The sequence below is a fragment of the Spirillospora sp. NPDC048819 genome, from assembly GCF_040650055.1.
GTDB lineage: Bacteria > Actinomycetota > Actinomycetes > Streptosporangiales > Streptosporangiaceae > Spirillospora.
The window spans coordinates 336,789-394,459 of record NZ_JBEZGN010000001.1; the positions used below are offsets into that span (position 1 = coordinate 336,789).

Below are 57,671 nucleotides of genomic sequence, written 5' to 3' on the forward strand. Positions count from 1 at the left end.
GGTGGTCGCCGGTATCGAACGCCGGGCGCAGACGCCGCGGATCGGCCGGATCACGCGAGGCCCGGTCGAAGTCGATGACGGCGTCGAAGCGGCGGCTCGTGCGGATCCACCGGTTGACGGTCTGGCGGGCCTCCTCGCGGTATCCGTTCTCGTCGTCGTACATGGTGTTGCCGCCGAACGGGGTGAGCGTCGCGCCGTACACCCGGATGCCCTGCGCGTGAGCGCGGACGATGATCTGCTCGTAGGCGGCGATCAGCCTGTCGGCGACCTGCTTCTGGGCCCCCGGGGCGGCTTCGGCGGTGCCGATGTCGTTGACGCCCTCGAAGACGACCAGCCATTGGACGCCGCTCTGGGCCAGTACATCGCGATCCAGCCGGGCGAGAACGTTCGGGCCCAGCCCGTCATGGAGGACCCGGTTGCCGCCTGCCGCCTGGTTCACGATGGCGATGTCGGGCGTGCCCGGCTGGGACTGCAGCCGGTCCAGCAACTGATCCGGCCAGCGGTCGTTCCCGTTGGTCGTCGAGCCCCGCCCGTCCGTGAGCGAGTCGCCCAGCATGACCGCCGCCGCCGTCGACGGCCCGGCCCACATCTCGACACCGCTGAGGAAGTACCAGTGATCGGTGCGGGTCGCCCCGGGCAGACCGGTGTCCCCGACGTGGTCGCCTGCCACCAGGAATGAACTGGTTCTGGACCCCGGATGGGAGGTGATGTCGGTGGAGGCCTGGCCGTCCGCCAGGTAGAGCGTCACGGTCAGGATGGACCGCGGCGCCACCGGGAACCGCAACGGGTCGGAGACCATCTGCGCACCGACCGGGATGACCGCCGACGGCCCGCCGTTGAAGGTCACCGGACGGGACGTCCCCGGCTGGATCGCGTCGACGCCCGCCTGGCCGCCGTCCGGCAGCGCCACCGAGACCTTGGTGATGGGCAGTTCCGCGCCCCCGAACGCGTTGGAGAACCGCAGCCGCATGTTGCGTCCGCCGACCGAGACGCGGATGGTCTGACGCAGCGTGGCGTCGTCGAGGACCACGTCGTCCTGCGTGAACGGCGGAGGCGGCATGTTGTGGGGCTCGGTCAGCTGCGGCATCGACGCCCAGCTGTCGACCCAGTGGCCGTGGATCTCCGGCGCGGCCCGGCCGTCGGCCGCACGGGGCGCGCCCTCCGCGCCCCTCATGGTGATCGAGAACGATGCCGCGACGAGGGCCAGCGCGAGCACCACGACGGCGGCGGCCCTGCCGCGCATCGGCGTCTCGTGATCCCGCGGGACGGACGCGCCGGCCTTCAACGCCCGTCGCCCGACCTGGATGTGCGGCGGCACCGGCAATGATCTGGGAAGGAAGCGTCTCACCACAGGTCTCCGATCGACTCTGCGAACCGAGGTGCGGACTTCGAAATCTTTCGAAGGTTTTCGAATTCTCGAAGAACGTACGTCGCACTGATCAGTCCGTCAAGAACCGATTTCTGGACACCCACAGAAACGACGAGATCACGTCGGGATAGATCTGCTCCCAGACCTGCACGACATTCGGCACCATTGACCCCGCGTTCGGCGTCGCGTACGTTACCGACCAACCTCCGACATCCTTTCGAAACATTTCGGTCAACAATGCGCACTGCGATCCCCGCCACGACCGCGGATGACTCCCTTCACGGCCCCGTTCCGGCTACAGCCCCGGCCAGGCCGGCCTCCGGCGCGCACCACCCCTCGACGCCTCCATCGGAACCCGAACCCCGGCTGTCCCGGCGAGGGTCGCGTCCGGAGAGGTACGTCGCGCTCACCTTCGACGATGGGCCGACGCCTGCGACGCTGCCGACTCTGCTGGACAGGCTTCGGGCCGCCGGCGCCAGGGCGACCTTCTTCAACCAGGGCGACCACGCCGAAGCCGAGCCCGGGCTCGTCCGTGCCCAGCAGGAGGCCGGGATGTGGATCGGCAACCACACCTGCACGCATCCCCATCTCACCGAAGTCGGCGGAGCCGCGCTCGGTGAGATCCTCGGCGCCCAGCGGACCCTGCACCGCATCACCGGGGAGTGGCCCGCGCTGTTCCGGCCGCCCTACGGTGAAACCAATGACCAGGTCAGGGCCGACGAAGCGCGCCTGAATCTGCTTGAAGTGCTGTGGACGGTCGACTCCCGAGACTGGGCCGGAGCGACCACCGACGACATCGTGGCGGCCGCGCGGTCGCTTCAGCCCGGCGGCATCTTCCTGATGCACGACTGGGCGCAGGCGTCCATCGACGCCATTCCGCAGATCATCAGCGACCTGCGCGACCGTGGACTGCACCCGGGCAAGATCGCCTTCACCTCGCGCGAGGTCCCCTTCGGCGACACCCCCTTCCACGCGATCGCGGTGGCTCCCTGAGACCCCACCTTCGGGGATTCGGGGAGGACGGAGAAGTAGAACGCGATTCTGTGGATAAGTCGTCGCCGTGGACGAGGCGTCTTGGCGTCTTGTGGGATGAGGCGTCTTGTGGAGAGGGCGTCAGCGGGCCCAGCGGGTGGGGTCTCCGCCGTCAGCCTGGCGGGCGGCCAAGGCACGGCCGGCGGTCGATTCGACGATCGCCCGGGCCTCGCCCAACTCGCGGTCGGCGGCGGTGACCTGGACGGGTCCCGGAGGTGCGTCGACGTGCACGCTGGCCAGGCCGAGAAGGCGCTGGAACGGGTTCACGGTGAGGCGGACGGATTGCGCGCGGGCATGGGCGATGACGTCGGTTCGGCGGCACGGCCAGCCGTGCCGGGTCACGAAGACGACGTCATCGGTGCCGGCGCCGTCCGCGCGGTCGATCGCCACGGCCTTCGAGGACGCCGGAAGGAGGGGGACGGCGTCGACATGGGTGCCGGGGAACACCTGCGAGACGAGATGCATGGCGACGTGCCGGGGCGCGACGGGCAGCAACGTCGAGGACAGGGCCTGGCGCTCGCCCGCGTAGCCGGCGACGGTGACCTCCACGCGCGCCCAGCCGAGGCTGCGCCAGATCGACGGCTCGACGATGCTGACGGCCTGGACGCGGCCGGGAGGGAGCGTCTGCATCCTGGTTTCCAGGAGTCCGTAGCGGAGGCGGATACCGTCCGGTGACATCGCGACCGTGAAGTTGGCGTACATCACCAGGGGTGCGATCACCGCCCGGATGAGCCCGAGCAGGACGGGGAGGGTCACGGCCAGGATGCCGCCCTCCGCGTACATCACGAGGAACATCAGCGACGCGAGGAAGAGCAGGACCGTGCCGAGGACGGGCAGCCGGAGAAGCAGGGACGCGAGCAGGGTCCCGAACGAGACCCGCCACAGATGCCTTTCAGGGGCCTCCGGCGTGTGGCCCGGCAGTCCGGCGGCGCGGGCGAGGAGTTCTGCGCGGAGCTGCTGGGCGGAGTGCCGTCCCAGGTAGCGGAGGGCGATTTCGCTGCGCTCGCCGCCGGCCAGTTCGACCCGCACTTCGGCCAGGGCGAACACCCGCGTCACCAGGGGACGGACCAGGTCGATCGCCTGAATGCGCGAAAGCGGGATCCGGCGCTTGTTCTTGCGGAGCAGACCGGTCTCGACGACGAGGTCGTCTCCGTCGACACGGAAACGCAGCGCAAGCCACGTCCAGACACCCGTCCCCACTGCGATCAACCCCATGGGAACGGTCACGATGAGGAATCTGGCAAGGACCTCTGGGGTGAGCGCCAGGATGATGCCGTCGTCCGTCTGGGTCAGCAGAAGAGGGAAGCCGAGCAGCACGAAGTAGATGATGAGGAAGATGAACGCGCGCAGGGGCACCGTCGCCCAGTGAAGCCTGTGCGTGCCCTCCGAGAACCGGATGGGCGGACGGTGGCCGGGCTGGGGGCCGTAGCCGTACGGAGGACGAGGCGGACCGTACGGCGGGCCGGGAGGAGGGCCGGGAGGAGGGCCGGAAGGAGGACCCGGCGGTGGACCGTACGGAGGGCGCGGCCCATAAGGCGGTCCCGGACGGCCCTGAGGGCCATGCGGTCCGTATGGGCCTCGCGGTCCAGGTGGTCCCGGCGGTCCGGGCGGTCCGTATGGGCCGTAAGGGCCGCTCATAGCCCCATGCTCCGTTCCTCGCCCTTCCGGGCGAGGCGGTCGCGCAGCAGGGCGGCCTCAGAGGTCGGCAGGCCCGGGATGGTCGCGTCCGTTGCCGCTGCGGCGGTGTGCATCCGGACGGTGGCGATGCCCATCCACCTCTCCAGAAGCCCCGCCGTGACGTCCACGAACTGCATCCGCCCGTACGGGACGACGATGAGGCGCTTGACGAACACTCCGTGGGTGACGATGAGGTCGTCCGCACGCTCGACGTAGCCGTAGGCCCGGCGGTCGAGTTCGGCCACCAGCCAGGTGAGGACGACCCCCAGCAGAACGGCGGCAATCCACATGACGGCGGGTATCAGGCCGCCGTTGCCCCACACGATGAACCCGCCCACACCGCCGACCGGAATCGCCCACAGAACGGCGGTGAGGAGCCGCTGCAAGGCATGGCGTTTGGATATGGGCGACCAGTGCAGGCCCCCACCGGGCGCGAACGCCTGGTCCGCCTGGTAGACGGGTGGACCGGAGGGCTGCTGGTGCGGCGGGTAGTGTGCCGGTACCTGGCCTTGACCCGGCGCCTGTCCTTGAGCAGGCTGGCCTGGCGGTTGACCGCCATGACCCGGGCCCGGCGGCGCGGGCGGGTGCGCCGCCCCCTGCTGTCCAGGGTTCGCGGCGGGCTCGTAAGGCGGTTCGCCATGGCTCGCGTTCATTGCCCCCTAGTCAACCGGATAACGAGTACCGCTCGCCATGGGACCATGAAGCAGTGATCGGAGCGGCGGAGGCGCGACCATGACCACCGAACGGATCGTGGGGATCGGTGCGGGCGCCAAGGAGCTCGCCACCGAGGACATGACGCTGAACATCGGCCCCCAGCACCCGTCCACGCACGGCGTGCTCCGGCTCAAGCTGACCTTGGACGGCGAGCGGATATCGGCGGCCGAACCCATCGTCGGCTACATGCACCGTGGGGCGGAGAAGCTCTTCGAGGTCCGCGACTTCCGGCAGATCATCGTCCTGGCGAACCGGCATGACTGGCTGTCGGCGTTCTCCAGTGAGCTCGGCGTCGTCCTCGCCGTCGAGCGGATGCTCGGCATGGAGGTCCCGGTCCGCGCCGTATGGACGAGGACGCTGCTCGCCGAGCTCAACCGGATCCTCAACCATCTGATGTTCCTCGGCTCGTATCCGCTCGAAATGGGCGCCATCACTCCGGTCTTCTACGCGTTCCGTGAGCGTGAGGCATTGCAGAGGGTGATGGAGGAGGTCTCCGGCGGACGAATGCACTACATGTTCAACCGGGTCGGCGGCCTGAAGGAGGAGCTTCCCGCCGGTTGGGCGGCGCGCGCGCGGACGGCGGTGTCCGAGGTCCGTTCCCGCATGGGCGACATCGACGACATCATCATGGGCAACGAGATCTTCCGTGCCCGGACGAGAGACGTCGGCGTGCTCACACAGGAGCAGATCCTGCAGTACGGGGTGTCGGGGCCCATCGCCCGTGCGTCGGGTCTGGATTTCGACCTTCGCCGGGACGAGCCGTACCTCGCCTACGGCGACCTCGACGTCCGTGTCGTCACCCGGTCGGAGGGCGACTGCCTGGCCCGGTTCGAGTGCCTGCTCGACCAGGTGCACGCGTCCCTCGACCTCGCCGACGCCTGCCTCGACCGTATGGCGGAACTCCCGCCCGGCCCCATCAACCAGAGGCTCCCGAAAATGCTGAAGGTCCCGGAGGGCCACACCTATGCCTGGACGGAGAACCCCCTGGGCATCAATGGCTACTACCTCGTGTCGCGCGGCGAGAAGACCCCATGGCGGATGAAACTGCGGTCCGCGTCGTTCAACAACATCCAGGTCCTGACGGAACTGCTGCCCGGCAACCTGGTGGCCGACATGATCGCGATCCTGGGCTCGATGTTCTTCGTCGTAGGCGACATCGACAAATGACACACGCCTCACGTCCGGTGAGCCGCACGGGCGAGTGATCGGTACGGGCACCTGCGCGGCGTCCGCGAAAAAGTCCCTCCGAACCGGTCGCCATTCGGTCGCGTCAAAGCACACGACGTGAGGAGTCGCCGATGACGCAGATGATCGAGGGCCCGCCGCACACCGCGCGCACCGTCCCCCCTGAGCGGCAGTGGTCGCCGCCAGACGAGCAGTTGGCCTCGCCGGAGCACCAGATGGCTTCGCCGGAGCAGCAGTGGACGGACTGGGGTCGCACGCAGGCGTCCGGGGGCAGGCCCAAGGCGCGACGGGGAGTCTGGCCGGCCGTGGTCGTTCCGCTCGCCGTGCTCGCCGGGCTCATCGTCATCGGCGGCATGTTCCTGGTTCTGGCGAGCCCCGCCGGAGCCGCCGGCCTCTGCGGCGGCGGGTAGCCGCCGCCGTGACCCAGCCGACCGAGGGCCTGAACACGGCGCTCACCGCAGCGCCGGCAGCGTCCTCCCACGGGCGGCAGGCCGTCGTCCAGGGGCCCGGTCCCGCACCCGTCCGGACGTTCCGGACGCTGCGCCGCACCTGGCTGCTGGGCACGGCCCTGCTGTCGGCGGGCGCGTTCGCCGGAGCGATCATGCTCGCCCCGGACGGCTCGGACTCGCCGGGCCGCGCGCTCGGCACGCTGCTGTTCCTCGGCTCGTCCGTGCACGTCGCCTCGACCGGCTGGTTCTTCACGCTCCCGGAGATCCGCGCGCACGCCGCGGCGCACCGCGGCCGTTATGTGATCGCGCCGGTGGCGCTGGTCCTCGGGACGGCGCTGGCCGCGACGATCGTCCCCTACGCGCAGGTGCAGTGGGCGCTACTGGCTTACCTGGCCTGGCAGTTCTTCCATTTCCAGAAGCAGAACCTCGGGATGGCGGCGCTGGCCGGGGTCGCGCAACGGGCCGGGTCCGTCCGCCCGCTCGAACGGCGGGCGATCATGTTGGCCGGGGCGGGCGGGATCGCGGCCCTCCTCGTCCACCCGGAACTTCTCCAGCTCGGCATAGACCCACCGCTCAGATTCATGTTCCCGGTGGCTTTCGCCGTGTTCGCCGTAGGCGTCGCCATCGGGCTCTACGCGCTGGCAAGGCGGGACGGACGTCCGGCCGCGTTCACGGCCATCTACCTGATCTCGCTACTGTTCTTCGCCCCGGTCTTCATCTTCGACTCCCCTTACGCGGCGGTCGCGGGCCTGACGATCGCGCACGGCTACCAGTACCTGCTCATCGTCGGCCTGGTGTCAGGCGCGCCCAGGCGAGCCCGCTCCGGACTGACCGGACTCTGCGTCATGGTCGCCATCGCCCTGCTCGGTGGCATCGCGCTCGACCAGGCATCCCACATGCATGGTTCGCCGCTTCTCTGGGAGCGGGCGCTCTACGGCGCCTACCTCGGGGCTGTGATGGCCCACTTCGTCATCGACGCCGGCCTATGGCGCCTACGGGACGAGTTCCCGCGACGCTTCCTCACCGCCAGCGTCCCCTATCTGCTCAAGCCCTAGCCTGCGCGCAAGCGCCCGGACTGCACACGCCCCAGCTTGCGCAAGCCCCTAGGCCCGGGATGCGCCGCGGTCGCGTTCCTCCTCGTCCGGGTCCTTGGGGACGCGGCACGCGTACTCCAGGAAGATCGCCGCCCCCACCAGGACGACCGCGGCGAGGAACGTGCCGCCGCTGACGAAGAAGTCCTGGCGGGGGGTCGCCTTGTCGAGCGACGAGGCGAGGCTGGCGGCGAACCCGGCGAAGACTCCGGCGATGACCGCCGCGGAGTGCGCGCTGGCCTTGGCCAGGGCGGCCAGCCGCGCCACCGCCATGGGCTCCAGCGGCTTGGGCGCCGGTCTCCGGTTCGGGTCGGACCGGCGCCCTTCCATGGGTTTTCGGCGCAGGCGGCGCAGCACGTTCACGCCCGTGAGCCCCTCGCCGAGGGCGAGGAGCAGCAGCGTCGGCACCGCGGTCCACGGCAGCGGAGGCAGCGACATGTAGGCCGAACGCAGCACCGCCCAGGTGATCACCGCGACGACGGCCACGAGCGCGATGAGGAACAGCGGCCGGGACGGTTTCATGCAGGCTGCTGAAGTGCCAGGTCCTCCCGGCGGCGAATGGCCGACGGGCCACCCTCCGACTGTTTGGCCTGGGCGAGATCACCGACGCGGCCGTGCCCGGGCAGCAGCACGTCCGGCTCGATGTCGGCCCAAGGGACGAGGACGAACGCCCGCTCGTGCGCGCGGGGGTGCGGGAGCGTCAGATCGGGGTCGTCGGACGTGACGTCCCCGAACACGACGATGTCGATGTCGAGTGTGCGGGGACCCCAGCGGACCACGCGTTCCCGCCGCATCGACGTCTCTATGTTCAACACGCGTTCCAGCAGGTTCTCCGGTGGCAGCCGCGTATCGGCCACGACCACCACGTTGAGGAAGTCTCCCTGGTCGGGGATGGTCTCACCGGGCGGCGCGTACGGCGGCGTCTCGTAGACCGGGGAGAACGCCACGAAGTTCAAGCCGGGTGCATCGAACAGCGCGTCCACCGCCTCCTGGATGTTGTCCAGGCGGTCTCCGAGGTTGCTGCCGATCGAGAACACGACGCGGTGCTGGACCAGCATGTGGCCGCCGGTGGCGGTGCGGTCGGGCATGCGGTCGGACGCTGTCATTGGCGACTCCTCCTGATCTTCACGGCGACGTCCGTGAAGGGGTGCGGCACCGGGGCGCTCGGCTTGTGGACGGTGATCTCGACCTCACACACCGTCGCATCTTCCAGACATATTGTCGCCAGCCGGTCGGCCAGCGTTTCAAGGAGGTTGACGGGCTCCCCTTCGACGACGGCGACCAGGCGGCCGGCGAGCGTTCCGTAGTCGACGGTACGCGAGAGGTCGTCCCCGGCCGCGGCCGGGCGGGTGTCGAGGCCGAGGACGGCGTCCACCACGAACTCCTGCCCCAGCTCACGCTCCGCGGGCAGGCATCCGTGCCGCCCCCGCGCCCGCAGGCCGCGCAGTTCGATGTGGTCCAGACTCATTCTTCCTCTGCATCCACGACGTTGAGGACGGGCGAACCATGATGCAGCAGAAGCCGCCACTCCCCGTCCGACCGGACGAACACGTTCGTGGCCACGATGCTTCCCCCGGCCAGGAAACCGGCCTCGGTGTCCTCGTCGGCGGTGAGGATGTTCTCCTTGCACGTCACCACGGCGTGATCGCCGTACACGTCGGTCTCGACGTCGGTCAGCACGAACTGGATGTAGGTGGTGTTGGCCATGATGAGCGCCCAGGAACGGAGCACTTCCTCACGTCCGCGCAGCATCGTCCAGCCGGGGTGCACGCAAGAGACGCCGTCCGCGTACGGGCCGTCGGCCCATACGTCCGACATGCGATCGAAGTCACCGGCCTCGAACGCCGCGTAGAACTCGGCGTGGACCTCGTCCACGTCGGCGCGGTTCACGGCACGGCTCATAGGCGGGAACTCCCGTGGTCGGCGCGACCGTCTGCCGCGGCTTGTGCAGGACTCTCTTCGCTGGCGGGACGCGCTTCACCGGCGGGACACGCCGCGCGCATGGCGGCCGCCACCCGGACGGCATCCGCGTTCGGACGGACTCGGTGGACGCGCACACACCAGGCCCCGGCGGCCGCGACCAGCGACGTGACCGCCACGGTGGCGTCGTCGCATTCGCCGAACGGGCGGGGCGTCCCGTCGGAGTCGGCGAGCAACCTCGTGAGGAACCCTTTGCGGGACGCGCCCACCAGAACGGGGTACCCGGTACCGGTGAGAGCGTCCAGATGCGCGAGCAGCGACCAGTTGTGCCCGACCTCGGGATTCTTGGCGAAACCCAGGCCGGGATCAAGGACGATCATCGAAGGGTCAACGCCCTCGCCCAGGACCGCATCGACCCTGTGCAGCAGCTCATCGCGCACCTCACGGACGACGTCCTCGTAGATGGCGCGCGTCTGCATGTCGTGGCTATGCCCCCGCCAATGCATCACCACGTACGGGACGCCCGCGGCGGCGACCACACGGGGCATGTCCGGGTCGGCCAGGCCACCGCTGACGTCGTTCACCAACCGGGCGCCCACGCCAAGCGCGGCCTCTGCGACATCAGCGCGCATGGTGTCGATACTGACCGGAACGTCCTCCGCGATGAGGGCCTCTATGACGGGCACGACGCGGCGCAGTTCCTCGTCCTGGGACACACGCTGCGCGCCAGGCCGGGTGGACTCGCCGCCGACGTCCACAATGTCGGCGCCCTCCGCGACGAGGTCGAGCCCATGCCGGATGGCCTTCTCCGGATCGAACCAGGCGCCGCCATCCGAGAACGAATCAGGAGTGACGTTGACCACGCCCATGACAAGGCAACGCCCTGGCGCGGGCAGCCCCGGAACGACGGCACTGGTCATGGCACCCAACCCTATGCCTTGATCTCAACCCCCTGGAGCGACGCCTCCGCCGCCCATTCCCCGCCTGTTACGCCCCGCTCCGGCACACCCCTCCGGCAGGCCCGGTTCCGGCACGCCTCGCTCCGGCAGGCCCGGTTCCGGCGCACCCCGCTCCGGCAGGCCCCGCTCCGGCCCACCCGCCTCGGCACGCCCCACTCCGCCGCACCCGCCTTGGCAGGTCCCGTTGCGGCCCACCGGCCTCGGCAGGCCGGGCACGCCCCGTCCGGCATCAGCAGAACGGGCCTCAGCGCAACGCTGAGGCCCGTTCAGGCGTTCGATGGCCCGGAATGCGGGCGGGCGGCCGTCAGCGGCCGAGGATCAAGCTCATCGCCTCGGACCGCGTCTCCGGATGATCACGGAAGTCGCCGCGCACCGCCGACGTCACCGTCTTGGCGCCCGGCTTGCGCACACCGCGCATGGTCATGCACAGATGCTCGGCCTCGATCACCACGATCGCACCCCGCGGCTCCAGCACGCTCATCAGCGCATCGGCGACCTGACTGGTCAGGCGTTCCTGAACCTGCGGGCGGCGCGCATACACGTCCACCAGCCGCGCCAGTTTCGACAGACCGGTGATCTGGCCCTTCTTGTTGGGCGTGTACCCCACGTGGGCCACCCCGTGGAAGGGAACCAGGTGGTGCTCACACACCGAGTACACCTCGATGTCCTTCACCAAGACCATCTCTTCATGGTCGGCGTCGAACACCGTGGTCAGCGCGTCCTCCGGCGTCTGCCGCAGGCCCGCGAACTGCTCGGCGTACGCGCGCGCCACCCTGGCCGGTGTCTCGCGGAGCCCGTTACGGTCGGGGTCCTCCCCGATCCCGATCAGGATCTCGCGCACCGCCTTCTCGATCCGTGCGTGGTCGAACCCGGGCGGCTTGTCCAGGATCGGTGTCTCGCCCTCGACGAAGGCCCGGCCCGCGTCATGCGCGGCCTCGTCCACGGTCCACTGAGCCTGTGCGCCGGCGGACGACGAGCCTGGGGACGGTGTGACGCCCCCGGGCTCGTCACGCGCCGACGTTTCGTCCTGCGGATCAGCCAACGCGGTCAGCTCTCGCCCTGGGCGGGGTCGGCGGCCTCCGAAGAGACACCGCTCTGCCCGTTGCCCTTGGTCAGGTCGGTAACGTCCTGCGGGCCGAGAAGGGCCAGCTCCTTACGCGTGAGGATGGGAGGACGGTCGGACGGGAGACGCTTGCCGTAGCCGGTGTAGGAGTTCTGGTGCGGCCGCTTCTCGATCGGCGCGAAGATCTCCAGCACCTGGTTCTTGGACAGGGTCTCCTTCTCCATCAGGTTGACGACGAGCTCGTCCAGGACGTCCCGGTACTCCACGAGGATCTCCCACGCGGTGTCGTGGGCGGCCTCGATGTAGCGGCGGACCTCGTCGTCGATCGCGGACGCTATGTCCTCGGAGTAGTCACGCTCGTGCCCCATGTCGCGGCCGAGGAAGACCTCACCCTGCCCGGAGCCGAATTTGCGCGCTCCAAGACGCTCGCTCATGCCGTACTCGGTCACCATGTTGCGGGCGATCGAGCTGGCTTTCTCGATGTCGTTGGCCGCACCGGTCGTCGGCTCGTGGAAGACCAGTTCCTCCGCGGTGCGCCCGCCGAGCAGCATGGCGAGCTGATCGTTCATCTCAGAGCGCGTGGTGAGGAACTTGTCCTCCATCGGCAGGGTCATGGTGTAGCCCAGGGCCCGTCCGCGCGGCAGGATCGTCACCTTGTGCACGGGGTCGGAGTTCGGCAGCGCGTGCGCCACCAGAGCGTGCCCGCCCTCGTGATAGGCGATGATCTTCTTTTCCTTCTCCGACATCACGCGGGTCTTGCGCTCGGGCCCCGCCATGACGCGGTCGATGGACTCCTCAAGGGTGTCCATGTCGATCAGCTTGCGGTCGAAGCGGGCGGTGAGCAGCGCCGCCTCGTTGATCACGTTGGCCAGGTCGGCGCCCGTGAAGCCCGGGGTGCGGCGCGCGATGATGTCCAGTTCGACGTCCGGGGCGAACGGCTTGCCGCGTCCGTGCACCTTCAGGATGCCCTTGCGGCCCTCCAGGTCCGGGCGGTCCACGGTGACCTGGCGGTCGAACCGGCCGGGACGCAGGAGCGCCGGGTCGAGGATGTCGGGACGGTTCGTCGCCGCGATCAGGATCACGCCGCCCTTGACGTCGAACCCGTCCATCTCGACCAGCAGCTGGTTGAGGGTCTGCTCGCGCTCGTCGTGGCCGCCGCCGAGACCGGCGCCGCGGTGCCGGCCGACGGCGTCTATCTCGTCGATGAAGATGATCGAGGGGGCGTTGGTCTTGGCCTGCTCGAACAGGTCGCGGACGCGGGAGGCGCCCACACCGACGAACATCTCGACGAAGTCCGAGCCGGAGATCGAGTAGAACGGCACGCCGGCCTCGCCGGCCACCGCGCGGGCCAGCAGCGTCTTACCGGTGCCGGGCGGGCCGTACAGCAGCACACCCTTGGGGATCTTGGCGCCGATGGACTGGAACTTCGCAGGGTTCTGCAGGAAGTCCTTGATCTCTTCAAGCTCTTCCAGGGCCTCGTCGGCCCCCGCCACGTCGGCGAAGGTCGTCTTCGGGGTGTCCTTGGTGATGAGCTTGGCCTTGGACTTGCCGAAGTTCATCACCCTCGAGCCGCCGCCCTGCATCTGGTTCATGATGAACAGGAAGATCAACACGATGATGACGATGGGCAACAGGCTGAACAGCAGGTTCAGGAAGAAGTTCTGTTTGGGGACCTCCACGTCGTAGCCGCCGGACAACTTGTTCGCGTCGACCTGCTTCTGCAGGGCCTGCTGCAACTGGTGTCCCTGGCCGTCGACCCACGAGGTCTGCTGATGCTCACCGTTGGTCAGCGTCAGCTCGATCCGCTGGTCTTTGTCAATGATCTTGGCGGACTTCACCTGTCCCGCGTTGATCTCCTGGACGACCTTGGAGGTGTCGACCTTCTCGTACGAGGGGCCAGGGTTGATGCCCCACATGACAAGGGCGACCAAGAGTCCGAACAGCAGGATCCACAGCAGCGGCCCGCGAAAATAGCGCTTCACGTCCATTTATTCGGTTACCCCTCCGGGGCCCGTCCCTCCTGACCAACGTCTGTGTGCGATCCTCGCCCGTCCCGGGGGACGGACGCCGGGGCGACCAACAATCCGACTTACGAAGGTCCGTCGCCCTGGGCTCCGGACCCACCGCAGCGGCTTCCCTCCTGTGGCTCCCCAACCCGAGGGTCCGGGACACCGACGGTACACCGCAGGGCGCAGGAGACGCAGCCGACGCTGTTCTCCTGCATCCTTTCCATATACCCGTCAACGACCTTTGCAACGATTCGTCACGGTCTCTTGTTCCCTGGCGGGCGAGGCCACGCGCAGGCTACGCGCCGTCTCCGCCGTAGACGTGAGGGGCGAGCGTGCCGACGAACGGCAGGTTCCGGTACTTCTCCGCGTAGTCGAGGCCGTAGCCGATGACGAACTCGTTGGGGATGTCGAACCCGATGTACTTCACGTCGAGGTCGGTCTTGACCGCCTCCGGTTTGCGCAGCAGCGCGCAGATCTCCAGGGACGCGGGCCCACGCGAGAGCAGGTTGCTGACCAGCCACGACAGTGTCAGACCCGAGTCGACGATGTCCTCCACGATCAGGACGTGCCGGTCCAGGATGTCGGTGTCGAGGTCCTTGAGGATGCGCACGACCCCCGACGACTTCGTCCCCGAGCCGTACGACGACACGGCCATCCAGTCCATCGAGGCGGGCGTGTGCAGCGCCCGCGCCAGGTCCGCCATGACCATGACGGCGCCCTTCAGGACCCCGACGAGGAGCAGGTCCTTGCCCGCGTAGTCGGCGTCGATCTGCCCGGCGAGCTCACGCACCTTGTCCTGAAGGTCCGCCTCGGGAATCAGCACCTTCGCCAGATCCGTGCCCAGGTCTTTCTCGTCCACAACCCCACCCTCATCGCTCAGACCTCGCCCGTCCGGTGGGACGGACACAGCCGCGCGACGATCTCGCCGTTCATGCGGCGGACACGTTCCACGCGGCGGACACGTCGTGCCGGCTCGTGTGGCGAGCCGCACACGGCGCGATGTCAAACCGGGCCGAACAGCAGCTTCCCATACCGCCGGACGGCTCTCAGCCCCCCGGGCAGGTCTACGTGCCGCTGGCCATGCCAGGCCGTGACCAGCCGATCGACCGCATCGACATGGACGGCCGCGAGCGTACCCGGTGGGCTTCCGGCCTTGACGGCGGCCATCCGCAGAACCCGGGTGCGGACGGCCCTGGGCAGGTCGACGAGCCCTTCGAGACCGAGGACAACAAGGTTCCCGTCTTCGTTCCCGTCTTCGGAGGCCTCCAGGTCCGTGAAGGCCTGTGCGGCGAGCTCCTCCAGGCAGTCCGCGTCGTCGCGCAGCATCCTCGCCGTCCGCGCCAGAGCCTCGGCCACACCGGGGCCGAGCGTCTTCTCCAGGACGGGGAGCGCCTCGTGTCGTACGCGGACGCGTGCGTAGACGGGATCAACGTTGTGAGGGTCGTCCCAGGGGTTCAGCCCCATCGCCTTGCAGGCCCTACGTGTGGTCGCACGGTCGACCTCCAGCAGGGGCCTGACATAGCGGACGCCGGACCCGCGGCGGAATCCGGTCGGCATGCCGGACAGCGATCGGGCCCCAGAACCACGCGCCAACCCCAGCAGAACGGTTTCGGCCTGGTCGTCCATGGTGTGCCCCAAGAGGACGGCTGCGGCCCCGAGACGGTCGGCCGCATCGTCAAGAGCTGCATAGCGGGCGTCGCGGGCGGCGTTCTCCGGCCCGCCTGGCCCGTTCACTGTGACCGCGACCGATCCGGATGGGTCCAGGCCAAGGTCCGCCATGACACGTACTACGGCGTCGGCACGTTCCCCTGAGCCTTGCTGCAGGCCATGGTCGATCGTCACCCCGCCCGCCGGACGTCCCGATCTGGGCGCCTCGAATGCCAGCGCACCGGCGAGCGCCAAGGAATCGGCTCCACCGCTGCATGCAGCGAGCACCATCGCCCCTGGTGGAAGGTCCGCCAGGACGCGCCGTACCGCGAGACGTACCGCCGCCACTGCCGGATCAGGGCCCATGCAGAATCTTTACCACTGCGCGGCTCCCCGCACGCGCGATGGATACCGGCGCCCCGGGCTCGGGGCCCGGGTCAGGCTTCGTTGGCCTCGGGGGGCGCGTCGAGGGCGCGGGGACCGACGACCCTGTCCATCCACAGGGCCGGCTCCTTGATCTCGTCGTGGGTGGGCAGCGTCTCCGGGGACTGCCACACCTGGTTGAACCCGCTCATGCCCACTTCGGTGACGACCCGTCGGACGAACCGCGAACCCTCCGCGTACTGCTTCATCTTGAGGTCGATGCCGAGAAGGCGCCGGATCGTCTTGTCGAGCTTGGAGCCGCCGTCCCGCCGCCCCTGGAAGCGTGAACGGATCTGCTGCACGGACGGCACCACCTCTGGGCCGACCGCGTCCATCACGTAGTCGCCATGTCCCTCGACAAGCGTCATCACCGCGGTGAGGCGGTCGAGGATCGCGCGCTGCTCCGGGCTTTGGATCGCGTCGATGAGGTTGGCGTCACCGCCGCGCACGGCGTCGGCGACGGCCTCGGCCGCGTCCCGGATCCGGTCCAGCATCACGCCAGGGTCGAGGTCGGACGCGAGCAGGAACTTGGTCATCTGATCTTGCACGTACTCGCGGAGCCACGGGACACCGGTGAACTGGGCCCGATGCGTCTCCTCGTGGAGGCACACCCAGAGGCGGAAGTCGCGCGCCTCCACACCGAGCTCCTGCTCGACGTGCACGATGTTGGGGGCGACCAGTGTCAGCCGTCCTGTCGGCGCCTGGCCGGACGGGTCCGGCGGCAGGAACAGTTCGTACTGCCCCAGGACGCGGCTGGCCATGTACGCGAGGATCGCGCCTACCTGCATGCCGGTGACGCGCGAACCGACGGCCTGGACGACCACGTTGCCCGCGCCTCCGAGGGGCCCCGGACTGCGCCGCTCCGTCATCTGCTCCATGAGCGGTTCGAGCACCACTCGGAATCCGTCGACGTTCGCCCGGATCCAGCCAGGCCTGTCCACGATCGTCGCCGGATCGGGATCGAGCTCGGAGGCCATGCCGGTGAAGTCCCGCACATGCCCGTGGGCGATCTTCGACAGCTCGCGCAGCTCCGCCACGACCTCACGAGCCTCGGCATGGCTGACCTGCGGTCCCGGCCGGACAAGCCGGGTTCCCGCCTGGACGGCCACGTTCCAGTCGATCATTGAGGCGCTCATGTACTCCACCGTACGTTTCGGACGCGGCGCCGAGGCGCCCCTGCACAGTCGTTCAACGAACAACCGTCCTGGTTATCTCCCGTACGGCCCCGCCCACACTCCGTTCAGCCCCCGGCTGCCGTCGCGCCGCCGCATCCGCAGGCGGCGACGGCGGCCGCCAGCTGGTCGAGCTTCCCGGGATCGACCGGCCCTTTGCCGTCCCCGGCCATGAAGGCGAAGGCGAGCAACCGGCCGTCGGCGTCGTGGGCGAGCCCTGCCAGCGTGCTGACGCCCGCCAGCGTGCCGGTCTTGGCGCGGACGACCCCGGCCCCCGCCCGGCTTGTTGCGCCGGTGAAGCGCGGAGGGCTCAGCGTCCCGGAGAACCCGGCGATCGGCAGACCGGTGACGGCCGCGCGGAGCTCCGGGTGGTCGTCGCCGGCGGCGAGCGAGACGATACGGGCCAGCGCCATCGGCGTGATGCGGTTCCGCGTGGACAGGCCGCTGCCGTCGTTCACCGAAACCCCTTCCCTCACGCCCACCCTGGCGACGACCTGCTCCACGGCCTGCGCGGCGTCCGCGAACGTCGCCGGACGGCCCAGCTTGATGGCGACCTGCCGCGCCACCGCCTCGGCCACGTCGTTGTCGCTCTCGGTCATCAAATGCTCCACCAGCGCGGACATCGGGGGTGACTGGACGGCACCGAGCCGTACCGCCCCCTTCTGCGCGATCGTCCTGCGACCGGGCTTCGCGCTCACCCCGTTCCTGGACAGCAGCCGTGCGAACTGCTTCGCAGCTGCGGCAGGTGGATCGGAAACCCGCGTCCTCTTGGACGGGTCCCCTGGAGACACGCGGCCTTCGTCGACCGTCAAGGCGGTGACAGGGGCGACCTCACCGTCAGGCATGTAATTGGGCTTCCACCCGGCGGCTGTACGGGGGCCCTCGTAGGCGGACGCGTCATAGTCCACGCGCACCTGCTGCACACCGGACGCCTTCAGCGCCGTGGCCGTCTGCCGGGCCAGATCCACCAGGGACGCAAAGGGCGGATGGCCGGCCCCCGGCCGGGCCGGAAGGGCCGTCAAGGTAGGATCCCCGCCTCCGACCAGTACGATTCCGCCACCGGTGCCGTGCACGACCTGTGTGGTGATCCGGTGCGCGGGACCGACCGAAGCCAGCGCCGCCACCGACGTCACCAGCTTCGTCGTCGAGGCCGGGGTCGCCGGCCGGCGGGACCGCCACTCGAACAGGGAACGGCCGGTAGCCGCGTCGATCACCACCGCGCTCATCTCCGCGCGGGGGCCGCCGATCAGCGCCGAGAGCCGTCCGGCCAGAGTGGACGTGTCCGGCAACGGGCCCGACGCGGGATCGGCCGGGGGGATCGCCACCGAGGCCGGGACCCGCACCACGTCACGCACCGCCACGCTGGGCGGCTGCGGGGACAGGTGACGGTCGGGTGTGAGTTTGGCCACTGCCAGCCCGGCGGTGACGGCGAAAACGTTAAGGAGGGACAGCGACAGAACCACGAGGGCACGGCCCCGTCCAGGCACGCGACCGCCCCTCTCCCACTCAGCACTCACCAACGTGCGACATCCTTATACAAGGGAACACCCTGTGGGGACGGCCTCGCCCACGGGTTCCCGAAAGACTATTCACTGCGAGCGCGCAGGGAGCGGAGGACATCTTGGATTTCGACGTCACCATTGAGATCCCGAAGGGCCAGCGGAACAAGTACGAGGTGGACCACGAGACCGGACGCATCCGGCTCGACCGCATGCTGTTCACCTCGACGCAGTACCCGGCCGACTACGGGTTCATCGAAAACACCCTAGGCGAGGACGGCGACCCGCTCGACGCGCTCGTCCTGCTGCAGGAGCCGACCTTCCCCGGCTGCCTGATCCGCTGCCGCGCCGTGGGCATGTTCCGGATGACCGACGAGGCCGGTGGCGACGACAAGGTCCTGTGCGTCCCCGCGACCGACCCCCGCCAGGAGCACCTGCGCGATATCCACCACGTCGCCGAGTTCGACCGGCTGGAGATACAGCACTTCTTCGAGGTCTACAAGGACCTGGAGCCCGGCAAGTCCGTCGAGGGCGCCAGCTGGGTGGGGCGCGTCGAGGCGGAGCTGGAGATCGAACGCTCCCTCAAGCGCGAGGCGGACCGGGGCGGCCACTGAGCGCCGACCGCCCGGCCGGCACGGACGCCCGCCTCAGCCGACCGGCTGCGCCGGTGGGGCGCGCCCACGGCCGGAGTCGCAGACGGCGCCGATCCGCTCCCGCGCCCACGCGACACGACTCGCGAAGAACCCTTCCGCACGGGAAACCACGCGGAAGGGTTCTCGCCTTCCGTCGGCATGTGGAGGTCCTGCTCGCATGAAAGCGGCTCCGCGTCCTGGCACGGCCTCAGCCGGCGGGACGGGTCGCGCCGATCAGGTCGCTCCGATAGATGCTGGAGATGCGGACCCGGGCACCGGTGTAGGGAGCCTCTACCATCTGGCCCTTGTCGAGGTAGATGCCCACATGGTGGATGGTGCCGGGATCAGACGTGTCTCTCGCGAAGAAGACGAGGTCGCCTGGACGCAGTGAGTCGATGGGAATGTGCGGTCCCGACGTCCACTGCGTGCCCGTCCAGTGGTCGAGCCGTACACCGGCCTTGTCCCACGCGTACATCGTCAGTCCTGAGCAGTCGAAGCCGCGGATACCCGCGCCCTGCGCCACGCCGTAGCTTGGACCGGCCGTGGTGCCTCCACCCCACGAATACGGGGTTCCCAGCCATTTGAGCGCCGCACGCACCGCGATCGCACCGCGCGCGACCGACGTGGTCTGTCCCTCGGCGGGGTGTCCTGAACCAGCGAAGGAATCTCGGACTTTGTGTGCTTCCGCCTTCTCCAATGCCCGTTCCCGCGCGCGCTTGAGCCGGGCGGCTCGGGCCTGGGCGTTTCCAAGGCTCCGCTCCAGGCGCTGCTTTTCCTCCTTGATGCGCTGCACGGATGCCTGTTGCCTGGCCACCGCCTCCTGCGCGAACCGCCTGGCCTCCTCGGCACGTTTCGTCGCCGCCCCCTGCTCGTCGAGCGCCTTCTGCGCCTGGCGGCGGAACACGTCCGCGACGGTCTTGGACGCCTCCACCCGGCGGACCATCGCGGTCCGCCGCTTGACGAGCACCTCGACCATCGCGGCACGGTCCATGAAGCCCTGCGGGCCGCCGTCGCCGACGAGCGCCGACGAGATCTGGTCGTAACCGGTGTTGTTCCGGTAGAGCTGCGCGGCGAACGACGCCAGTCCGGCCCGTGTCTCCTCCATCCTCCGGTTCGCCTCGGCCAGGCGCGCTAGGGCGTCCCTGTAGGCATGCTGAGAACGTTGCAGTTTGAGCCGTTCGCCGTTGTAGCGCTCCACGGCGGCCGCCGCGGCCACTGCGAGCCGGTCGAGTTCGCCGTCGGCCTGCGCGAGCTTCGCCTTCGTCCTGCCTACCTCGGCAGCCCGTTCTCTGACCTGCTGTTCGCTGTGCTCAACCTCCCCCGCACCGGGGGCGGGGTCGGACGCCGCCGGATGGGCCGACACCGCCGGAGCCGGCATGCTCACGCAGATCGCCACGCTGGAGGACAGTGCGGCCAGCCGCAGGGCCACGCTGCGGGAGTGGGACGAGGTCGCGCGACCGGTCTCTGCTGCGCCGAGTGCCATGAGCACGTCCTCCCCCCGGCAGGCACTGCTTAGAGCAAACGATCACCTACGAAGAGTAGTTGACTCAGGCAATAGCGGGTACGTTCGCCACTCCCGTCAAGGACCCGACGACGAGCCCGTACTGGGAGAGACGGTCGTGGCCCTTGATGACGGCTCGGTGGACGGCGACGGATCCCGGCCGTCACCGGAGGGCGGCGGCCCAGATGGCGACGGTGCGGGAGACGACGGCGTCCCGCTCTGTGAGGGCGTCCCGCTCTGTGAGGGCGACGGGCGGCCCGGACGGTGAGTCTCGGGCGGTGTGGACGGGTTTCCGGGGCTCGGCCCCGTCGGCGTCGGCGAAGGCGTCGGATCCGGGCTTGGAGCGTCGGGCCGCCAGGTGACGTGCACCTGGCTCCCGCCAGGCTGGAACGTGATGGTGCCGTCCCCGAGGGAGTTCGACCGGCGCGAGACTTGGACGCGCACGGTCACTCTTTGCCCGGCCGCCAGACGTCCGGACGATGGGTGAACCTCAATGGCCGCCTGGCTCACAGCCCGCCAGGTCACCGGGCCACCTTCTGCCTGTAGGTCTACGGAACCGTCCGAGTCCCCTGCCAGGTCCAGAAAGAGCGGGGAGACCAGCAGAGTGCTCTTGACCGCCGAGCTCGAATGAGCATCCACGGGCACCGGCGCTGGCGACGGCGTCTGGAGAGCGGTCGGCGGCGCGGACGAGGCTTTCGCACCGAGCGGGAATGTGGCCGACACAGGAAGTGCACCGATGTAGCCGACACCTTCCGGATGGTCCTGGGAGTGCCCCCCAGGGACGGGATGCTGCGACAGGCCGGGAACAGCGGTCGGGCGTGGGCCGGCGACAGTGTCAGCGTCACGCCGTCCGGTGTCGAAGAGCCCGTACATGGACGCGATCCCACCACCGGACAAAAGGGTCACCACTGCGAGCACCACGGCGGCCCGGGCGGCTTGGCCCCCACGCCGGCGCTCCTTCGACGGGGAACATGCCCTGCGAAAGCGGCGTAGCCACGACTGCCCTCCCCGGCTCGACGCCCAGGGCGGACGTGCAGCCTGCGTGACCTGTACGGGGAACCCGTCAGGTGTGAACTCGGTGATCCGGGTGGTGACGAAGAGCCGGTAGCCGACCAGTTCGGGATCGAGGAAACAGCTCATCACCCGAAGCCGGAGTTCCCCTGCGAGATCGGGTTCCGGTAGCAGTCCGTACACCTTGGCGGCCGACACGGTACGCGGACGGAACGCACCGCAGGCGGAGCAATTCTCCGAGTGCTCCATCAGCCGACCGTTCAGGTCGTGGGGGTGCGGGTCCGCGCCGTGCCGTTCGCGCAGCAGCGCGGCACGTTCTGCGCAACCGTACGGGCCTTGGTGCGCGAGCATTTCGGCTGTCAACGCCTCTGCAAGCTCGCCGTGCGCACGGTCGAGCGACGACTGCGCGTCTTTCAGCGGTACGTCGAACACCGCGGCCAAGTCGGGGACGGACAACTGGTGACGGACCCGCAGTTCAAGGATTTCCCGTGAGACCGGGCGCAGCGCCAGGACCACCTGCCAGGCCATGATGCGCTGGTCGACGTCCTCCTGGTCGTGGCTGGCGACCGGCACGTCCGGTGGCTGCTCCCTGGGCGGCAGCCGACGCGCACACTCCAGCCGGGCGATGGCGTAAAGCCACGGCGCGAACCGGTCCGGGTCGCGCAGCCTGCCGATGTGCGCCTCCGCCACGAGGAGGGTGTCGCGCAGCGCCACCTGGGCGGCGTCCCGGCTCCGCAGTTGGAACCAGCAGTACGCGTAGAGCCGGTCGGCATGGGCGTCGTACAGGGCGGCCGTGGCACCCGGATCACGCTCGCACAGCGCCTCGACCAGGAGATGGTCGTTCATGCCACAAAAGGTAAAGGCTCTGGGGGCTCTTTACAGGCCATTTCAAGAGATCGAACTCAGATACCGAACACCATTCTTACTCTTCGGTGACTCTTTTGTAGAGTGTCGCGAATGAGAACCTTTGGGTGTTACGACCGAAGTTCCATCGATAGAGGAAGAAGCATTTCCATCATCGGCGGCAGCACCTCTTCGGCCGCCGCCGCGAAGGTCGCGACCTGTGCGCTGGTGTAGATGACCGGCTCTCCCGCGATGGCACGGGGGATCGTCCGGGCCGCATAGAAGAGCACACCCTCGTGCTCTACACCGTCCCGCGCCACACGTGCGCCGTGCACGACGACCATCGGGGTGACATGCACGTCCTCACCCAGTTCCGCGGAGAGCAGTTCGGCCACCGTGTCGGCGGCGCGAGCGGCCACACCGGTCACACCGACGACCGGCCTGCGGCCCGCCCACAGACGGCGCTGCTCGGGACGCAACCGAGCACCCCACCGAAGCCGCCGGCTGACGATCGCGTAGATGCCGGACAGGCCCACCACCAGGTGGTCGAGGTTCGCCATGGGTGAGGAGCCGTTCGGCAAGGCCCTGTCATGCAGAACGTGAAAGCCCGCAGGATCCAGACGGGCCAGCCTCCGGCCGGTACGTCGCTCAGCCAAGGCACCCCGCCGCCAACTGGTCACGGGCCCCGGCCTGAACCTCACATAGACCGCATGGCCGATGAAGACGAGAACGGCCACCAGGGCCCCCGCCCACCAAACACTCAAACCGGCCGCGACGACCCCCGAGCCGCCGGCCACCACGGCCCGCACCGCACGCCGTTCCCAGCGGTGCTCCGCGGCCAGCGCACGGTGGCGGTACAGGGCCGAGGCCCCGGCCCTGGACACGCCGAAATCGCTGCTGCGCACCTCAAGGCCCCTTCCGCTCGGCCCCCGAGCCGCACCCGGCTGCACAAGCGTGCGGCAGCCCGGCGGTTCCATCAAGGATTTTCGAGGACCGGATCTCGGTCGGCGAATTTGACACTGTCATCGTGACAGTGTCATCATCGGGGCCATGGACGGTACGTGGACGATCAGCGAGCTGGCGGAACGCGCCGCCGCGGCTCTTGCCGCGGACGGATCCGCGCAGGTCAGCGGCCGGGTGCGTGACCTGCCCAACGAACGGCTGATCCGCTGGTACACCACGATCGGCCTGGTCGACCCGCCCCTCGGCCGGCGCGGCCGCACCGCCCTGTACGGTCCGCGTCATCTCCTGCAGCTCATCGCGGTCAAACGCCGCCAGGCCGCGGGCCGCTCGATCGCCGAGATCCAGCTCGAACTCACCGCCGCCACCGACGCGACCCTCGAACGAATCGCCGCCCTCCCGTTCCCGGCCCCGGCGCACCCGGCAACCCCACCCGCCGGCCGGACGCCGGCCCGCCGCCACGTCCCCCGGCCCGCCCGCGAACCCGCCCCGCGGCCCGGACGAGCAGATGAGCCCACCGCCCCGCCCTCTCCGCCCCACCCCTCAGTCCGACCAAACGAAACAGACCCAGAAGACGAAGCAGACCCAGAAGACGAGGCAGCCGCTGACGAAGCGAGCCCGGTGGAACAAGCCGGGCCGGCCGAGTGGGCAGCTACAGCGGGGGCGGCGAGCCCACCCGACACGGGAAGTGAAACCGCCCGCGCCACCTTCTGGAACACGCGCCCGGACGTTTCCTACAGCCCGGCCACCATCACCGACGACTACGGCAGACCGGACGACCACGGCAGGGTGGGCAGGGGGGATGGCGCCGCCGGCTCGGGCGCCGCCGGCTCGGGCGCCGCCGGCTCGGGCGCCGCCGGCTCGGGCGACGCCGCCGAGCCCCGTCCCTCTGTCGTCCAGGGCGTCCGGCTGACGTCCGGCCTCACCCTCCTGCTGGACGTCCCAGCCCTGAGCGATGACGACGTCACCGCCATCGAGACCGCCGCGGGACCGCTGCTCGACGAGCTACGCCGACGCGGCCTTCTCGCCCCCGCAGCAAGCCCCGCGTTCCAGCCAGCCGATCCTTCCCGGAGGTCCCAGTGACCGTGCGCATACTGCCGCTACCCGACATCGAGCCCCCGGCCACCGACCACGGAATCGGCGCGCTCACGACCGACAGGGGCAATCTGCCGCTCGACTCCGTCGACGTGCACGCCTCGATCACCGGGCTGGCCGCCGGCATCGAGGTCGTCCAGGGCTTCCGCAACCCGTTCGACATACCGCTGGAGGCCACCTACATCTTCCCGCTGCCCGACCGCGCCGCCGTCACCGCGCTGCGCATGGAGGCCGCCGACCGGGTCATCGAGGGGACGCTGAAAGAGCGCGACCAGGCCCGGCGTGACTACGACACCGCCATCGCCGCCGGACAACGGGCCGCGATCGCCGAGGAAGACCGCCCGGACGTCTTCAGCATGCGGGTGGGCAACATCCTTCCGGGTGAGCACGTCACGATCAGGCTGACGCTCAACCAGCCCCTGCCGCACGAGTCGTCCTCCAGCGCTACGTTCCGTTTCCCGCTCATCGTCGCGCCCCGCTACATCCCGGGTGCGCCTCTCGACGGCGAGCGCGCCGGGCCCGGAGTCGCCGACGACACCGACGCCGTGCCGGACGCGTCGCGGATCAGCCCGCCCGTCCTACTGCCGGGCTTCCCCAACCCGGTGCGGCTGGCCATCACCGTCGACATCGACCCGGCCGGGCTGCCGCTGACCCAGATCCGCTCGGCGCTGCACGTGGTGGCCGAAGACGGCGACGGCGAACGCACCACCGTCCGCCTCCGGCCGGGCGAACGCCTCGACCGCGACTTCATCCTGCGCCTCGACTACGCGCCGCACGAGAGCGCGGCCCTCTCCCTCGTCCCGGACGAGTCCGGCGAGGAGGGAACGTTCAGCCTCACCGTGCTCCCCTCCGGAGAAGCCCGGCCGGACCCGCGCGACGTGGTGCTCGTCCTCGACCGTTCCGGCAGCATGCAGGGCTGGAAGATGGTCGCCGCCCGCCGCGCCGCCGCCCGCATCGTCGACACGTTCCGAGCCGAGGACAGGTTCGCCGTCCTGTCCTTCGACACCGTCATCGAACGTCCCCGCGACCTCGGCACCGGCCTGGTCGAGGGCACCGACCGCAACAGGTTCCGCGCGGTGGAGCATCTGGCCGCCCTGAACGCACGCGGCGGCACCGAGATGCTCGCTCCCCTCGACGAAGGCTGCCGGCTGCTCGCCGACCCGGCGCGCGACCGTGTGCTGGTCCTCATCACCGACGGCCAGGTCGGCAACGAAGACCAGATCCTCGCCCGCCTGGAACCCAGCCTGCACGGTGTCCGCGTCCACACGGTCGGCATCGACCAAGCCGTCAACGCGGGTTTCCTGAACCGTCTCGCCGGCATCGGCCAGGGCCGCTGCGAACTCGTCGAATCCGAAGACCGCCTCGACGAGGCGATGGAGCACATCCACCACCGGATCGCCGCGCCGCTCGCGACGGGGCTCAGCCTCCACGCCGACGGCCTGGAGATCGTTCCCGACTCCGTGGCCCCCGCCAAGTTCGGCGCGCTGTTCCCCGGCGTCCCGCTGGTGATCGCGGGTCGTTTCCGCGGCGCCCCGTCCGGCTCGCTGTCCGTCCGCGGCACCGCGTCCACCGGAACGACCTGGGAGCAGCACGCCACCGGCACCATCGCCAAGGACCCGGCCACCACGTCCATCTGGGCACGCGCGCACCTGCGCGACCTGGAGGACCGCTACACGGTCGGAGGTCCGGACGACCTTGAGCAGCGCATCGTCAGCACGTCCCTCCGCTTCGGCGTCCTGTGCCGCTTCACCGCGTTCGTCGCCGTGGACAGCAGGGTGGTCACCGATGGCGAAGCCCCGCACCAGGCCGTCCAGCCGGTGGAGACGCCCAGAGGCTGGGAGCAGCCCACCGCCGCCCCGAGAATGACGCACGCCGCCTTCTCGGCCACGGCGGACGCCTTCGCGCCGGAAGCTTTCATGGCACCGAGCAGCCCGCCGCTTCCGGCCCCGTCGGGCCCACCGCCCGCGTACGGCGCCGGGCGCAGCACGCCCCTACGGGGCACGGGCCGTCCCCCGAGCACACCGCCCGCCCGCCCGGTTTCGCCGGCGCCACGACGCGCCCGCCCCGCGCCCGCCCTCACCGGGTTCCAGCAAGAGCTGGCCAACGTGCTCGACCGCCTCCGCGAGGTCCCCGACGCGCACGACCAGCGCGTCCACCACCTGCTGAGCGATCTCCTCCCCATCCTCGAGTCGATCGTGCAGCGCATGGAGGCGCAGTCCCTGGACGCCACATCCCTGTCCACCCTCCGCGACGACCTGCGCCGCCTGAACCCCTCATCGGACGAGGCCACCATCAACCACCAATGGACCCGCGCACTTGAAATCCTCAGCGACTTCACCGGATCCCCAGCACCCCGCCGCCCCTTCTGGAAACGCCAGTAGCAACCCGTGCCGACGAGGCCGACCACCCCGCCGGCACGCCCCGCCCACCACCCACACCGCGACCGAGCAGCACAGGCGGGACGCAGCGGACGCACACGGGGTGGGGCGCAGTTGGCGGGGCATGGGCGGGGGCGCTCCCTGATCGGGGCGCCCCCGCTCCGGGGCCGCGTCAGGCGTGCTTGGGTTGGTGGTGGCGGCGCAGGAGGGGGATGAGGTTGAGGGCCAAGCCGGTCAGGGCGACGGCGCCGACCAGGTTGACGCCCGGGGTGAATTCGGCGAAGCCCTCGCCCCCGGCGGCCGTCCCCGATGCGACCAGGGCCGTGACCATTGCCAGGACGAGGGCGGCGCCGACCTGGCCCGATGTCTGGACGAGACCGGAGGCCAGTCCCTGCTCGGAGTCATCGATCCCGTCCGTCGCCTGACCCATGATCGAGCTGAACCCGAACGCGAACCCGCCGCCGAGCAGCAGCATGGTGGGCAGGATGGTGAACGCGTAGTGCGGGGTGTTCCCGGCCGTGGCGAGGAACCACCCGTAGCCGAGGGTCAGTGACGTCATGGAACTGATGATCAGACGGGGCGTCCCGTACCGGTCGATCAACCGGCCGACGAACGGCGAGCCGAACGCCACGATGAGCCCGGCAGGCAGCAGCGCCATGGCCATCTTCAGCGGCGACCAGCGCAGCACGTCCTGCAGGTAGAGCGTCATCATGAACTGGAAACTCAGGTAAGACCCGAACAGCGCCACGATGCTGAGGTTGGCCCGGACGATCGTCCCGATCCGCAGGATGCCCAACCGGATCAGCGGGTGCCGCACCCTCTTCTCCGTGACGAAGAAACCCGTCAGCAGCGCCGCCGCCAGCGCGACGGAACCCAGCGTGACCGGGTCGAGCCAGCCCCGGTCAGGTGCGGAAACGACGGTGTACACGGCGAGCAGCATGCCTCCGGTGAGGGTGACGGCGCCGACGAGATCGTGCCCGCCGCTCGCGGCCGGCCTGTCCCGCGGGATCAAGGCGGCGCCCGCGACCAGGGCGATGAGGGCGAGGGGAACGGGGGTCAGGAACGTCCAGCGCCACCCGAAGCTGGTCAGCAGCCCGCCGAGGATCAGTCCGGACGAGTAGCCACTGGCGCCGAAGACCGAGAAGACCGACAAAGCCCGGTTGCGCGAGGGGCCTTCATGGAACGTGGTGGTCAGGATGGACAAGGCGGTCGGTGCGGTGAACGCTGCGGCGAGGCCCTTGACGAAACGGGTGACGATCAGCAGCGTGCCGTCGTTCACCAGCGCTCCCACCAGGGACGCCAGTGCGAACACGGCCAAGGCGGTGAGGAAGACCCGCCTGCGGCCGAGCAGGTCGGCGGTACGTCCGCCGAGCAGCAGCAGACCGCCGTAGCCGAGGACGTAGCCGTTCACGATCCACTGCAGTGACGTGGTCGAAAGGCCCAGTTCGGCGCCGATCGACGGCAACGCGACGCCCACCATCGAGACGTCGAGGGCATCGAGGAACAGCACGGCGCACAAGACCGCGAGGACCCCCCACAGCCGGGGAGTCCAGGTCTGTTCGGCCGGCGCGCTCGCGGCGGCCGGCGCACGGACGGTTGGTGCAGTCGAGGTGTCGGTGATAGCCACGTCGGAGGACGGTACATGCGCATGCATCAAATGTCTACGCACTAAATTCCTCAGAATTTAATGCGGATGCATCTCATGCGTGCGCATGCTAGGATCCGCGGCATGGAGGCGGAGTCTGCTCTGGTCGGCCGCTGGCGCAAGCTCGCGAGCTGCTACAACACGGTCGCGTGCGCCCTCGAACGCGCCCTGCAGGACGCCCATGGCGTCAGCATGAGCGAGTACGAGACCCTCGACCGCCTCGTCGACCTCGACTGTGAGAAGCACCGCATGCAGGAGATCGCCGCGGCCATGTATCTCAGCCAGAGCGCCCTGTCCCGCACGGTCGCCCGCCTGGAGAAGCACGGCTACGTCCAGCGCGGTCTCTGCGAGGCCGACCGCCGCGGCGTCTTCGTCAAGATCACCGATGCCGGCCGCCGGTGCCACTCCGAAGCGCGCGAGACCCACCTGAAGGTCCTCGCCGAACACCTCGACTCCACTCCCTGACCGCACACCCGCCGCACTCCTCGGTCCCGGCGAACTTTCCGGGCTCCCAGACGTGACTGTGCGGCGAGTGCGCTCTGCGGGGAACGTGGTGCAACCTGGTCCGTAGACGGCCGGTCGTCCCCCAGCCGGCCCTGAGCAGAGCGGTCCTGGGCAACGGGCCAGGTCGGAGGTGTTGTGGGCTGTCGCGTAATGCTGCGCCGGCTGCGGGCGGCGGACGAGGAGGAGTTCGTCCGGCTCGCCGAACAGAGCGCCGAGCTGCACAAAGACTGGGTCAGGACGCCGGCCGACCCGGCGGCGTTCCGCGAGTACTTGAGCCGGTTCGCGGACCCGGCGGCCGGTGAGGCGCTGCTGATCAAACGCGCGGACACGGGCGCCATCGCCGGTCATGCCACGCTCACCGGCATCGTCCGCAGACCGTACGACCGCGCGGTCCTCGGTTTCGCCGCCTTCACACCGAACGCGGGCCTGGGCTACATGACGGAAGGCGTCGGCCTGACCGTCCTCTACGCGTTCGGCCCGCTCGGCCTGCACCGGGTCGAGGCGGACGTCCAGCCGGCCAACGAACCCTCCCGCCGCCTCGTCAACCGGCTCGGCTTCAGGCGGGAAGGATTCTCTCCCGGGTTCATCAACATCGGCGGCGTCTGGCGCGACCACGAACGCTGGGCCATCACCGCCGGCATGAGCACCAACCTCCCCCCATGCGACAAAACCCTGATGCCCTAGCCAAGTGCGTCTTACCGGCTGTTTCCGCAGGTGACGGAGACGAGATCGGCCGGCACTTCGCGCGCGGCCCGGATCGGCCGCCGCACACCGGTTTAATGATCTCCCCAAAAGACCTATAAAGGGACAAAACCGGACAGTGCGCCGAGTCGCGCGCGTCGATTGCCGACGAGAGGTGGACGGGCGTGACGCACAGCGGACGCACCGGCGAAAGCCCCGAGTGGCCGGACACCCTGGACGTGGGCGCCCTGCTCGAGGCGGGATGGCGACCGACGCCGTTCCGGCAGTTCATCCTCAAGATCCACAGCCGCTGCAACCTGAAATGTACGTACTGCTATATGTACGAGATGGCTGACCAAAATTGGCGGAAACAACCTCGTCGTATGACGAAACCCACGATCGCCAAGGTCGCCGAAAGGATCGCCGAACACGCTCGCAGCAACAAGCTTCCCGGGATCGATGTCATCCTGCACGGTGGGGAGCCGCTTCTCGCAGGCCTCGAGCACCTCCGGTACGCATTGCACACCATCAGGTCCGCCATCGATCCGATGACCACGGTCACCTTCCACGTGCAGACCAATGGTGTCCTGCTCGACACCAACTTCCTCGATCTGTTCGATGAACTGGGCGTCCTCCTGGGCGTCAGTCTGGACGGTGATCAGGACAGTCACGATTTGCATCGCAAGCGGGCCGACGGCCGGGGGAGCTATCAAGCGGTGGCCGCCGGGCTCGACCTGCTCAACGCACCGCAGTACAGGCACCTGTTCTCCGGCTTGCTGACCACCATCGACCTGGGCGCCGACCCATTGCGGACTTACGATGCACTTCTAGCATTCCGCCCTTCGTCCATTGATTTCCTGCTCCCCCACGGCAACTGGGACATGCCGCCCCCCGGCCTGCCCGCACCCGGGCGGACCCCCTATGCCGACTGGCTGATCGCGATCTTCGACCGCTGGTATCGGGCGCCCGTCCAGGAGACCCGGATCAGGATGTTCAGCGAGATCATGCGCATGCTGGGCGGCCGCCCGTCCCGCAGCGAGGCCCTCGGTCTGTCGCCGGTGGCGGTCACGGTCGTCGAGACCGACGGGTCCATCGAACTGGTCGACACGCTCAAATCCGCCTACGAAGGGGCGTCCGCCACCCGCCTCCACGTCTTCCGCGACGGTTTCGACTCGGCGCTCATGCTCGCACCGTTCGCGGCAAGGCAGATCGGCATCGCGGCCCTATCGACCAAATGTCGGGCGTGCGACGTCCATCGCGTGTGCGGCGGCGGCCTTTATCCGCACCGGTACCGGACGGGACGCGGTTTCCGGAACCCGAGCGTGTTCTGTGCGGACCTCCTGCGCTTGATCACCCACGTCCGGCAGGTCATGGTGGACGATCTGGCCGAACTGACGGGATCCCGCGGCTGATGCTGTCCGGAAGGACGTTTCATGGTCTCGCTCGCGGCGGTGGTGGCGAGAAGGCCGTCCAAGAACTGCGTGCCATCCACCGGGGAAGACTTCTGCTTCTGATCCGGGGTGTGCTGGAGAGGGCACAAGCGGCGGAGCATCCCGAGGCGGGTATGGCCGCGGATGGCTTCGAACTGCTCAATTCACTCCACCGCGCCCATCCGAACGCGATCGGCGAGGTCCTCGCCTATCCAACGGTCACCGCCTGGGTGCGGCGGACGCTCACGGAGTTGCGCGAGGGCCGGACATCCCATCCCGGGCGGCTGGCATGTGTGGCCGCCGTAGCGGCGCACCGGGTCGGCAGCGACCGGACCATAACCGTGCCGGCCGAAGACGGCTCCGTCGTCCTACCCGGGCTTGGACGCGCGACCCTGCCGGACCGCACCACGGCGAAGTTCGGTTCCGGACGAGTCGGGCACGTGACACTGAGGGACGGCGAACCCGGCTGGACGCCCCTGAGAACGCTGCGTGCGCGGCACGCCGAAACGAGCGTCGGATTCGTCCTCGAGGACGGCGATCCCGACCGGATGCCCGGTGCCGGCACCGTCGCGGGACGCCTCGACGACCTGGGGGTCAGGCACTGGCAGGCCGTCCTCTCGGAAGCATGGGAAATCATGGTTCCGCTGCATTGGACGACCGCCGCCGAGGTTTCCGCCGCCGTCACCGCATTGACGCCTCTCCGTGCGACCGGAACCGGACATGTGAGCGGGACGCCGACCCACGCCTTCGGCAACATAGGCCTGTCGACACCGCCCGGGCCTTATGAGCTCGCGGAAACGCTGTGTCACGAGGTCCAGCACGTGAAACTAAGCGCCTTGCTGGAGATCGTGCCGTTGACACGCCGTGACGACGGCACCCTTCACTACGCGCCGTGGAGGCCGGATCCGCGCCCTATCGCGGGTCTGCTCCAGGGCACGTACGCGTACCTGGGCGTGACGGGCTTCTGGCGCAGGCAGCGAGAAGCCGAGCATGGGAGTCAAGCGCTGCGTGCGCACAGCGAGTTCGCGCGTTGGCGAGAGGCCGCCGGCCAGGCGGCACGAACGCTGGCCGACAGCGGACGCCTCACCGAAACGGGCATGGCCTTCGTGGACGAGATGGCGCGGACACTTCGGGCATGGCAGCGGGAGTACGTCCCCCCGGTCGCCCACCGGAGCGCCAGGGCTAACGCGGACGAACACCGCTCGTCATGGCGCCGCCGCCACGCCTGACCACAGCTCCGAGCCGAGGCGCCGGCTCAGATCGGGGGTGGATCGAAGTCGCAGTCGAGGTGACGACGGTCCTTGGCGACGATCGCGTCGGGGTGTTCCTGACCGAGCGTCGCCGCGTAGTGGTCCATCGTCGCAGTGTGGAGGTTCTGCGCCTCCTCCTTCATTCCCGCATTGAACAGATCCGTGGCGAGGTTGGCCGCGCACGCGAGCGTCATCGGGTGACGACCACCGAGAAGGCGCGTCAACCGGCGCAGCGTCCCCCGCCCCAGTCGAACGGCCGCCTCGATTTCGTCGAGCGCAGCGAGATCGCTGGCGAGATTCACCGCCACCGTGAGCGGGTAGTGGTGATCGCGCCCGAACCTCGCGTCCAGGGCGGCGAGGGCCTTCTCGTTCAACGTGCGCGCCTTCGCCGCCTCCCCGGTCACCCGGCTCAAAAGCGCGAGGTTCCCGGTGCAGCCGTGGTTGTAGGGGTGTTCCGACCCGTAGACGCTCGGATACCGGTTCACGGTGTCCGCCGCCAGCGTCATCGCGCCGTCGATCTCCCCCATGGTCCGCTGGATGTTCGCCAGGCACATCGCGGACGCGAGCGTATCCGGATGGGTCAGCCCGAAAAGCCGCAAGTAGCGCGAGTGGACGTTCAAAGCCATTTCATGCGCGCTTTCGAACTCGCCTACCCGCCGCCAGGAGATGGACAAGTCCTTGGCGGCACGCAGCGTCCAGGGGTGGTCGGCTCCCAGTTCGGTGACCCCGAACGCGTGCGCCTCCACACCGAGGTCGCACGCCTCGGCATAATCGCCGCAGAGCCGGACCGCCCGCGCCAGTCCGGTCCATGGGGCGAGAAGGTCGACCGCATCGCCGGTACGCCCGAGCGCACGATGCAGAATATAGGCGCGCTCGTGGAACTCCTTGCATTTTTCATACTGGCTGTTAAGCCCGTAGTCCAAGCCGAGACTGTTGACCACGCGCGCCGTCTGCGGATCGCGTTTCTGGTACGCCCTGTCGTGTCGTTCGAGCGATTTCATGTCGTGGTCGAGCGCTTGCGAGAACTCGCCACTGGCACGGTAGTCGGCACCAATGCTGTTGAGCAACTGGAGCGTTTCCGGATGCTCCGCACCTGCGACCCTTTCCATCGTCGGCATGATGCGAAAGTCGAGCTCGTAGGCACCCTGAAAGTCACCAAGGTCCCGCAGCACGTTGCCGAGGTGACGCTGTGCGCGGAGAACGTCCATCTCCTCCGAGGACCCGTCTTTGGACCACCGCTTGATGAACTGCTCAAGAAAGCTGCGCGCCGACCCGTAGTCGCCGGAGGCCCGCAGGTACCGGACCACCTGGAGCAGCATCGCCCGGACTTCAGGGTCACGGCTTTCCGCGATCTGGGCGGGCTGGACATGGCCGAGCAGGTCGAAGTATTCCGACCACTTCGACGGGTCCTGCGGCACGTCCGGCGTGGCCTGCGCCAGGAGCAGATAGACCTCGTTCCGGATGCGTTCCCGGTCGGCCTTTTCGAGTTCCTCACGGACCAGCGCTTGGATCAGCCGGTGCACCTGAATCGTCCGGCTCGTCGTGTTGTCGATCTTGGCGAGCGCATAGCGGCCGAGTTCCCCGATGGCGCGGCTCAGCCGAATCGGGTCGTTGAGCAGTTCGGCTATCTCCGGGCTCAGCTTCGGGTGACTTTGGTTGAAGACGTCCCGCGGGATGGGCTCCGGGCTGAAGAAGGCGCAGTAACGCAGCAGCTCGACCGCTTCGGACAGCGACTTTCGCAGGCTGCTGACCGAAAGCCCCCAGGCGGCCGTCATCGACTCCGGGTATTCCGACGGCTTGCCCACCGACAGCAGCTCGGCCGTCCGCTCGGCCAGAAGCTCCAGGTACTCCGACACGGGCATGCCGGTCTCCGCTTGAAGCGCGCCGGCCTGCTCGAGTGCGAGCGGAAGGTCGCCGAGTTGGTCCGCCAGGCGGTCGGCGTCGGGATCGCCGTCCGTGCGGGGGACTCGCTTGGCCAGGAACCTCAGGCTCTCCTGCCGGGTGAACACGTCGACGGGGACGGTCTCGTAGACGCCGCTCCATCGGTGGTTACGCGAGGTGATCAGAACATGGCCGGGTCCGGCGCTGGGGATGAGTTCGGTCAGGTCCTCGGGCTGGTCGGCGTTGTCGAAGATCAGCAGCCATTTGTCGAACGGGTCGCCGCGCCTCAAGGCGTCCAGTACGGAGTTGCAGGCCTCCTCGATGCCCGTCGCGGTCATCGGAGGAAGGTTGAGATATGGGGAGAGGGCGGCCAATGCGGACCGCAGCAGATTCGGCTGGTCCGCAGACACCCACCAGACCAGGTCGTAATACGCGCCGAACCTGTGCGCGTATTCGACCGCCATCTGCGTCTTCCCGACTCCGCCGAGCCCGTGGAGGGCATGCGGCGCGGACACGACGGCGGTCACCTTGCCCGTTATCCCGTCCTGGCCCGTTATTCCGGCCCGCAGCCTGTCAAGAAGATCTTCACGTCCGGTGAAGTTCCTGTTCCGCGGGGGGACCTTCTTCCCCCACACCTGGGGAACCCGCCTGGCAGCCATTCCGCCCTGACCAGTCGATAGCTCCACGTGAACCCGCCTCCGGTTCCGCTCGCGGACGGCGACCATTTCCGTCACCCGGTGGGACGCCAACCACCATACTCGCAACATCCGGGAAGGGATATGTCATTTAGGACGTCCAATAAAACGGAGAACGACCGGCCCATAAGAAGAATGTTCGGTCTTTGTGTCACGAGACACAAAACCTATGACCCGTGAGTGCTATGCGATCGACTTCTGGCCATATCAACGCTCTCGTGTCAAACTTAAAGGGTTCGCCGCCCAGCGACCACTGGAGATCAGATGCAGGACCACGGAAACCTCCAGGTCAGCCGACTCGACTTCTCCGAAGTCTCCTTCGACCGGCTGAACGAGATCAGCGAGAGCGCACTGTGGCACGCCGTGAACGAGATCCTTGATCCACGGTATGACGGCGACGCCATCGCGGCCTTCAACTCTTTCGCGTCACCCCCCGCCGGCGACAAGGCCTGATTGGCCGGATACGGCCAGCCGTTCACCCGGGCCGCCATTCTGGGCGTCAGACTCAGCATCCAGAACATCTGCCCCTAGAGCAGGATGGCGACGAGTGAGCACGCTCGCCCTACCCCCTGGTGCAGGATGCGCGCCGTTTGTGGGGTCCAGGTTCTTCACCGCAGAAGAACGCGTGCTATTTCACGGCCGAGACAGGGAGGCCAAGGAGCTCGCCGGAGAGTGGACGTCCGGCAGGCTCACGGTCTTGCACGGCGTGGCCGGGATCGGGAAGAGCTCGCTGCTGCACGCCGACGTCCTTCCCTTTCTCTGCGACCTGGGAGGCGATGTGCTCCCGGTCGGGCATCCCGGCCACCGTCCACACCACCCGCTCGCAGCGGTTTCCGGTCAGAACCATTTCTCCCTCGCCGTCCTCTCGTCCTGGCAGCCGGACGCCTCGCCGCACCACATCTCCGAACTGTCGATCGGAGACTTCCTGCGACGACGAGGCGGGCCGGGGCTCATGGTGGCCATAGACCAGGCGGAGATGCTCTTCCGCCGGTCACCGGCCTACGAGCGCGACAGGAGGCGTTTCCTCGAGGAGCTGACCAACGCACTGCAGGAGCAGGAGAGCATCCGGTTGCTGCTCTGTGTGCGCGAAGGTTTCGTTCCCGAAGCCCTGAGCTTCGGCCGGCGGATCGGCAATGTCCGGACGTTCGGGCTCGGGCCGCTGGCCCGGTCCGCCGCCATCGAGGCCGTGCACGGCTCGGCGCTGGTCGCCAACTGGACGCTTGATCCGGGAGTAGCCGAACTCCTGGTCGATGAGGTCCGCCGTGATCCACGAGGAGAATCGTCGGGTCCGGTCGAGCCGGCACTGCTGCAGGCCGTCTGCGCCCGGCTGCTCCCCCTTCCCGGCATCCACCCGGAACAGATGGCGGAGGTGGTGGACGCCGCGCTGACCGACTATCTGCGGGAAGAACTCATTGAGGTTGCCGCCGACCGCGCACGGCAAAGCAAGGACGTCACCGATTGGTTTCGCAGAACCATCCTCAGCAGCTCGGCGGCCATCGAGGACGACGATGACACCTCCCTACTATGCGCCCTGGAGGAACGTCATCTCGTCCGTGCACATCGACCGGCAGCTGATCGACCGCTGGTCGCGCTTCTGCATCCAAGACTCACTATTCCCCTTCGACGCCTGCACCGGCCACACTCCGTCGCCGAAAAGCCGGAACAAGTACTGCGCGCGTCCGGAAAGGCCCTCTGCGCCGGCGAACTCGCCTTGGCCAGGATCCACGCCGAAGGCTTGATCGGGACCATCGGCCCGCACCAGATCGCCATCCGCGCACGAGTCGAGTCCCTCCTCGGTGACATCGCCCACAAGGAACGGCGAACCGAGACGGCGATTCGCCACTACCGCAATGCGGCCGAGCTCTTCGAGACATTGCAGGATTCGCCGGGAGTGGCTCAACTGCTGACCGCCGTCGGCCGGCTGTTACTGGCAATGGCCGAAGCCGCTCCCGAGCGGGCGGAGACATTGCGTGCAGCGGCCGTCCGGGAACTGCGCGCCGCGGCGAGCCGTGTACCGGCCGACCCCGGGCCCCGGGCGGCCCTCGGGCGTGCGCTCTGGCAGGCCGGTGATCCGACTGCCGCACTGGCGGTGCTCAGCGGCGCCCTGGATCTGGACGGCGACACACCGGAGGTGCTGCAGACCCGCAGCAAGATCTTCGCCGATTTCGGAAATCCGGAGTCGGCGAACTCTGCGCTCCGGGACTTGGGCCGGGTCGGCCGCCACACCCGTCCCTCCAGTGAGGCGGCCCGGGCCCTGGCGCTCACGACCCGGTCACGGATGGACGCGGCCGCGCGGACGCTCGACGCCGTCCTCGCAGAGTCCACCGACGACGGCCCGGCGCTCCTCCATGCCGCAAGGGCCGAGGACCTGCGCGGAGACCAGGCGTCTGCGATCAAGCTCGCCGCGAGGGCCATGCAGGCCAAGAACCCGCCGTTGCCCGATCACCAGCGCAGCGAGGCACACCTCATGCGGAAGATTCCTTGACGTCAGGTCAGGTTTATCAGTCGAACCGGGGGAAGTATGCAGGACGTGGCCATTGTTGGACTCGCGATCGGCTCTGCCACGATTCTCGGCACTGTTATGGCGACCGTCGGGGGGTTCGTTGCCGAATGGCGCCGTACACGGCGGACGAGCCGGCAAGAACGAGACCAGCGGGCCGAAAGGGAACAGGAGGTACATCGACGAGAACTGCAGGCGTCCCTCGCGGAGGTCCGGCTGGCGGTAATCAAGGTCAGCGTCGGGACACAGCTCGTCCAGGACATGCGCCGGACGGATGCCGCCCGTTTGGACAATCACGATCTACCCGATCGAATCAGGCGCATAAGGGACGATTACCCCAAGGCTGAGGCCGCTCTCCTGGGACTCTGGGGCATCAGCCGCAGCGAGGAGACCCGAGAGGTCGTCGCGTCCCTCCTGGAGGAGGTGGCGTGGGCATTTCAGTACGGTAAGTCGGCAGGTGGGGCGGATGTCGATCCCGTCGAGATCGACCGCAGGATCAAGCATCGGGTGCAGCAACTGAGCATCGCGGTGACCACCGAGGGCAGCGGCGCGCAGCGGCCGGACGGACGCTGACCACAACTGCTGAATCGCCCTCGTAATACCCGCCTGATCCACTACAGTCCAGTGCTGTGCTGTGCGACTCGGAGCGGTAACCCCTCGCTTTTGAGAGCCCCGCTCTTGACGGGAGGGAGGTAAGCTTGGCAGCCTTACGCCTTACGCGGTGGCGGCGCACCAAGGAATCACCTTCCCTTGGTCCTGATTTTACCTGGCTCACCGTCGGATCCGGCATTTCTCAGCTGGGCTCAGTAAGCACGATGGCCGCATTCCCATTGCTTGCCCTGTCGGTGATGGATTCGCCGGTCCTGGCGGGTTGGGTGACTGCGGCCGGAACTTTTCCGCCCTTGCTGCTCCAACTCCCCGCGGGCGTTCTCATCGAGCGAAGCGACTACCGGCTCGTGATGGTCGCCAGCCAGGTGATAAGAGTGGCGTCGGCTCTGATGCTCCTGGCCGCCTTCCGGATATTCGACGAACCGGTCGCCGCCCTCCTGATCGCCGCCGCGGTGGAAGGCACCTGCGCCGTATTCTATGCGACCGCCGAACTCACCTCCGTACCGAGGGTCGTCCAACATCAACTGCTGCCGATCGCGATCGCGAGAAACGAGGCCCGCAGCCAGGGGGCCCTATCCATGGGCCGCCCACTCGGCGGCTTTCTGGCCGCGATCGGTCACTACGGCCCCTCCCTGATCAATCTGGTCGCCGGCTTGGCCGCCCTCCTCTCGGTGCTGAGAATGGACGGCCGGTTCTTCAGGGCGAACAAACCATACGACACGGGGATGATCAACGCATTAAAAGTTGGGCTCTCCGCGTTCTGGAAGGAGCGCTTCCTGCGCGCCGTCATGTTCGTCTGCATAGTTACGAACGTACTATTCCAGATCGTCATACTCCTTTTCATTGTCCTGGCAAAGCAGGAACAGAGATCCACGCTCTTCATCGGAGTCATTCTGGCGGCCTCCGGCATCGGCGGCCTGATCGGTGCGTTCTCGGCCCGGCGGCTGATCGACGTCAACGAGAAGCTCAGCGTCCGTATCGCCCCGAAGCTCAGCGTCGATATCGCCGTGAAACGTAAGCTCAGCGTCCTTGTCGCCTGCTCCGGGGCATGGCTCGTCCTCACCGCAATCATCGCCTTCACCCATCACCCCGTCGCCATGGTCATCGCCTGGGGCGGCATCGGCTTCGTGGGCGCGAACGTGAACGTTGCACTGAACCTCTACCAGGCGAGAGAGATCAAGCAGCATCTCCTCGCCAGGGTCGCGAGCGCGAGCAATTTCATCAGCCGCTGCTCCGCCGCCGCCGGCGCCCTCTGCGCCGGATACATCGTCTCCGCCTTCGGTCCGACCCGCTCCGCCGAAGTCGTCTTCTTCATGATGCTCGGGCTCACGATCAGCGTCTTCGTCCTGGCAGCCGGCATCAGCCGCCAACACCAGGCCACCGAAGCGAAACGGTCCCGCGCTTCCCGCCTCGACGAGCCGACCCACGCCACAGTGGGGCACAGCGGAGACAACGGACAGGATGAACTTTCCGAGCAAGATCGGCGATACGCGTACCCGGGAGTACCGGCCTGAATTGAACGGAGACAGGCCCCACGCGGCCTTCCGGACCCCCTGGACTCCAGTCCAGACCTGCCGTTAGGAACCCTGAGCAGTCGAGCTTCCCGGCTCGCGGCGTCCAGAGGGCAGCGCGGCCCATGGTTCGAGCTCGCTATATGCCGACGAGGAACATCCTCACTGTCCAGAAGAATAGAATAGTTCCGTTCGACTCCTCGGGTTCTGAGATTCCGTCGCCTGAAAAGGGCGCCGAGGCTCGGGGTGATGTGGTTCTTGACAATGCTCCGATACTTGACGCGTTTCCTCGTCGCGATCCGCTTACCGGGCGGGTGTAGCCCAAGGTGATTTCAGTGATCCAGCGTTGCCGGCTCCTGGTTCTACAGCAGGCCGCCGTCACCCTGTGGATGGCGCTTCCGGTCGCCTGATCTCATGGCCTCCTGGTCGCTCCAGGCCCTTGAGGCGTGCCCGGACTGATCTCGGCTATGAGATGGCGCCCTCCTGAGTCGTCATCCCTCTGGGAGAGGGGGCGTCGGGTTTGGATGCGGCTACGGGGCCCTGTGGCTCGGGCGTGCGACCTGTTCCGTCCCCTCGCTCTTGCAGCGGCACTCCCGTACTGGCCGCGCGAGCTACGCGAACCCGTCCGCCGACAAGTGGACGCCTGGCTCATGCTCGACCAAGCGGCCACAGCGATGTGGGTGCATGTCGGCCTGGACGGCTTGCCAGATGGGTAGCCGTTCATCCCGCCGCCCACCAGAGCCTGGCGTTCTGTGCGTGCCGGCGGCAAGACCAAGAGGTCCAAAGCATGCTGGCGCTGCCGAGCTGTAGGTGGGGCCCAACGATTCCACCTCCTGCTGCGGGACGAGCAGAGCGCGGCGGCGGGGAAGGCTTGGCAAGAGCACGGCCTCGTCTTCGCGTCCGCCGTGGGCACCGAATGGAACGCCGGCAACGTGCTGCGGTCCTTCCGGGCCGTCCTGGCGAAGACGGACCTGAACCCGGACGGCTGGACGCTGCGGGAGCTGCGGCACAGCTTCGTGTCGGTGCTGTCGGACGCTGGCGTGCCCATCGAGGAGATCTCGCGGCCGGCCGGGCAAAGAGCCGGAGGTCATGGAGACGGTCTACTGGCCTCGGCTCCGGTCCGCTTTGCCTGCCGGAGCCGAGGCCATGGACGACGTCTTCCCCGTCGCTGCCGAGGATCCTCAGTCAGGCAGTCATGCAGAAGGCCCATCGCGAGTGATCGCGATGGGCCTGGAGGTGGGAGCCGCCTATCGGAATCGAACCGATGACCTATTCATTACGAGTGAATCGCTCTGCCGACTGAGCTAAGGCGGCGTGCCGTGCGGGGCACGGCGGGAAGAAGTCTACCGGGTCCGCGGGTGTGGGTGTGCACTGGTTATTCAGGGGCAGGTGGTTCCGTCCTCGGGCGGGTCGGTGTTGATCAGGTAGTCGTCGGTGGCCTTGGTGATGCAGGGGTCGCCTTGCAGGTAGGCGGTGTGGCCGTCGCCGTCGTAGGTGAGGAGGACGCCGCTGGAGAGCTGCTCTGCGAGGTTTTCGGCCCACTTGTAGGGCGTGGCCGGGTCGCGGGTGGTTCCGATGACGACGATGGGGGCGGCGCCCTTGGCGGTGATGGGTTTCGGCTTCTCCTCGGTCTGGACGGGCCAGTAGACGCACGGGAGGCCGCCCCAGACGACGAAGGGGCCGAAGAGGGGGGCGGCCTTCTTGGCTTCGGCGGCGGCCTTGCCGTAGGTGGCGAGGTCCGGGGGGTTGGGTTTGTCGACGCAGTTGACGGCCATGTTGGCGTCGGTCTGGTTGCTGTAGGTGCCGTTGGGTTCGCGCTCGACCATCTCGTCCGCGAGGGTGAGGAGGACCGTGCCGTCGCCCTGCTGGATGGCCTGGGTGAGAGCTTGGCGGAGGACGGGCCAGTACTCCTTGACGTAGAGGGACCTGGCTATGCCCATCACGGCCAGGGACTCGGTGACCTTGCGGGAGTCCCGGGTGCTGGTGAGCGGCTTCTTGTCCGTCGCCGCTAGGAAGGACGCGATTTTGGCGATGACCGCGTCGGCGGTACCGCCGAAGGGGCAGCCGCCTGTCTTGACGCAGTCGTCGGCGAACGCGCGCAGGGCCGTCTCGAAGCCCTTGGCCTGTTCGATCAGCAGTTCGGTTGAGGACAGCTTGGGGTCGACGGCGCCGTCCAGGGCGAGGGCTCGGACGTTCTTGGGGAACTGTTCGGCGTAGAAGGCGCCCAGGTAGGTGCCGTAGGAGGCGCCGTAGTAGGTGAGCTTCCGGTCGCCCAGGGCGGCACGGAGGACGTCCATATCGCGGGCGGCGTTGACGGTGCCCACGTAGCGGAGTTGAGACGCGGCCTTGGTCTCGCAGTTCTGCGCGAACTCCTTGCCCTCGTCGCCTAGGGCACTGGTCTCGCTCTCGCTGTCCGGGGAGGCGTCCGTGGCGAAGAAGTCGTCGAGTTGGGGGCCTGTGTTGCAGCGGACCGGGGCGCTGTCGGCGACGCCGCGGGGGTCGAAGCCGACGATGTCGAAGCGGCTGCGCAGGTCGTCGCCGAAGGCGCGGGCCGCCTGGCGGACGAAGTCGACCCCGGAACCGCCGGGGCCGCCCGGATTGGTGAACAGTGAGCCGATCCGGTCCGAACTGTCCTCGGCCGGGAGCCTGATGACGGAGATGCCGACCTTTTCGCCGGACGGCTTGGCATAGTCCAGGGGCACCTGGACGGTCGTGCATTCGAAACCGTCCTGGCAGTCCTTCCAGGACGGTTTCTGGCTGTAGAACGATTCGAGCCCTGCGGGGACGGTGGGCGGTGTCGTGTCCTCTTTCTCGGGGCTGTCGCTGCATCCGGCGGCCGTCGCAAACGCCAGCACGGTGGCCACACTGATGAACTTCGCTGCCCGCACCTGGACCCCGTCTCGTCGTAGCGGCACGTACGCCGCCGCCTACGCTACGTCGGCGCGGTGGCCCGGGGCTACTTCCCTCCGTATTCGTGTTCGATGCCGTCGAGCAGCCAGTTGAGGCCCTGCTCGAAGTTCTCACGGCCGTGGACGCCCGCCTCGAAGAGGGGTTTGAGGTGGGGGAACTCGCCGGTTTCCAGGAGCTTCCGAACGTACTCCTGCTCCAGGAGGCTGGCTTGGGCGCGCTGCAGACCGTTCTCGCCGACGTCGTGGGCGTTCTGTTCCCGGAGGGTGTAGCCCAGCATGTAGTGGTCGATGGTGGTGACGATGGCCAGCATGCTCTCCAGGTCGTCGGTGAGCCGGGCGGCCGCGGCGAGGGACTGTTCGGCATGGCGCAGGCCGTTCGGCCCAACGCGGGGGGCGCGGCGGGCGAGTTCGAACATCCAGGGATGTTTGACGCCGACCTCGCGTTCCCTGCGGGCTATCTGGAGCATCGCCTCGCGCCAGTCGTCCGGCAGCTCGCCCTTGATCAGCACCTCCTGCGCGACCTCGTCGTACATGAGGTCGAGGAGGTCTTCCTTCGCGTCGATGTGGGTGTAGAGGCTCATCGCGCGCACGCCCAGCTCGCTCGCGATGCGGCGGATGGACACCGCGTCCAGGCGCTCGGCGTCGGCGATCTTGATCGCCGTCTCGACGATGGCCTCGCGCGTCAGCTTCGGGCGACGTCCACCGCGCGGACGCGTCCACACATCGCCTGACCTTGAAGTTCCTGCCACAGCAAAGATCGTACGTGATACACCGTATCGATACGGCGTACGGACGGAGCGATACGGTGTACAGTGATGCCGATACGGCGTACGGAAACGGAGGCGGACGGATGACCAGCGTGCGAACCGCGCCCCCCGCCGGCGAGGACGAGACCGACCCGCGGCTGCGCAGGCTCGCGATCGTCGTGGTGCTCGGCGCGATCATGACGGTCCTCGACACCACGATCGTCAACGTCGCGGTCACGACTCTCGGCACGGACTTCGGCACCTCACTCTCGACCATCCAGTGGGTGGTCACCGGTTACACGCTCGCCCTGGCCATGGCGATCCCGCTGAGCGGGTGGTCGGTGCAGCGGTTCGGCGCCCGGACGATGTGGCTCGTCTCGCTTGGGCTGTTCATCAGCGGGTCGGTGCTGTGCGGCCTCGCCTGGTCGCTGCCCGCACTGATCGCGTTCCGCGTGCTGCAGGGTCTCGGCGGCGGCATGCTGATGCCCGTCGGCCAGATGATGCTCGTCCGGGAGGCCGGTCCCGGACGGATCGGCCGGGCGATGAGCATCGTTTCGGTGCCCGCCATGCTCGCGCCGGTGCTCGGGCCGCTGCTCGGCGGCGTGATCATCGATGGTCTGAGCTGGCGCTGGATGTTCTTCGTCAACGTCCCGTTCTGTGCGGTCGCGCTCGTGTCCGCCCTGCGGATGGTGCCGCGCGACACCGAGCGCAGCAGAGACGCCCGGCTGGACGTTCGCGGGATGGTGCTGCTGTCCCCCGGCCTGGCGGCCCTTGTGTACGGGCTGTCGGAGGCGGGTAATGGGGCGGGATTCGCCGGTGCGCGTTTTCTCACCGGTGTCATCACCGGGGGCATTCTGGTCACCGCGTTCGTCGTCCACGCGTTCCGCAGGGGCGACGGGGCGCTCATCGACCTGCGGCAGCTGAGCACCCGGGCGTTCACCGCCGCGACCGGAGGATTATTCCTCTACAGCGCCGCGATGTTCGGGGTGATGATCCTGATCCCGCTGTTCGCGGGGATCGTCCGCGGCGAGCCGGCCCTGGACGCGGGCTGGCTCCTGGCCCCGATGGGCGCCGGTGCGATGGCCACGATGGCGGTCTCGGGACGGCTGGCCGACCGGTTCGGCGGACGCTGGTTCGTCGTCGGCGGCGTGCTGTGCGTCCTCGCCGGCAGCCTGGCGCTCACCACGCTCGCCCCCGGAACCGGCCGGAGCGTGATCATGGGGACGATGTTCGTCGTCGGGCTCGGCCACGGCCTGATCGCCCCCTGCCTGATGGCCATGATGTACCAAGGAATGCCCCGGGAGGCGGTGCCCGCGGCGACCACCGGTGCGAACATCTTGGTGCGCGTCGGCAGCTCGTTCGGCACCGCGGCGACGGCGGTAGTCCTGCAGATCGCAATTCGCGGCGAGATACCGGGCGCCTCCGGCAACCTGGACGAGGCCTCCGCACGACATACCGGAGCCACGCCCGCCCTCTTGGCGAACGCATTCTCCGAGACCTTCTGGTGGGTCGCAGCGGTCCTTGTCATCGCCCTGATCCCGATCTTCGCCGTCCCACGCAAGTCCAAGGGAGCTCCGGACCACCATCCCGTCCTGACCAAAACCCGCAGGTAGCCCCGCCCGGCCGTCGTCCGGACCCCACCAAGCTCCGAGCTGATCCGTTGCGGGAGGAGGCCACCCCATGCGTAATGGCACCATCAGGTGGCTCGTGTCGCCGGACGCTCGGTGGTGTCGGTGCGCGCTCGGTGGTGTCGGTGCGCGCTCGATGGTGTCGGTGCGCGCTCGATGGTGTCGGTGCGCGCTCGGTGCGGTCGGTGCGCGCTCGGTGCGGTCGGTGCGCGCTCGGTGCGGTCGGTGCGCGCTCGGTGCGGTCGGTGCGCGCTCGGTGCGGTCGGTGGTGTGGGGTCGGGGTGGTCGGATCCGGGGGGTGTGGCGAAATAGGGGTGGTGGCTGGGTGGTTGCCCAGGCATGAGCACATCGCGGAAGACCGGCGTCAGGATCGAGGAGAGCGGCAAGCGCGTCAGGGCCTATCTCGGCGGCCACCTGGTGGCCGACACCACGGGGGCGGCTCTCGTGTGGGAGATCCCCTACTACCCGACCTACTACTTCCCCGTCGCGGACGTGCGGGCCGAACTCGTCGAGGACGGGCCGGGCAAGCGGTCGCCGAGCCGGGGGGACGCGACCGCGTACACGGTGAAGGTGGACGGCGCACAGGCCGAGGGCGCCGCGCTCCGGTACGCCGAGTCGCCCGTCGAGGAGCTGCGCGACCTGGTGCGTCTGGAGTGGGACGCGATGGACGGCTGGTTCGAGGAGGACGAGGAGGTCTTCGTCCATCCGCGCAGCCCGTACACGCGTGTCGACGTCCTGGCGTCGTCGCGGCATGTGCGGGTCGAGGTGGGCGGGGTGACGGTCGCGGAGTCGTCCAGCCCGCGGCTGCTGTTCGAGACGGGCCTGCCGGTGCGGTACTACCTGCTGAAGACGCATGTCCGGATGGACCTGCTCGAACACACCGACACGGTGACGCACTGCCCGTACAAGGGCACCGCGGAGTACTGGTCGGTGCATGCGGGTGGCGACGTCCACAAGGATTTCGCCTGGTCGTACCCGGTCCCGCTGGACGAGAGCCGCAAGGTCGCGGGCCTGGTCTGCTTCTACAGCGAGAAGGTCGACATTTACCTCGACGGCGTCCTGCAGGAGCGGCCGAAGACCCACTTCTGAGGCCGGGAGTTCATCACCTGGGCGTGGAAGATCTAGCCACTTCCGACAAGTTCCGCTCCCGTTCTTATCAGCCAGGCATCACATCATCGAATGGAACATCATGCGATGGTGTGATGCCTGTCGCTTTGCCGCCCGAAGTCTTGAAACGGCTTCCTACGGCTCCGTAGCTTACGGAACCGTAAGTTAGCGCGTCTTCGGGGAGGCACCTTGACCACCGCATCGCTCAGCGCGGAAGCGCGGGCCGCCGCTTCGCGCGCTCGGCCCGGTGTGGGGCGGCGGATTGCGGGGGGTGTCCGTCACCTCACCACGCCGCTGCTGCCGGAGGACTATCTCGGGCTGCTCAACCCGCTGTGGTCGACGGCCGAACTCCGGGGCCGGGTCGAGGCCGTCCGGCACGAGGCTCCGGCCGCGGCGACCCTGGTGATCAAGCCGGGACGGGCATGGCGGGGGCATCGGCCGGGCCAGTGGGTCAAGGTCGGCGTGGACATCGGCGGTGTCCGGCACTGGCGGACGTTCTCGCTGTCGTCCCCGCCGCGACCGGACGGGCGCATCACCGTGACGGTCAAGGCCGCACGGGACGGGTTCGTGTCCGCGCATCTCGTCCACGAGATCCGGCCGGGCGCGGTCGTGCGGCTCGCGTCGGCGGAGGGCGACTTCGTGTTGCCGTCGTCCGTTCCCGAAAGGCTGCTGTTCGTGACGGCGGGCAGCGGGATCACGCCGGTCATGGCCATGCTGCGGCACCTGGGCGGTGTGTCCGATGCCGTGGTCGTCCACTCGGACCGGACGGCGGGGGACGTCATCTTCGGCGCCGAACTCCGCTCGATGGCGGGCGTGCGCCTGCATGAACGGCACACGTCGTCGGACGGCCGGTTCAGGCCGTCGGAGCTGTCCGAGGTCTGTCCCGACTGGGCGGAACGCGAGGCGTGGGCTTGCGGTCCCGGGGCGATGCTGGACGATCTCGCGGCGCACTGGCGCGCCTCCGGGGCCGGAGAGCGGCTGCGCGTTGAGCGTTTCCGGACCGCGCTGCAGGGGCCGGCGGGCGAAGGCGGGCGCGTCACGTTCACCAGGAGCGGTGTCGAGGTCGACGTGGACGGGGGCACCCCGCTCCTGGTGGCCGGGGAGGACGCGGGGGCGCTGCTGCCGAGCGGCTGCCGGATGGGCATCTGCTACAGCTGCGTCGGCCGCCTCTGCTCCGGCCAGGTGCGCGACCTGCGCACCGGCGAGGTGCACGGCGAGGAAGGCGAGATCGTCCAGACGTGCGTCTCGGCCGCCGCCGGGCCCGTGGAAATCGAACTCTGAGGGGGAGCACGACGATGACGATCACGATGGAACGTCTGACGACCGGCGACTACGAGGCCATCGCCCGTGAGCTGGACGCGCTACGCGAAGAGGTCAGCGCCGGGCTCGGCGAACGCGACGCGTCCTACATCCACCGGGTGATCCGCTGGCAGCGCGGTCTGGAGATCGGCGGCCGGGCGCTGCTGATGGCGTCGTCGCTGCCGCCCGCCTGGGTCGCCGGGACCGCGACGCTCGCCGTCGCGAAGATCCTGGAGAACATGGAGATCGGGCACAACGTCATGCACGGCCAGTGGGACTGGATGCGCGACCCGAAGATCCACTCGACGACGTGGGAGTGGGACAACGTCTCCCCCGCCGACCAGTGGAAACACTCGCACAACTTCATCCACCACACGTTCACCAACGTGATCGGCAAGGACAACGACGTCGGCTACGGCATCCTGCGCGTCGCGCCCGAGCAGGCTTGGAGCCCCGCTCACATCGGGCAGCCGCTCTACAACCTGCTGCTCGCGATGTTCTTCGAGTACGGCGTCGCGATGCACGACCTGGAGATCGACAAGATCCTGGCGGGTGAGCACGACGAGGAGGTGACCAAGGAGAAGCTGCGCGGGATCGGACGCAAGATCCGCCGCCAGTGGGGCAAGGACTACCTGGCGTTCCCGCTGCTCACCGGCCCGCAGTTCTTCTCCACGCTGGCCGCGAACTTCACCGCGAACGTCGTCCGCAACGTCTGGGCCCACATGATCATTTTCTGTGGGCACTTCCCCGGGGACGTCGAGGTGTTCGAGGAGGAGCGGCTGGACGGTGAGACGAAGGGCGAGTGGTACGTCCGGCAGCTCCGCGGTTCGGCCAACATCTCCGGCGGGAGCCTGTTCCACCTGATGACCGGCAACCTCAGTCACCAGATCGAACACCATCTCTTCCCGGACCTGCCGAGCAACCGCTACGCCGAGATCGCCCCGCGCATCCGGGCGCTGTGTGAGAAGTACGACCTGCCGTACCACACGGGCTCCCTGTCCAGGCAGGTCACCGGCACCTGGAAGAAGATCTTCCGGTACGCGCTGCCCGGCGGGACGCCCAGCCCGAAGACCACCTGAGCAGGCCGAAAACCGCTTCGGACGGACGCCGGTTCAGGACCGACGCCGGTTCAGGACGGACACCGGTTCAGGACGGACACCGGTCACGGGACGGACACCAGTTCGGCACGGACGCCGGTTCGGGACGGACGCCGGTTCGGGACGGACGCCGGTTCGGGACGGACGCCGGTTCGGCACGGACGCCGGTTCGGGGGTCTGTGGCGGACGGCGGGCTTGGCGGAGTGGTCAGCCGAGGGCCTGTGCCACGGGGAGGAAGAGGCGGGACGGGTCGTTCGCGACGGGGTCGCCGTATTCCATGATCGTCGTGGTGAACGCGGGCCGGAGGCCGTGCTCCTCCGCCCAGGCGATCAGCTCGGGATGCCGGTGGTCGACGTCGAGCCGTATCGGTCCTTCGGGGACGACCTCCTCCACCAGCGTGAGCGCGGTTTCCGCGTCCTGCGCCATGACGGGACCGACAACGACCCTGTCGTCGTTCCTCCACGCACCGCCGTAGCCCAGGATGCCGGTCTCGCCTCGGACGACCCGTAGCGTCTCGCAGAACGAAGGCAGGCCGGCGACCAACTGCGAGCGGTCGGCACCGAACACCTCGGTATCGAGCGCGTGAACGGCGGCCATGTCGGCTGCCTCCACCGGCACGGACACTCCACGCCCGGACGGCCCATCCGATACGCCCTTGTACGTGGTGCACAGGCCCACAGAACGGAAACCCAGGCGCTCATACAAGGGACGTCCGTACTCGGTGGCGGTCAGGCAGATGCTTGCCGTCCGACAGTTGTCCATCGCGTGCCGCATCAACCGCGCGCCCAGGCCACGCCGTTCGAAACGCTTGGCGACCAGCACCATGCTGATGGCCGCGACGTCCTTCCCGTAGGGCGTGCACACGACCGTCCCGGCGAGTTCGCCGTCGCCGTCCTCAACGCCGTAGACGTCGCCGACCGAGAACAGGAACCGCCACTTGTGATCCTCCCGGCCCCACTCGCGGTCCTCGGCGAGCCGCTGGCAGGCGCCAAGGTCGTTGATGCCGAGCAACCGCACGTCCCCGTCCATGGGACGCGACGCTAGATCGCCCCGTGCCTCCCCACAACCGAATTATGCGGACGCGAGCGGACCGCCTCCGGGGGTCAGCCCGTCCAGCGGACGGTGGTGGCGGCCCAGGTGTAGCCGGTGCCGGCGGCCAGGAGGAGGGCGATGTCGCCGGGCTTGAGGCGGCCCGCGCGGGATGCACGGTCCAGGGAGAGGAGCGAGTCGACGCCGCTCATGTGGCCGGTGTCGTCCAGGTAGGGGGCGTGGTCCAGCGGGACGCCCAGGACCGAGAGCAGGCCCTCGTGCATCGAGCGTTTCATGTGCAGGACGCAGAGCTGGGCGATGTCGTGCAGGGCGTAGCCGGAGCGTTTGAGGGCGCCTTCGGCGACCTGGAGGAAGTTGGGGAGGGAGACCCTGTCCAGGCCTTCTTTCATGGCGGCGGGGTCGGCGACGTCGAGCATGTGGCGGCCGGCGCGGATCGTCGCGTGGCTGGCGGGTTCGGCGCTGCCGCCTGCGGGGACGCGGACCTGGCCGGCGAACGAGCCGTCGGTGATCATCTCGGTTTCCAGGATGTCGGCGACGCCGCCGTCCCGGGTGAGCAGGACGGCGGCGGCGCCGTCGCCGAAGCCGAACGCGAAGCGGGAGCGTTTGTTGGCGTAGTCGAGCAGGGACGATTCGCGGGACGCGGCCACCGCCAGCACCTTCGTGAGGCGCGGTTCGGCGAGCATGAGGGCGCGGCACACGCGCAGGGCCACCGGGGTACCGCAGGAGACATAGTCCAGTTCCAGGGCGAACGCGCGGTTCGTCCCGAGGAGGTGGGCGATGCGGGGTGCGGCGTGCCAGACGGGATGGTCCTTCCAGGTGGAGCCGAAGTAGACGACCGCGTCGATGTCGGCGGGGTCGGTGCCGGTCTCCTCCAGGACGCGGGCGCCGACCGTGGCGGCCATGTCGCTGACATGTTCGTCCGGCGCCGCGATGTGCTTGCCGCGCAACCCGAACCGGTCGATGATCACCGCCTCCGGGATGGCGCTCGCGGCGGCGATCTCGGCCGCGGACATCCAGCGTTCGGGCAGGTAGCTCGCGGTGCCCGCGATGCCGATCGTCACGCTGCGCCCTTCTTACGGGTCAGGCGGGCCGGGACGGTGAGGGACGCCAGGCCGCCGGGGAGGAACAGGACCAGCACCACGAAGATGGTGCCGAGGACGAACATCGGTTCGCTCAGCGGCCCGCCGAGTCCGGTGGACAGCTCGCCGAGCCGGTGGTCGAGGTAGGTGTAGACGAGGCCGCCGATGAGGGCGCCGTACGGCCGTCCTGTGCCGCCCAGCACCACCATGACCAGCAGGCCGAGGGTGAAGGTGGCGTCGGTGACCTCCGCGTGGGCGCCGCCGGAGATCAGCGCGTAGGCCATCCCGGCGAGGGTGGCGAAGAACGAGGCCAGCACGCACGCCATCAGCTTGTAGGTGTAGGGGCGCAGGCCCAGGACCGCCACCCGGTTCTCGTTGTCGCGGATCGCCTGCCAGACCTTCCCGGGACGGGACGCGAGCGCCCAGCGGAGGGCGGCGGCGGTCACGACGAGCAGGCCGAGGGCCATCCAGTAGCGGTTGGGGGCGTTGACGACTCCGACGAGCGAGTCGGGGAGGTGGTCGTAGGCGAGGGCCAGGCCCAGTTCGCCGCCGGTGACGTCCATCGGGTCGCGCACCACGAAGATGGCGCCGGCCTGCGCGAACGCGAGTGTGGCCATGGCGAACGCGATCCCGCCGACGCGCAGGCAGATCGCCGACAGGACGAGCGGCAGGACCACGCCCGCGACGACCGTCCAGGCGAGGACGCCGGCGAGGCCCAGTTCGGTCTCGGCCAGCACGATCGCGGTGGTGTACATGCCGAGCGCGACGTACAGGCCGTGGCCGAAGGACAGCAGCCCGGTGTAGCCGAACAGCAGGTCGTAGGTGATCGCGACGGTGGCCATCACGAACATCAGCGAGAGCAGGTGCAGCACGCCGGGCGAGTTGAAGCCGCCGTCGAACAGGAACGGGATCTCGATCCTGAGCCTCGGCAGGGAGGCCGCCAGTACGATCACGGCGACGATGAGCAGGGGGCGCCGGCCGCGGGCGGGCCCGGGCCCGGACATCGCCTGCGGACGGACCCTGGTCATGAGTTCATCGATCTTCGTGCCCGTGCCGTTCGTGCCCGTGCCGTTCGTACTCGTGCCGTTCCTACTGGTGTCGTTCATGCGGTGGCCCTCCCAAGCAGGCCCTGCGGGCGGACGAGGAGCACACCGGCCAGCAGCAGCACCACGATCAGGTCGCCGGCGCCGACGAGGCCGTAGAAGTTGGCGTACTGCTGGAGCAGGCCCACCAGGACGGCGGCCAGCGCGCAGCCGCGGAACGAGCCGAGCCCGCCGATGATCACGACGATGAACGCGAAGATCAGCAGCTCGGTGCCCTGGCCCGGCGAGACCACGTTGTTGATCGCGCCGGTGAACGCGCCCGCGAGCGCGGCGAGGGCCCCGCCGAAGGCGAACACGAGCGTGAACGAGCGGCGGACGTCGATGCCGAGCGCGGTCACCATCGCGCGGTTCTCCACCCCGGCCCGGATCACCAGGCCGTAGCGGGTGCGGGCGAGGAACGCCGACATGCCCGCGTAGACGCCGAGCGCGACGGCGATGATGAGGAACCGGTTGTTGGGGACGGGCGCGCCGAACACCTCGGTGACCTGGTTCATCCAGTGCGGTGTCGTCAGTTTGCGGGCGTCGGAGCCGAAGGCGGAGCGGACGAGGGCGGTGACGGCCAGCAGGATGCCGACGGTGAGCAGGACCTGCGGGACGTGCGAGCCGTACAGCCGCCGCAGCAGGGTGATCTCCATGACGGCGGCGAGCAGCGCGCAGAACGCCATCGACACCAGGACCCCGAGGGTGAAGCTCCCGGTGGCGTCCACGACGACCCAGGCCGCGTAGCCGCCGAGGGTGAGGAACGCGCCGTGCGCGAAGTTCAGCACGTCCATCAGGCCGAAGATCAGCGACAGGCCGGAGGCGACCAGGAAGTACAGCGCGGCCAGGCCGAGGCCGGTGATGGTGAGCAGCACGAACGTGGACATCAGTGGGCCACCCCCACACCCAGGTAGGCGCGCGTCCGGTCGGGGTCGCCCAGCAGTTCGGCCGCCTCGCCGGACCACACGACCCGGCCCTGGTCGAGCACCACGGCGTCGCGGGCGAGCCGCCGCACCAGCGCGAGGTTCTGCTCGACGAGCAGGATCGTGACCAGCTCGGCGGCCTTGGTGAGGGCCTCGGCCAGCTCGGTGACCAGGTGCGGGGCCAGCCCCTGGCTGGGCTCGTCGATCAGCAGCAGCCGGTTGTCGTTGAGCAGCGCGCGGGCCAGCGCGAGCATCTGCTGCTCGCCGCCCGACATCGTCCCGGCGCGCTGGGCGAGACGTTCGCGCAGCCGCGGGAAGAGCTCGTACACCAGGTCGTAGTGGTGCGGGGTGCCCGGCCGTTCGGCGAGGCGGAGGTTCTCGGCGACGGTGAGGCCGGCGAAGACCTCGCGGTCCTCGGGGACGTAGCCGACGCCGCGCTGGACGACCTCGTGGGTCGGCAGCGCGACGGTCTCCCTGCCTTCCAGGAACACCGAGCCCCGGCGCGGGACGAGGCCGAGCAGCCCGCGCATCGTGGTGGTCTTGCCGACGCCGTTGCGGCCGAGCAGCGCGGTGACGCCGCCTTCGCGCACGCCGAACGAGACGCCCTGCAGCACGTGCGACTCGCCCAGGTGGACGTCGAGGTCCTTCACCTGGAGCATCACAGTTCCTCCCCCAGGTAGGCGGACTGGACGAGGGGGTCGGCCATCACGGCGCCGGGCTCGTCGCAGGCCAGCAGGGTGCCGTGGTGCATCACGGCCATCCGGTCGGCGAGCCCGACGACGACGTCCATCCGGTGCTCGACCAGCACGATCGTGGTGCCGAGGGTGTCGCGGACCGACCCGATGACGGCGGTCAGCTCGGGGACGTCCTCGGCGCTCATCCCGGCGGTCGGCTCGTCAAGCAGCAGCACCAGCGGCTTGCCGACGATGGCCAGCGCGACCTCCAGTTTGCGCTTGCCGCCGTGGGAGAGGGACGCGGCCAGGTCGCCGGCCCGGTCGGCGATGCCGACCAGTTCCAGCGCCTCGCGCGCCTCGTCCACCGCGGCGTCGGCGGCGGTGACCCGGCGCCACAGGGCGAGGCTGCCGCCGCGGTGCGCCTGGGCCGCGAGCCGCACGTTCTCCAGCACGGTCAGGGTGGGGAACAGGCTCGTGATCTGGAAGCTGCGGGCCAGGCCGAGCCGGGCCCGCCGGAAGACCGGGACGCCCGTGACGTCCCGGCCGTCCAGCTCGACCCGTCCCGCGGTGGGTTTGCGCAGGCCGGTGAGGAGGTTGAACAGGGTCGTCTTGCCGGCGCCGTTCGGCCCCAGGACGGCCATGATCTCCTTCGGCCTGACCTCCAGCGAGACGTCCCGCAGGATCTGGACGCCGCCGATCGCGACGCCCAGTCCATGAGTCCGCAGAACGCTCACTTGGCCCCCGAGACGGGCGGGGCGACCTTCTCCGGCGGCAGGACGCCGTTCAGCGTGGGCGTGGTGCCCTCCAGCCCGGCGAGGAACATCGGCTGGAGCAGCGCGTGGTCTTCGGGACGGACGGTCATCCCGCCCTTGGGGCCGGTGAACGACCAGCCCTCCAGCCCCTTGATCATCTTCGCCGTGTCGTCGCCCTGCTCGACCGCGCGGACGACCATCTGCGCGGCGGTGAAGCCGTCGGTGTGGAAGATGTCGGGCTTGGTGCCGAGTTCCTTCGCCATCGCCTTGGCGGGCTCGTTGTCGGTGGCTTCGGCGAAGTAGTGCGCCAGGAAGTTGATCTTCCCGGCGGCGGGGCCGAAGGTGTCGAACGTGGCGCGGTCGGCCAGCCCGGTGACGACCTTGGTGGAGTCGAAGACCTTCTGCTGCGCGAGGGTGCGCCACATGTTGGCGGCGGTGTCACCGGCCCAGGCGACGAACAGCAGGTCCGGCTTGGCGTCGATGACCTGGCGGGCGAACGGGGTGAAGTCGGTGGTCTTCAGCGGCACCAGGACCGGCTTGACGGTCGCGCCGCCGGCCTTGCCGAGGACGGCCTCGACGGCGGCGACGTTGGCCTTGCCGAACGCGTAGTCCTGGGCGAAGACCATGACCGTCTTGCCCTTGACCGTGCCGAGGAAGGACTCGGCGGCCTTCACGTCCTGCCAGGTCTGCCGGCCGGACCGGAAGGTGTGGTCGTTGACGCCGGTGATGGTGTCGGCGGCCGCGGCGCCGCTGATGAAGAGGATCTTGTTCTGGTCGGCGAGCGGGGCGAGCTGGGTCGCGACACCGGACGACACCGACCCGGTGATGATCTTGTAGCCCTTGCCGATCAGGTCGGTGGCGGTGGCGGTGGCCTTGGACGGGTCGCTCGCGTCGTCGTGGTAGGTGACCTCGATCTTGGTGCCGCCGGCCTCGCCGGTGCCCTTCGTCGCGTAGTTCAGCCCGGCCTTGAACCCTTCGGTGAACTGCTTGCCGTAGGCGGCGACCAGCCCGCTGGTGGAGGTCACCACCCCGACCTTGACCGCGCCGCCGGACTCGGCGGAGGTGCCGGAGGTGCCGCTCGCGCAGCCGGCCAGGGTTCCGGTCAACGTCATCGCCGCCACGGCGGCAAGCGCTATTCCACGCCTTCTCATGGGGTGGGCTCCTTCGTGCCGAGATTCATTTCAGGGGGAATTGGCGGGCCATCACGAGCGCCTCGCCTTCGCACAGGACACGGCCGCCGGCGGTGGCGACGGTGCGCAGGTTGACCAGCGCCTTCTCAGGGCGGACGGCGCTGATCGTCACGGTGGCGCGGATCTGCTCGCCGGGCCTCGCCGGGGACGCGAAACGCAGATCCTGCTTGAGGTACATGGTTCCGTTGCCCGGCAGGTCGGTGCCGAGCAGCGTGGAGAACAGGCCCGCGATCAGCGGTTCGGGGACGGTGCCGGTCTCGGGTGCGCCGCCGGTCAGTTCGGTGTATCCGGCCAGGTCGGCCTCGGTGAAGACGCGGCTGATCTCGGCCCGGCGGCCGGTGGCGGTGTCCCACCAGGTCGTCACGTCAGCTCTCCTTGGAACTCGCAGACGGTGGTGCCGTCGGTCCTGGTCACGGCGATGGTGATCGCCCGGTCCAGCGCGGTGGCGGCGACGGTGACCCGCTCACCGGCCCGGGTGGGTGCGGGGAAGACGAGCGAGGTGGTGGCGAACGCGGCGTCCGGGTGGTGGCGCCGGATCGCGGTGCGGATCAGGGAGTACAGGTACATGCCGTGCGCGACCGTGCCGCCGAACGCGGTCGTCGCGGCGTAGACCGGATCCACGTGGATCGGGTTGTCGTCGCCGCTCAGCTCGGCGAAGCGGGTGAAGTCCTCCTGGGTGACGGTGAACTCCTCGCGCCAGGTCACCGGGCGCAGGCGGCTCTTGACGATCTTCCCGGTGGCGTTGCGCGGAAGTTCGGCGACGAACTCGACGTGCTTGGGGACCTTGTATCCGGCCAGGTGCTCACGGCAGTAGGCGCGGATCTCGTCGGCGTCCGGAGCCGTGTCGCCGTCCGTGGCCTTGCCGCCGCCCGCTGCCGTGCCGCCGCCCGAGACGACGATGACGGCCTTGCCGACCTCGCCCCAGCGTTCGTCGGGGACGCCCACGACGGCGACTTCGGCGACGGCCGGGTGCTCGTACAGGACCGTCTCGACCTCGGCCGGGTAGACGTTCTCGCCGCCGGAGATGTACATGTCCTTGACCCGGTCGACGATCGTGAAGTCGCCGTCGGCGTCGCGGCGGGCGATGTCGCCCGACCGCAGCCAGCCGTCCTCGGTGAAGGACCGGCGGGTCAGCTCCGGCTGGTTCCAGTAGCCGGGGGTGACGCCGGGACCGCGGATCAGCAGTTCGCCCTCGTCCGCGCCGTCTCCACCGTCCCCGCCGTCGAGGGAGACCTCGACGAACGGCTGCGGGCGGCCGACCGTCCCCGCCTTGCTGAGCGCGTTGCGCTCGTCCACAAGGAACACGGTCGGGCCGGTCTCGGTCATGCCCATGCCCTGCCGGACGGTGATGCCGCGTTCGGCGAGGGCGGTGAGCAGCGGCACCGGCATCGGGGCGCCGCCGCAGGCCCACGAGCGGACCCCGGACAGGTCGGTGCGCCCGAAGTCCTCGTGCTGGTGGAGGAGCTGGTACATGGTGGGGACGCCGAAGAACGCCGTCACCCGGGTGGAGAGCGTGTGCAGCACCTCCCCGGCGTCGAACTCGTGCTGGATCATCGCGGTGCCGCCGGCCAGCAGGGTGGGCAGGGTGTGGAGGTTGATACCGCCGGTGTGGAAGAACGGCAGCGCGTTGAGCGTCGTGTCGGCACTGGTGAGGCCGATCGCGGTGCCGATGTTGAGGTGGTTGACGACCGCCATTCCGAAGGTCTGGATGACGCCCTTGGGCCGGCCGGTGGTACCGGACGTGTAGAGCAGGTACCAGGGGTCGGTCTCGTCGCGGAAGCCCTCGGGCCCGACCTCGCCGGGCGCGTCCGCGAAGGTGTCGATCGCGACGGCCTTGGAGTCGAGCTCCCGCGCGGCGGGCGCGTGCGCATCGTCGGCGACCAGCAGGGACGGCGAGCAGTCGGCGATGATCTGGGCCAGTTCGGGGACCGGGAGCCGCCAGTTCAGCGGGACGAGCAGCGCACCGATCCGGCCGCAGGCCAACAGCAGCTCGATGATCTCGACGCGGTTGCCCGACAGCACCGCGACGCGGTCCCCGGCGCGCACGCCGAGGTCGGCGCGCAGCCGCCAGGCCGTCCGGGACACCCGGCCCGCCGCCTCGCCGTAGGAGAACTCGCGGGCGCTCAGCGTGTCGACCAGGGCGATCGCGTCCGGGGCGAGCCCGGCGCGGGCCGCTATCAGGTCAGGCACTCTCATGGTCGTTTCCGGGTCCTCACTGGATTCGGGTGATGCGGTTGGAGATGAGCGAGTCGACGAACACGGACGAGCCGGACCTGACCACGTGCTGGGTGGCGAACAGCCCGCCGGGACGGGTGCCCAGGTGCGGGTCCACCCAGTGGTCGAGGAACGCCGGCTTGATCTGGCCGTTCGCGTCGGGGTTCACGGTGGTGGGGTCGGCGTAGGAGCGGGCGACCATGTTGAAGCCGTCGCCGATCAGCAGGCCGCCGGCGTCCAGGCTGACGCCGACCGGCAGGAACAGCTCGTCGGCGGTGATGGCGTCGGGGTGGTCGTAGGTGCCGCCGCCCTGGCCGATCTTGCCGATGTAGGCGCCGGAGGAGGCGTTGAAGACCTGGACGCGCTGATTGCGGCGGTCCACCGCGTAGACGCGGCCGCCGCCCGCGGTGACGTCCTGGATCTGGTCGAACGTGCCGTCGGCGCCCTCGCCGTAGAAGTTCGGGCCGGGAGCGTCGTCGGTGCCCTTGGCCGGGTCCGGGCCGCCCTTCACCCAGTCGAGGCTGAGGAGACTTCCGCTCAGGTTGAAGCGGTAGAGGTAGCCGCCGGACGCGGTGATGTAGACGGC

The 57,671-nt window shown here is 68.9% G+C and carries 50 protein-coding genes and 1 tRNA gene (2 of these 51 cut by a window edge); 19 read left to right on the forward strand and 32 right to left on the reverse strand.

Annotated elements, in window-relative coordinates; all coding sequences use genetic code 11:
* Positions 1-1,348 carry the 5' portion of an SGNH/GDSL hydrolase family protein gene (locus AB0C35_RS01690; RefSeq protein ID WP_358449326.1) on the reverse strand. Its footprint begins 98 nt before the window's first position, so 1,348 of the gene's 1,446 nt are visible here — the first part of the coding sequence; the start codon lies at positions 1,346-1,348; its stop codon lies beyond the left edge, outside the window.
* Between the two features lie 258 nt (positions 1,349-1,606).
* On the opposite strand from AB0C35_RS01690, the gene AB0C35_RS01695 reads away from it, so the two are divergent.
* The gene (locus AB0C35_RS01695) at positions 1,607-2,362 is read left to right on the forward strand and encodes a polysaccharide deacetylase family protein (protein WP_358449328.1); all 756 of its coding nucleotides are present in this window, start codon (positions 1,607-1,609) and stop codon (positions 2,360-2,362) included.
* 120 nt (positions 2,363-2,482) lie between these two features.
* On the opposite strand, the gene AB0C35_RS01700 is transcribed toward AB0C35_RS01695, so the two are convergent.
* Together AB0C35_RS01700 and AB0C35_RS01705 are read right to left on the reverse strand one after the other, a co-directional pair.
* Complete coding sequence (locus AB0C35_RS01700) at positions 2,483-3,757, reverse strand: PH domain-containing protein (RefSeq protein ID WP_358449330.1); 1,275 nt, start codon at positions 3,755-3,757, stop codon at positions 2,483-2,485.
* A gap of 278 nt (positions 3,758-4,035) precedes the next feature.
* Positions 4,036-4,464 carry a PH domain-containing protein gene (locus tag AB0C35_RS01705; RefSeq protein WP_358449332.1) on the reverse strand — a complete coding sequence of 143 codons (429 nt, stop codon included), beginning with the start codon at positions 4,462-4,464 and terminating at the stop codon, positions 4,036-4,038.
* 346 nt (positions 4,465-4,810) lie between these two features.
* Here AB0C35_RS01705 and AB0C35_RS01710 point away from each other — a divergent pair, with 346 nt between their 5' ends.
* From AB0C35_RS01710 to AB0C35_RS01720, 3 genes are all read left to right on the forward strand, one after another.
* Positions 4,811-5,959 carry an NADH-quinone oxidoreductase subunit D gene (locus AB0C35_RS01710; RefSeq protein ID WP_358449334.1) on the forward strand — a complete coding sequence of 383 codons (1,149 nt, stop codon included), beginning with the start codon at positions 4,811-4,813 and terminating at the stop codon, positions 5,957-5,959.
* 131 nt (positions 5,960-6,090) lie between these two features.
* On the forward strand, positions 6,091-6,387 hold the full coding sequence (locus tag AB0C35_RS01715; RefSeq protein WP_358449336.1) for a hypothetical protein: 297 nt from the start codon (positions 6,091-6,093) through the stop codon (positions 6,385-6,387).
* Between the two features lie 8 nt (positions 6,388-6,395).
* A complete protein-coding gene (locus AB0C35_RS01720; protein ID WP_358449338.1) occupies positions 6,396-7,481 on the forward strand; it encodes a hypothetical protein in 1,086 nt (361 codons plus the stop codon).
* A gap of 48 nt (positions 7,482-7,529) precedes the next feature.
* Here the strand turns inward: AB0C35_RS01720 and AB0C35_RS01725 are convergent, their stop codons facing one another.
* The 11 genes from AB0C35_RS01725 to dacB all read right to left on the reverse strand — a co-directional run bounded on the left by AB0C35_RS01725 (position 7,530) and on the right by dacB (position 18,197).
* The gene (locus AB0C35_RS01725; protein ID WP_358449340.1) at positions 7,530-8,039 is read right to left on the reverse strand and encodes a DUF3180 domain-containing protein; all 510 of its coding nucleotides are present in this window, start codon (positions 8,037-8,039) and stop codon (positions 7,530-7,532) included.
* A complete protein-coding gene (folK, locus tag AB0C35_RS01730; RefSeq protein ID WP_358449342.1) occupies positions 8,036-8,623 on the reverse strand; it encodes a 2-amino-4-hydroxy-6-hydroxymethyldihydropteridine diphosphokinase in 588 nt (195 codons plus the stop codon). The genes AB0C35_RS01725 and folK overlap by 4 nt, the downstream gene beginning before the upstream one ends.
* Positions 8,620-8,985, reverse strand: a complete 366-nt coding sequence (gene folB, locus AB0C35_RS01735; RefSeq protein WP_358449344.1) for a dihydroneopterin aldolase — start codon at positions 8,983-8,985, stop codon at positions 8,620-8,622. The genes folK and folB overlap by 4 nt, the downstream gene beginning before the upstream one ends.
* Positions 8,982-9,419, reverse strand: coding sequence for a nuclear transport factor 2 family protein (locus AB0C35_RS01740; protein WP_358449346.1), 438 nt, complete (start codon positions 9,417-9,419; stop codon positions 8,982-8,984). Before AB0C35_RS01740 ends, folB begins: the two co-directional genes overlap by 4 nt.
* Positions 9,416-10,357 (reverse strand): dihydropteroate synthase, encoded by a 942-nt coding sequence (gene folP, locus AB0C35_RS01745; protein WP_358449348.1) that lies wholly within the window; start codon positions 10,355-10,357, stop codon positions 9,416-9,418. Before folP ends, AB0C35_RS01740 begins: the two co-directional genes overlap by 4 nt.
* A gap of 343 nt (positions 10,358-10,700) precedes the next feature.
* Positions 10,701-11,285 (reverse strand): GTP cyclohydrolase I FolE, encoded by a 585-nt coding sequence (folE, locus tag AB0C35_RS01750; protein ID WP_358449843.1) that lies wholly within the window; start codon positions 11,283-11,285, stop codon positions 10,701-10,703.
* Between the two features lie 158 nt (positions 11,286-11,443).
* Positions 11,444-13,447, reverse strand: coding sequence for an ATP-dependent zinc metalloprotease FtsH (ftsH, locus tag AB0C35_RS01755; RefSeq protein WP_358449350.1), 2,004 nt, complete (start codon positions 13,445-13,447; stop codon positions 11,444-11,446).
* Positions 13,448-13,763: 316 nt separating this feature from the next.
* Positions 13,764-14,327, reverse strand: coding sequence for a hypoxanthine phosphoribosyltransferase (gene hpt / locus AB0C35_RS01760; RefSeq protein WP_358449352.1), 564 nt, complete (start codon positions 14,325-14,327; stop codon positions 13,764-13,766).
* Positions 14,328-14,470: 143 nt separating this feature from the next.
* Entirely contained in the window at positions 14,471-15,481 is a 1,011-nt protein-coding gene (tilS, locus tag AB0C35_RS01765) for a tRNA lysidine(34) synthetase TilS (RefSeq protein ID WP_358449354.1), read from the reverse strand.
* Between the two features lie 71 nt (positions 15,482-15,552).
* Positions 15,553-16,662, reverse strand: coding sequence for a zinc-dependent metalloprotease (locus AB0C35_RS01770; protein ID WP_358449845.1), 1,110 nt, complete (start codon positions 16,660-16,662; stop codon positions 15,553-15,555).
* A gap of 116 nt (positions 16,663-16,778) precedes the next feature.
* Positions 16,779-18,197, reverse strand: coding sequence for a D-alanyl-D-alanine carboxypeptidase/D-alanyl-D-alanine-endopeptidase (gene dacB, locus AB0C35_RS01775; protein ID WP_358449356.1), 1,419 nt, complete (start codon positions 18,195-18,197; stop codon positions 16,779-16,781).
* 134 nt (positions 18,198-18,331) lie between these two features.
* On the opposite strand from dacB, the gene AB0C35_RS01780 reads away from it, so the two are divergent.
* The gene (locus tag AB0C35_RS01780; protein ID WP_358449358.1) at positions 18,332-18,823 is read left to right on the forward strand and encodes an inorganic diphosphatase; all 492 of its coding nucleotides are present in this window, start codon (positions 18,332-18,334) and stop codon (positions 18,821-18,823) included.
* Between the two features lie 226 nt (positions 18,824-19,049).
* Here the strand turns inward: AB0C35_RS01780 and AB0C35_RS01785 are convergent, their stop codons facing one another.
* The 3 genes from AB0C35_RS01785 to AB0C35_RS01795 all read right to left on the reverse strand — a co-directional run bounded on the left by AB0C35_RS01785 (position 19,050) and on the right by AB0C35_RS01795 (position 23,101).
* Entirely contained in the window at positions 19,050-20,270 is a 1,221-nt protein-coding gene (locus AB0C35_RS01785; protein WP_358449360.1) for an NlpC/P60 family protein, read from the reverse strand.
* A 150-nt stretch (positions 20,271-20,420) separates the two neighbouring features.
* On the reverse strand, positions 20,421-22,199 hold the full coding sequence (locus AB0C35_RS01790) for a sigma-70 family RNA polymerase sigma factor (RefSeq protein WP_358449362.1): 1,779 nt from the start codon (positions 22,197-22,199) through the stop codon (positions 20,421-20,423).
* Between the two features lie 128 nt (positions 22,200-22,327).
* On the reverse strand, positions 22,328-23,101 hold the full coding sequence (locus AB0C35_RS01795) for a nuclease-related domain-containing protein (RefSeq protein ID WP_358449364.1): 774 nt from the start codon (positions 23,099-23,101) through the stop codon (positions 22,328-22,330).
* Positions 23,102-23,246: 145 nt separating this feature from the next.
* On the opposite strand from AB0C35_RS01795, the gene AB0C35_RS01800 reads away from it, so the two are divergent.
* Positions 23,247-24,239, forward strand: a complete 993-nt coding sequence (locus AB0C35_RS01800; RefSeq protein ID WP_358449366.1) for a MerR family transcriptional regulator — start codon at positions 23,247-23,249, stop codon at positions 24,237-24,239.
* Entirely contained in the window at positions 24,236-26,632 is a 2,397-nt protein-coding gene (locus AB0C35_RS01805; RefSeq protein WP_358449368.1) for a VIT domain-containing protein, read from the forward strand. Before AB0C35_RS01800 ends, AB0C35_RS01805 begins: the two co-directional genes overlap by 4 nt.
* Positions 26,633-26,801: 169 nt before the next feature.
* Here the strand turns inward: AB0C35_RS01805 and AB0C35_RS01810 are convergent, their stop codons facing one another.
* Complete coding sequence (locus tag AB0C35_RS01810; RefSeq protein WP_358449847.1) at positions 26,802-28,250, reverse strand: MFS transporter; 1,449 nt, start codon at positions 28,248-28,250, stop codon at positions 26,802-26,804.
* A 108-nt stretch (positions 28,251-28,358) separates the two neighbouring features.
* On the opposite strand from AB0C35_RS01810, the gene AB0C35_RS01815 reads away from it, so the two are divergent.
* The 4 genes from AB0C35_RS01815 to AB0C35_RS01830 all read left to right on the forward strand — a co-directional run bounded on the left by AB0C35_RS01815 (position 28,359) and on the right by AB0C35_RS01830 (position 32,118).
* Positions 28,359-28,739, forward strand: coding sequence for a MarR family transcriptional regulator (locus tag AB0C35_RS01815; protein WP_358449370.1), 381 nt, complete (start codon positions 28,359-28,361; stop codon positions 28,737-28,739).
* A gap of 174 nt (positions 28,740-28,913) precedes the next feature.
* Positions 28,914-29,462 carry a GNAT family protein gene (locus AB0C35_RS01820; protein ID WP_358449372.1) on the forward strand — a complete coding sequence of 183 codons (549 nt, stop codon included), beginning with the start codon at positions 28,914-28,916 and terminating at the stop codon, positions 29,460-29,462.
* A gap of 182 nt (positions 29,463-29,644) precedes the next feature.
* On the forward strand, positions 29,645-30,871 hold the full coding sequence (locus AB0C35_RS01825) for an FxsB family cyclophane-forming radical SAM/SPASM peptide maturase (protein ID WP_358449374.1): 1,227 nt from the start codon (positions 29,645-29,647) through the stop codon (positions 30,869-30,871).
* 269 nt (positions 30,872-31,140) lie between these two features.
* Positions 31,141-32,118, forward strand: coding sequence for an HEXXH motif domain-containing protein (locus AB0C35_RS01830; RefSeq protein WP_358449376.1), 978 nt, complete (start codon positions 31,141-31,143; stop codon positions 32,116-32,118).
* Between the two features lie 26 nt (positions 32,119-32,144).
* On the opposite strand, the gene fxsT is transcribed toward AB0C35_RS01830, so the two are convergent.
* On the reverse strand, positions 32,145-34,745 hold the full coding sequence (gene fxsT, locus AB0C35_RS01835; RefSeq protein WP_358449849.1) for an FxSxx-COOH system tetratricopeptide repeat protein: 2,601 nt from the start codon (positions 34,743-34,745) through the stop codon (positions 32,145-32,147).
* A 234-nt stretch (positions 34,746-34,979) separates the two neighbouring features.
* Between fxsT and AB0C35_RS01840 the strand changes: the two genes are divergently transcribed.
* From AB0C35_RS01840 to AB0C35_RS01855, 4 genes are all read left to right on the forward strand, one after another.
* Positions 34,980-35,168 (forward strand): hypothetical protein, encoded by a 189-nt coding sequence (locus tag AB0C35_RS01840; protein ID WP_358449378.1) that lies wholly within the window; start codon positions 34,980-34,982, stop codon positions 35,166-35,168.
* A 94-nt stretch (positions 35,169-35,262) separates the two neighbouring features.
* Positions 35,263-37,200 (forward strand): tetratricopeptide repeat protein, encoded by a 1,938-nt coding sequence (locus tag AB0C35_RS01845; protein ID WP_358449380.1) that lies wholly within the window; start codon positions 35,263-35,265, stop codon positions 37,198-37,200.
* A 36-nt stretch (positions 37,201-37,236) separates the two neighbouring features.
* Positions 37,237-37,788: a hypothetical protein gene (locus AB0C35_RS01850; protein WP_358449381.1), complete on the forward strand. Its 552-nt coding sequence runs from the start codon at positions 37,237-37,239 to the stop codon at positions 37,786-37,788.
* 125 nt (positions 37,789-37,913) lie between these two features.
* Complete coding sequence (locus AB0C35_RS01855; protein ID WP_358449383.1) at positions 37,914-39,338, forward strand: MFS transporter; 1,425 nt, start codon at positions 37,914-37,916, stop codon at positions 39,336-39,338.
* A gap of 1,238 nt (positions 39,339-40,576) precedes the next feature.
* Here AB0C35_RS01855 and AB0C35_RS01860 read toward each other — a convergent pair.
* The 3 genes from AB0C35_RS01860 to AB0C35_RS01870 all read right to left on the reverse strand — a co-directional run bounded on the left by AB0C35_RS01860 (position 40,577) and on the right by AB0C35_RS01870 (position 42,993).
* Positions 40,577-40,649 (reverse strand) — tRNA-Thr (locus AB0C35_RS01860).
* Between the two features lie 65 nt (positions 40,650-40,714).
* A complete protein-coding gene (locus AB0C35_RS01865) occupies positions 40,715-42,190 on the reverse strand; it encodes an alpha/beta hydrolase (protein ID WP_358449385.1) in 1,476 nt (491 codons plus the stop codon).
* A gap of 101 nt (positions 42,191-42,291) precedes the next feature.
* Positions 42,292-42,993: a TetR/AcrR family transcriptional regulator gene (locus AB0C35_RS01870; protein ID WP_358449387.1), complete on the reverse strand. Its 702-nt coding sequence runs from the start codon at positions 42,991-42,993 to the stop codon at positions 42,292-42,294.
* A gap of 101 nt (positions 42,994-43,094) precedes the next feature.
* On the opposite strand from AB0C35_RS01870, the gene AB0C35_RS01875 reads away from it, so the two are divergent.
* The 4 genes from AB0C35_RS01875 (at position 43,095) to AB0C35_RS01890 (ending at position 48,103) form a co-directional block, all read left to right on the forward strand.
* Positions 43,095-44,603, forward strand: coding sequence for a DHA2 family efflux MFS transporter permease subunit (locus tag AB0C35_RS01875; RefSeq protein ID WP_358449389.1), 1,509 nt, complete (start codon positions 43,095-43,097; stop codon positions 44,601-44,603).
* Positions 44,604-44,957: 354 nt separating this feature from the next.
* A complete protein-coding gene (locus AB0C35_RS01880) occupies positions 44,958-45,707 on the forward strand; it encodes a DUF427 domain-containing protein (RefSeq protein WP_358449391.1) in 750 nt (249 codons plus the stop codon).
* 207 nt (positions 45,708-45,914) lie between these two features.
* Positions 45,915-47,006, forward strand: a complete 1,092-nt coding sequence (locus AB0C35_RS01885) for a ferredoxin reductase (protein WP_358449393.1) — start codon at positions 45,915-45,917, stop codon at positions 47,004-47,006.
* A gap of 14 nt (positions 47,007-47,020) precedes the next feature.
* Positions 47,021-48,103 (forward strand): acyl-CoA desaturase, encoded by a 1,083-nt coding sequence (locus AB0C35_RS01890; RefSeq protein ID WP_358449395.1) that lies wholly within the window; start codon positions 47,021-47,023, stop codon positions 48,101-48,103.
* A gap of 225 nt (positions 48,104-48,328) precedes the next feature.
* On the opposite strand, the gene AB0C35_RS01895 is transcribed toward AB0C35_RS01890, so the two are convergent.
* The 10 genes from AB0C35_RS01895 to AB0C35_RS01940 all read right to left on the reverse strand — a co-directional run.
* Entirely contained in the window at positions 48,329-49,150 is an 822-nt protein-coding gene (locus AB0C35_RS01895) for a GNAT family N-acetyltransferase (RefSeq protein ID WP_358449397.1), read from the reverse strand.
* 74 nt (positions 49,151-49,224) lie between these two features.
* Entirely contained in the window at positions 49,225-50,232 is a 1,008-nt protein-coding gene (locus AB0C35_RS01900) for a 3-oxoacyl-ACP synthase (protein WP_358449399.1), read from the reverse strand.
* Entirely contained in the window at positions 50,229-51,356 is a 1,128-nt protein-coding gene (locus tag AB0C35_RS01905) for a branched-chain amino acid ABC transporter permease (protein WP_358449401.1), read from the reverse strand. The genes AB0C35_RS01900 and AB0C35_RS01905 overlap by 4 nt, the downstream gene beginning before the upstream one ends.
* Entirely contained in the window at positions 51,353-52,219 is an 867-nt protein-coding gene (locus AB0C35_RS01910) for a branched-chain amino acid ABC transporter permease (RefSeq protein WP_358449403.1), read from the reverse strand. The genes AB0C35_RS01905 and AB0C35_RS01910 overlap by 4 nt, the downstream gene beginning before the upstream one ends.
* Entirely contained in the window at positions 52,219-52,914 is a 696-nt protein-coding gene (locus AB0C35_RS01915; protein ID WP_358449405.1) for an ABC transporter ATP-binding protein, read from the reverse strand. Before AB0C35_RS01915 ends, AB0C35_RS01910 begins: the two co-directional genes overlap by 1 nt.
* A complete protein-coding gene (locus AB0C35_RS01920) occupies positions 52,914-53,663 on the reverse strand; it encodes an ABC transporter ATP-binding protein (protein ID WP_358449407.1) in 750 nt (249 codons plus the stop codon). Before AB0C35_RS01920 ends, AB0C35_RS01915 begins: the two co-directional genes overlap by 1 nt.
* On the reverse strand, positions 53,660-54,832 hold the full coding sequence (locus AB0C35_RS01925) for a substrate-binding domain-containing protein (protein ID WP_358449409.1): 1,173 nt from the start codon (positions 54,830-54,832) through the stop codon (positions 53,660-53,662). Before AB0C35_RS01925 ends, AB0C35_RS01920 begins: the two co-directional genes overlap by 4 nt.
* Positions 54,833-54,857: 25 nt before the next feature.
* Complete coding sequence (locus AB0C35_RS01930; RefSeq protein ID WP_358449411.1) at positions 54,858-55,235, reverse strand: hypothetical protein; 378 nt, start codon at positions 55,233-55,235, stop codon at positions 54,858-54,860.
* A complete protein-coding gene (locus tag AB0C35_RS01935) occupies positions 55,232-57,067 on the reverse strand; it encodes an AMP-binding protein (protein ID WP_358449413.1) in 1,836 nt (611 codons plus the stop codon). The genes AB0C35_RS01930 and AB0C35_RS01935 overlap by 4 nt, the downstream gene beginning before the upstream one ends.
* 16 nt (positions 57,068-57,083) lie before the next feature.
* Positions 57,084-57,671: the end of an NHL repeat-containing protein gene (locus tag AB0C35_RS01940; protein WP_358449415.1), read on the reverse strand. 1,761 nt of this gene lie beyond the right edge of the window; the window shows 588 of its 2,349 coding nt (coding positions 1,762-2,349); its start codon lies beyond the right edge, outside the window; it ends in the stop codon at positions 57,084-57,086.

What these genes read in the sequence shown, in the direction of transcription:
- AB0C35_RS01695 (WP_358449328.1), top strand. Translation starts at nt 1,607, where the DNA reads ATGCGCACTGCGATCCCCGCCACGACCGCGGATGACTCCCTTCACGGC.
- AB0C35_RS01710 (WP_358449334.1), top strand. Translation starts at nt 4,811, where the DNA reads ATGACCACCGAACGGATCGTGGGGATCGGTGCGGGCGCCAAGGAGCTC.
- AB0C35_RS01715 (WP_358449336.1), top strand. Translation starts at nt 6,091, where the DNA reads ATGACGCAGATGATCGAGGGCCCGCCGCACACCGCGCGCACCGTCCCC.
- AB0C35_RS01725 (WP_358449340.1), bottom strand. Translation starts at nt 8,039, where the DNA reads ATGAAACCGTCCCGGCCGCTGTTCCTCATCGCGCTCGTGGCCGTCGTC.
- folK (WP_358449342.1), bottom strand. Translation starts at nt 8,623, where the DNA reads ATGACAGCGTCCGACCGCATGCCCGACCGCACCGCCACCGGCGGCCAC.
- folB (WP_358449344.1), bottom strand. Translation starts at nt 8,985, where the DNA reads ATGAGTCTGGACCACATCGAACTGCGCGGCCTGCGGGCGCGGGGGCGG.
- AB0C35_RS01740 (WP_358449346.1), bottom strand. Translation starts at nt 9,419, where the DNA reads ATGAGCCGTGCCGTGAACCGCGCCGACGTGGACGAGGTCCACGCCGAG.
- folP (WP_358449348.1), bottom strand. Translation starts at nt 10,357, where the DNA reads ATGACCAGTGCCGTCGTTCCGGGGCTGCCCGCGCCAGGGCGTTGCCTT.
- ftsH (WP_358449350.1), bottom strand. Translation starts at nt 13,447, where the DNA reads ATGGACGTGAAGCGCTATTTTCGCGGGCCGCTGCTGTGGATCCTGCTG.
- tilS (WP_358449354.1), bottom strand. Translation starts at nt 15,481, where the DNA reads ATGGGCCCTGATCCGGCAGTGGCGGCGGTACGTCTCGCGGTACGGCGC.
- AB0C35_RS01770 (WP_358449845.1), bottom strand. Translation starts at nt 16,662, where the DNA reads ATGATCGACTGGAACGTGGCCGTCCAGGCGGGAACCCGGCTTGTCCGG.
- AB0C35_RS01790 (WP_358449362.1), bottom strand. Translation starts at nt 22,199, where the DNA reads ATGAACGACCATCTCCTGGTCGAGGCGCTGTGCGAGCGTGATCCGGGT.
- AB0C35_RS01800 (WP_358449366.1), top strand. Translation starts at nt 23,247, where the DNA reads ATGGACGGTACGTGGACGATCAGCGAGCTGGCGGAACGCGCCGCCGCG.
- AB0C35_RS01815 (WP_358449370.1), top strand. Translation starts at nt 28,359, where the DNA reads ATGGAGGCGGAGTCTGCTCTGGTCGGCCGCTGGCGCAAGCTCGCGAGC.
- fxsT (WP_358449849.1), bottom strand. Translation starts at nt 34,745, where the DNA reads ATGGTCGCCGTCCGCGAGCGGAACCGGAGGCGGGTTCACGTGGAGCTA.
- AB0C35_RS01840 (WP_358449378.1), top strand. Translation starts at nt 34,980, where the DNA reads ATGCAGGACCACGGAAACCTCCAGGTCAGCCGACTCGACTTCTCCGAA.
- AB0C35_RS01850 (WP_358449381.1), top strand. Translation starts at nt 37,237, where the DNA reads ATGCAGGACGTGGCCATTGTTGGACTCGCGATCGGCTCTGCCACGATT.
- AB0C35_RS01875 (WP_358449389.1), top strand. Translation starts at nt 43,095, where the DNA reads ATGACCAGCGTGCGAACCGCGCCCCCCGCCGGCGAGGACGAGACCGAC.
- AB0C35_RS01880 (WP_358449391.1), top strand. Translation starts at nt 44,958, where the DNA reads ATGAGCACATCGCGGAAGACCGGCGTCAGGATCGAGGAGAGCGGCAAG.
- AB0C35_RS01890 (WP_358449395.1), top strand. Translation starts at nt 47,021, where the DNA reads ATGACGATCACGATGGAACGTCTGACGACCGGCGACTACGAGGCCATC.
- AB0C35_RS01895 (WP_358449397.1), bottom strand. Translation starts at nt 49,150, where the DNA reads ATGGACGGGGACGTGCGGTTGCTCGGCATCAACGACCTTGGCGCCTGC.
- AB0C35_RS01905 (WP_358449401.1), bottom strand. Translation starts at nt 51,356, where the DNA reads ATGAACGACACCAGTAGGAACGGCACGAGTACGAACGGCACGGGCACG.
- AB0C35_RS01910 (WP_358449403.1), bottom strand. Translation starts at nt 52,219, where the DNA reads ATGTCCACGTTCGTGCTGCTCACCATCACCGGCCTCGGCCTGGCCGCG.
- AB0C35_RS01915 (WP_358449405.1), bottom strand. Translation starts at nt 52,914, where the DNA reads ATGCTCCAGGTGAAGGACCTCGACGTCCACCTGGGCGAGTCGCACGTG.
- AB0C35_RS01925 (WP_358449409.1), bottom strand. Translation starts at nt 54,832, where the DNA reads ATGAGAAGGCGTGGAATAGCGCTTGCCGCCGTGGCGGCGATGACGTTG.
- AB0C35_RS01935 (WP_358449413.1), bottom strand. Translation starts at nt 57,067, where the DNA reads ATGAGAGTGCCTGACCTGATAGCGGCCCGCGCCGGGCTCGCCCCGGAC.